This window comes from Pseudomonas sp. NPDC087690 (assembly GCF_044743175.1).
GTDB lineage: Bacteria > Pseudomonadota > Gammaproteobacteria > Pseudomonadales > Pseudomonadaceae > Aquipseudomonas.
On the sequence record NZ_JBIUVX010000001.1, the window covers coordinates 738922 to 794967 of the forward strand.

Here is a 56046-nt window from a genome sequence, read left to right on the forward strand (position 1 = left end):
GCCTGGTGGAAGTCCGGCGTATCGGTCAGTGGACCTACTACAAGCGCAATGAAGCAACCATCAGTGCCTTGGCCGAGATCGTAGGAAAAGAGCTGTAATTTTTTACCACAACATATCGAGATATCTCGATATCCCTTTTTATAGATATGAGGAACTACAATGAAAGCGATGGTGCTTAAATCATTTGGCGGTCCGGAATCGTTCGAACTTTGCGACGTTCCCAAGCCCGTACCGCAGGCCGGACAGGTGCTGGTGCGGGTGCATGCAACCTCTATCAACCCGTTGGATTACCAGGTCCGCCGTGGCGACTACCCCGATCTGGTGCCACTACCGGCCATTACCGGCCATGACGTATCCGGGGTTGTCGAAGCGGTCGGGCCGGGTGTGATGGCGTTCGCTGCGGGCGATGAGGTCTGGTACACGCCGCAAATATTTGACGGGCCGGGAAGTTATGCCGAGTACCACGTTGCGGCTGAAAGCATTATTGGCAGGAAGCCGCCATCGCTAAGCCATCTCGAAGCGGCGAGCCTGACGCTGGTGGGCGGCACAGCGTGGGAAGCGCTGGTCGGGCGTGCGGCGCTGCAGGTGGGAGAAACCATCCTCGTGCACGGCGGCGCGGGTGGCGTTGGCCACGTGGCAATCCAGTTGGCGAAAGCGATGGGCGCGAAAGTGTTCACGACCGTGCGCGAAGCCAACGCTGAGTTTGCAAGAAGCATGGGCGCCGACGTGGTCATCGACTACGAGAAAGAGGATTACGTCGACGTCATCATGCGCGAAACCGCTGGCCAGGGAGTCGATGTCGTGTTCGATACCATCGGTGGCAACACCTTGTCGCGCAGCCCCGACGCGCTCGCGCAACTTGGCCGCGTGGTGACGATTGTCGACATTGCCCAACCGCAGAACCTCGTACAGGCCTGGGGCAGGAACGCCAGCTATCACTTCGTTTTCACCCGACAAAATCGCGGCAAGCTTGATGAGTTGGCCGCATTGGTCGCGCGCGGCCAACTACGCCCCCATGTGGGTGCCGTTTATGCGCTGGCCGACCTGGGGCTCGCCCACGCACGGCTGGAAAGTCCGAATAACGGCATTCGAGGAAAAATCGCAATCGCTGTCGAGCCATCCCTGATCGCGTAAGCACGGACTTTCAACCCGCGCATTCCTTCCTGAGGTACACCATGATTTACGAGATCGCTGTACTCCCCGTTCATAAAGAACGCATTGAACGTTTCACACACGCGTTTGCTGAAGTGGCGCCGTTGCTCACTCGCGCCAAGGGTTACCTCGGCCACGTGTTCGCACAGGGGATCGAAACGCCCGAAGTCTTCAACCTGATCGTGCGCTGGCGATCACTTGAGGATCACACCCCGGGTTTTGAAGCGAGCGAAGACCATCGGTTGTTCATGCTCGGACTGGAGGAGCATTTTTCCGAAGAACCGACTGTCTATCATGTTGAAGGGCCGGGTTTTACTGATCCAGACAACACCGGTCCTGAAACTTTTCCGCCCCATCCGGCCTGATCACCTAACCTCATAGACTGTGTGTCCATCGAGAGTCGGCCAGTCCCATGCGCAACAGCTTGAAGTCGTTGTTTTCAGTGCTATTCGTCTTGCTCATCTGCAGCAGTCCGGTGCTGTGGGCAGCCGAATTGCCTGCGCCTTCGGTGGCCGCTGTCGCCCCGCTGCCGGTGATTTCACAAAACGACCTGCAAGCCTTGCAGCAGCGCCTCGACGGTCTCAAGCAACAAATTTCCTCGGCAAACAATTACAACCAGCTCGAAGGCCCGCAGGATCGGGTGCAGGCGTTCATTCTCGATGTCGATAAATTGTCGGCGGCGTTGCTGCCGCAGCAGGCGCAGTTGGCCGTGCAGTTGAGTGTGTTGGGCGCGGCGCCAGCGACCGAGGTGGCCGCCGAACAGGCGGATATCGTTGCGCACCGGGCGTCGTTGGCGGAACAGAAGAACAAAATCGATGCGTCGCTGAAGAGTCTGGCGGCGCTCAAGCAAAGCGCGGCGGAGCTGATTACGCAGATCGCCGGTATCCGTCGCACGTTGCTCGAGAGCGAGCTGACGCTGGGCACCCACAGTGTGTTGAGCCCGGACTTCTGGTCGCCGCTGGTCAATCCAACGCAAGATGATCGTCAGCGTTGGCGTTTTTTCGTCGCCCAGGTCAGCGAAACCTGGGCCACGGTCTGGGCGCCGGGGCAGCGTTTCTATACCAGTTTCCTGGTGTTGCTGGCGCTGGTTATCTGGACGTTCGGGCGCCGGCTGGCCGAGCGCGGGCTGACGTGGGTATGCATTCATCGCATGCCGGAGGGGCGTTTGCGTCGTAGTGCGCTGGCGTTCGCTTCGGCGCTGGCGACGATTGTTACCACCGGCCTCGCCCTGCAATTGCTGTTCTATGCCTGCACGCGTCACGAGCCGTTGACGCCGGTGCTGGAGACATTTTCCGAGGAGTTCGAAAAAGCCGTTTATGCCTGTGTGCTGATCACCGGCCTGAGCCGCGCGTTGTTGTCCACCCAGCATCCGTCATGGCGGTTGCCGGCGATTGCCGACCCCGTGGCGCTGGCGATGAAGCCGTATCCGCGCATTCTGTCGGGCACGCTGCTGGTGCTGGTGACGCTGGTGCAGGTGAGCAACTCTACCGGCATGAGCAGTCAGATTGTCGTGGCCGGGCGCGGCGTCATCTCGATTGTGGTCATGGTGATTGTCGTGTCGTTGCTGTTGCGCGTGGGCAAGGTGCGCAAGGCATTGGTCGCCGCGAACGATGCCTCGGCCACCGGCAGTACGTTTTCCGGCGTGGTGTACACCATCGCCAGTATTTCGATGTTGGTCTCGGCGATTGCCCTGCTCACTGGCTATATCTCGCTGAGCCGGTTCATCACCTATGAAGTGGTCTGGGCCTACATCGTGCTGTCGGGTTTCTACTTGCTGATCCAGGTCATCAAGGACAGCTGCGAGCACGTATTTTCGCCCAAACACGCCAGTGGCAAGGCGCTCAAACAGTTGCTGGGAACCAGTGATCGACGGCTCGAGCAGATCTCGATTCTGTTGTCCGGGTTCAGCCGCGCAGCGCTGTTGCTGCTAGCGGTGATCGCGCTGTTTGTCGGCGGCATCGGCACCACGCTCGGGCAGTTGGCGACCAATATCATGGCGATCCTCGGCGGCGCCGGCTTGCGCAAGTTCAATATCGTCCCGGCGCATCTGCTCAACGCAGTGTTGGCGCTGATGATCGGCATCTGGCTGATCCGCGCCCTGCGCCGCTGGCTCGACAACGAGTTCCTGCCCAAGACCGACATGGACCCGGGCATGTGTGCGTCGCTCAGCACGCTGTTTTCCAATATCGGTTATGCCTTTGTGATCCTCATGACCCTGTCTTCGCTGGGCGTGCAATGGACCAACCTGGCGTGGATCGTCAGTGCGCTGTCGGTGGGCATCGGTTTCGGTTTGCAGGAGATCGTGAAGAACTTCGTTTCCGGCCTGATTCTGCTGACCGAGCGCCCGGTGAAGGTCGGCGATCTGATCAGCATCAGCGGCGTCGAGGGCGACATCCGCCGGATCAACGTGCGTGCCACGGAAATCCAGCTCAGCGACCGCTCGATCGTGATCGTGCCGAACTCGCAACTGATCTCGCAGAACCTGCGCAACGTTACGCTGGGTGGCAGCGCTCAGGGTGTGGCGTCGCTGGAGTTGATGTTCCCGCTGGACATCGACCCCGAAGAGGTCAAGGACCTGCTGCTCAACACCTATCGCGAGAACGAAACCATCCTCGATAAACCCGCGTCGTTCGTGCGTTTCAGCAAGTTGTCGCCGGACGGTATTACTCTGACGGTGACCGGCTATGTCGGCAGCCCGAGGATCGTCGGGGTGACCAAGAGTGACTTGCTGTTCGAGATTCTCAAGCGCCTTGGCGCAGCGGGAATCGCCCTCGCCACTCCCCCACCCAGCAGTCCCTGACACCCCCCGCAGGAGCAGCGGTACACTGCGATCTTTTGATCTTGATCTTAAAAAACAGGATCAAAAGATCGCAGCCTCGTTGCACTCGACAGCTCCTGCAGGCTATGCGGTGTATTGGAGAGCCTGTTGGCGATGGCGGGGTAAAGTCTTCGTCGTCACTGCCGAAATGTTAATGTGCCATCACTTTTAATCCGACAGTGTGCCCTCCGCATGGATGCCTTGATCCGCCGTTTCAGTTGTTTGTCTTTGCTTGCCCTCGCCCTCTACGGATGCCAGAGCCCCCCGCCCCCCAAACAGACGAGTGCCGATCTCGAAGCGCTGGGGCGGATCGCGTTTGATGAGGCGATGCTCGCTCAACCCGACCCGAATACCATCGTGCGCGATGGCGATCACGTCAGCTATTACGTGATGGCGACTGAGGGGCGGCGAATACTTCAACTGGCGAACTTCAACGCCGACTGTCATCTGCCCGATGCGCAAATGGCGCATTTGACCAACAAGGGCATGCTTCAGTTTGTGGCTGTTCGAAACAGTGGTGCAAACGAAGACAAGCAAATGCCTGCCGAACAGAAAAAACTGTTTCTGCAGAGTCCTCAATTCAAACAGGTTTGTGCTCAGACACCGGCGGCGCAATGGCGGGTCATTTCGGCGCCGGAGTTACAGGAATGGCAGCTGATTGATCGTGCCAGCCTGAATCAAAAAGACGGCCAGATATTCTTCTGGTCCGCCCGGGTACCCGCAGGCGAAACGCTTCTGCCCCGCGAAAATGGCCTGTATGCGCAGAAGCGTATGCGCTGGAGCGCTGATTGCGCTAAACAACAATTGACCTCGCTCAGTACCTTCTACGTTGATAAGCAAAGCCGCGTGATAGCCGGCGCGATCAGCGTTGACGCCGTCGCCGAGAAAACTCTGGACGCCGACAACCGTCAACTGCTGGCAACCGCATGTGCCACACCGCAGGTGTTGGCGGCACTGAAACCTTTCTCCGGCCGAGAGCAAACGCCATTCATATTGGCTGATCCAGTCCTGCCTGCCTCTGTGACGAAATCCATTGAAGCGTTGAAATTGCCGGTCCCGGAAAACAACATTCAACGCTTGCGCGTGATCTTCAAAGACCCAAACGAGGCTGATCGGCGCAGGCAGTTTCAGGAGGCGGGCATGTCGTACCTGCTCTCGAACAACCCCGAGCGGCTGGCGCTGGGACGTTTGGGCAGGGACAGCCGCTACCTTGGATACGAGCCGGGCAAGCAGCTTACAGAACGCTACAACGATAAAAACCATCAATCGGTCAACATCACTTTCCGAGGTCTGATCGACCTGGCCGACGTCGATTACCGTACTGACCGTTACGGGATCACCGTGAAAAAAAACGCGATCACCGATCTGCGATTCACCGGTGACTGGACGAACATGCCTGTCGGTGCGCTTCTGAGCTACACCGAACAAAGATCCAGCCCCCGCTTCCAGAAAGCCCCAGAACCGGAGGACACAAGGTTTGACTGCGCCGTGGAAGCACAAAAGCCTGCCAGTGCGTTCTTTCCATCGTTGACGGGCAGCGCCAAAGTCATCACTTGTACAGGCAGGCACTACCGCTACGGTGAAAGCACTGCGATGTATGCCTATTTGCAGGCGTACGGGATGTTCGTGCCGATCGACCTCACCCAGAATCGCAGCTATGGCGAATTCAAGATCGAAGTGGTCGAGTGAGTGCCGCAGGCGTTTCGGGTTATTCCCGAAACGCCTGACTGCCTGCTTTTCAGGTCTTTATTGACGGTCGAACGGCAGCCTTATACTTCAGCGGTTCACCCACCGTTCAATAAGGATGTTCCATGCCTCAACGTCTTTTACTGGCGGCACTGTTCCTCGCAGTCGCCGGTTGTGCCAGCCCTCCTCCCGCTTCCGTTCACACCCATGATCCCGCCAGTTCGACGCTGCAAGGCGATGCCGCGCGGCCGGCGCAGGCGCAATGGCTGCGCACCGAGCTGTACTTTTCGGTGGGTTCGATCGATGGCAAGGAAGGTCTCGTCAGCCCGGCGCGCTGGCGCGAATTTCTCGACAAGGAAGTCACACCGCGCTTCCCCGATGGCTTCAGTGTGCTCGACGCGTATGGTCAATGGCGCGATAAAGGCGCAAAAGAGCCTGAGCGCTTGAACACCAAGGTCATTGTGATCATGCATGAGAACAGCCTGCAGCGTTCCCGTGACATCGAAGCGATTCGCCTGGCATACAAACGCATCACCGGCGACCTGTCAGTGCTGCGTTTGTCGCAACCGGCCGAGGTGTCGTTCTAGTCAGATATCTGTCCAAGAGCTTGCCGAGGCGTCGACGCCACGCGGCTCAACCCCGCCAGAATCAGCGCCCCCACCAGTAACACAGCAATCCCCAGAAACGCGCCATAGCCGACCACTGTCACGCTGGAATACAGCATGTACAGGCACAACCCGAAAAACAGCAGCGGCAACAGCGGATACAACGGCACCCGCACCGGCCTCGGCACGTCGGGAAAGCGCCGCCGCAGAATGATCAACGCGACGCTGCTCAAGCTCAGAAACAGCCAGTACACCGGAGTCAAATACTCAACCATAGTGTTGAAACCACTCTGGGTAAAACTGCCGAACAACACCAACAGCAACGCCACCGCGCCTTCCGCGAGCAAGGCTTTGCGCGGCACGCCGTGACGGTCGTCCCAGTCACCGAAACTGCGCAGTTGCGGCACATCACGGGCGGCAGCGTAGGTAGTCCGGGCGCCGACCAGCAGGGTCGAGTTAATGCTGGCGATGGCGGCGATACCGACCATCAATAGAATCAGCATGACCCCGGGTGCGCCGAACGCGCGGTTCAGCAGCTCAACCGCCGGCGCGTTGCTCGCCGCCAGTCCGGCGAATCCCAGACCTGCGACGAACGCCCAATTGAGCGCCAGATAGATGCTCATCAGCACCGCCAGCGCTCCGATCATGGCGATGAAGATGCCCCGTCGACCGTCGCGCACTTCTGCCGATAATGTTGCCGCATCGCTCCAGCCACCGAAGGCCAAGAACACGAAAATCATCGCCGCCGAAAATCCGGCCATACCGGTGTGCTGCGGCGTGACCGAAACGTCCGCTACCGGTGGTTCGATGCCCTGCCACTGCAGCCAGACACCGGCGCTGGCAATGCTCAGAAAACCCAACGCGAGCAAGCCCACCAACAACGTCTGAGTGATGAAACCAATGTGCTTGCCCGAGAGATTGAGCAGCACCAGGGCGGCAATGATCGCCCCGGCAAACAACCCCGAGCCGTACTGCCCCAGCGGAACTACCGCGTTGAAGTAATCGGCAAACATGAATGCCGACAACGCGATCCATCCGGTGTGCATCACCGAAAACCGCGACCAGGCGAACAGCAATCCCATGCGTTCACCGTAAGCCGTGCGCAAAAAATGATAGTCGCCGCCCGGGTGCGGAAATGCCGTGGCCATCTCGGCAAAACACAGCGCGCCGATCATCGACGCCACACCGCCGAGCCCCCACACCAGGTAGAAATGTTCTGGCGCGACGTTAAGTGCCACGGTCGGCGCGGTTTTCAGGATGTCGGTAGTGATCACCATGCCCAGCGTGATCAATAACGCCTGAAACACCGGCAGATGCCGTCCCGGCCCGGCGTCAGAAGCCATAAGTGGCGCGGGCGTAGTAGTAGGCGCCGTTGGTGCCGATCGGCGAGAGCACGTCATACGGCAGGTTGCCGCCGTAGTTGATCGCCGAGCCGGAGCGTTCCGGGTAGTTGTCGGTAAGGTTGTTGCCACCCACGGCGATGTTGAATTTCGGGGTGAATTTATAGGCAACCTCGGCGTCCAGTTGCCACACCGCACCGTAGGTTTGCTCTGGTTGCGAATCGCCGAAATCGAACACGCGGGTGGTCTCGCCCTGACGCGTCAGGCGCCCGAGCAAACCCCAATGCTCGCTGGCCCAGTTAGCGGAAAAGATCAAGCGGTCCTTCGGCGCGGCGTCGGTCAGGGTGTTGGTTTCTTCGACGCCAACCAGTGCGTCATTGCCGATGCCCAACGCCGTCAGTTGCGATGGCGTGCCTTTGGTGCTGGTGACTTTGGTGTGGTTATAGGTATACGCGGTGGTCAGGCCCAATTGCCCGTCATAGAACGGCTGATGGTAGTTGAGCACCAGTTCGGCGCCGTGGGTGCTGGTGTCAGCGGCGTTGGTGAAGAAGTTGACGTCGTGCACTCCCGCTACGCCGAAGTTGTCATTGATGTAGCTTTCCAGGGCATCGCTGCCAATGCGTTGTGACAGGGTAATGCGGTCTTTGACGTCGATGCGGAACACGTCCAGCGAGGCGTCGAAGCGTTCGTTCAGCTGAAAGGTCAGGCCGAGGCTGAAGTTTTTCGAGGTTTCCGGATCGAGCTTTTCCGCGCCCAGTGCACGGGCGATCGGATCGTTGACCGAGAGCACGCGAATATCGGTGAGCGTACCGCCATCGCCGAAGTTGCTGGTGGTGTTCTGGAAGCCGCTTTGCGCCAGCGATGGTGCGCGGAAGTTGTTCGAGACCGCACCGCGCAATGCCCACTGATCGGTCAGTTTGTAGCGGCCACTGAGTTTGCCGGTGAGCTTGCTGCCAGCGTCATCGTAATGTTCCCAGCGCGTGGCGCCGTCGACGAAGAAGCGGTCGGTAAGGTCGCCGGACAACTCGGCATAAGTGCCGAACACATTGCGGTCCAGATCCGATTCTTCACTCGGCCGCAAGCCATTGGCGCCATCGGCACCAGAGCCGATGTAGGAAGCCTCGTCGCCGGCGTAGGTCAGGTAATTTTCGTAGCGATACTCACCGCCGACTGCCAGCACGAACGAGCGTCCACCGAGGCGCAATTCACGGCTGAAATCGAGGTTGCTGCTGGTCTGGCGCAGTTCGTAGTCGCCAGTATCGAATTTCGTCGGCGAGTCTTCACCGAGGCTGACATTGAGGGTGCGCCGGGTCGATCCATCGAAGCGGTTGCGGCCATGGGTGACGCTGCTGTCGAAGTCCCAGTCGTCGCCGATCATGCCTTTGAAGCCCGCCGTGGCGGAAACATCCTTGTTGTCGCCGAGCGATTGCGGCAAGTAGCCGTTGGGGTAGAACTGCGGTTGCTCGTACGGATAGCGATAGAACTCGGCGCCGGTGGTGTGACGCTGGTTGTAGGTACCGAAGCTGTAGGCCTTGCCGCCCGCCAACGGCAGCTCACTGTTGAACCACAGGTTGACGTCGCGGGCGAGGCCGTCGCCCATCACGTAGTTGCGCTGGTTCGGGGTATCGGCAAAGCCATCAAAACCGGCGCGGTTGGTCGGGTTGCGATCCTTGTACTCGGTGCCGCCGCGAATGAAGCCGCCCTCCTCGCCAAGCCGTGTGCCGATCTTCGCGGTGGTCACGCTGTTCTGGCCGTCGGTGGTGGTCTTGCCGATGGCGTCCTGGTGCGTGTGATAGGCGCCATAACTGGTCGAGACCTCGCCGCCCTCGGGCGCGTCGTCGAGGATGATGTTGATCACCCCGGCGATGGCGTCGGAGCCGTATTGCGCACCTGCGCCGTCGCGCAGCACTTCGATACGTTTGATGGCACTGATGGGAATCGAGTTGAAATCCACCGGCGCGGTGCCACGACCGATTTTCGACGAGTCGTTGACCACCGCCGAGGTGTGGCGGCGCTTGCCATTGACCAATACCAACACCTGATCCGGGCTCATGCCGCGCAATTGCGCAGCACGCACATGGTCGGCACCGCCGGAGTTGGATTGGCGCGGCAGACTGAAGGATGGCAATAACGTCTGCAACGCCGCGCCCAGTTCGCCATCAGCGGCGCCGGCGGTTTTCAGGTCTTCAGCGGTGAGTACATCGACCGGCACCGGCGAATCGAGCACGGTGCGTGAAGTGCCACGGGTGCCGGTGACCAACACGGTGCCGAGTCGCGATTCGCTGTCAGCACTTGCCGAAGTTTCTTCGGCGTTGGCCGGAAGTTGCCAAATGGCGGACACGACAGCGGCCACCAGTAATGAACGGGAACGGTAATACATATGACAGCTCCTTGAATCGCAGTTAACACCCGGCCGTTGCCGACAATAAAGTTCGGCAAGCAATGCGCGGCAATGTCTGCTGTAGTTTTGGATTTCTGGAAGGCAGTGAAGGTTTTTTTACGATGAGTTGCAGTTTCCCCAGCTGAGACGTTTCCCCTTGGAGCCTGATGCTAGACGAGCTGCCGCAACTCGCAAAAGAACCAATAACGCTTAGGTTAGATCGCTCTAAAGGATTGTTCTTAGTTCAGCAGAAGTGTTGCTGAGCCAACACCTCAACCAACTAACACCAATTTTTCACACTGAAATGCAGTCCCCTGCAGGAGTGAGCCTGCTCGCGATAGCGGTGTGTCAGCTGACAACTTTCTTACTGATACACCGCTATCGCGAGCAGGCTCACTCCTACAGTTTTTATTTGCATCAGACGCTACTTAGTCGAACTCTTTTTCCACCCATGCATCCTCGGCAATATCCAGTTCATCACCACTGAAGCGCTGTTCGGCAAACGGATCGGCGTGCAGATGAAAGCCATTGCGCTCCCAGAAACCCGCTTGTTCCTGTTCGACGAATTCAAGCCCGCGCAACCACTTCGCGCTCTTCCAGAAATACCGCCCGGCCACCACCAGCCGCAACGGCCAGCCATGTTGCGCGCTCAGCGGCTGGCCGGCGTAGTGGGTGGCCAACAAACTGTCGGGGTGTAACAGATCATCGAGTCGCAAGTTGGTCTGGTAATCGTGGTCGGCATGCGCCATGACGAAGGTTGAGGTCGGCTGGAGATTGAAAGCCTGCAACAGATCCTGCAGATGTATCCCGCTCCACTCGGTGTCGAACTTCGACCAGCGTGTCACACAATGGATGTCGCAGCGCAGTTGCCGTTGTGGCAGTGCCTGCAGATCGGCGTAACGCAATTCGATCGGTCGGGCGAGCGTGCCGAACAGGCGCAACGACCAATGGGCGAGGTCGTATTCGGGTATTTCGCCTTCGTGCAGGATGGGAAATCGCTCCGTCAGCACTTGGCCTGGGGGCAGTCGATTACCGAACAACGGATCCGCTGCCGGGGAACGGCTTTTGTGTAGGCGTGCAGCTTTGTTGTGCATGTAAGCTCCAGAACTCCCTCAGTTTGCGCAACTACGCGTTACCCCTGTGGGAGCGAGCCTGCTCGCGAAAGCGGTGGGTCAGTCACCAGAGATATCAACTGGTCAGACCTCTTCGCGAGCAGGCTCGCTCCCACATGGGCGATGTCGTGGCAAATGTTCTAGTTGACCACCGGAATCCACGGTGCCCGCGCGACGTTAGCGGTATCACCGAAGGCCGGGAGTTTCTGCGCCAGATCTCGAACGTTTTTCACGTCCAGATCCAGCAGTTGCTGACGGGTAATCAGTGTCGGCGGCACCAGCACCTGATGCCCAGGATTTTCCCCGGCAATCAACATCGCCAGACTGCGTACGCTGATCGCCCCGGCCACTTGCGGATTGACCGCCGCCGTCGCGGCCCAGGCGCTGTCCGGCTCTTTCATGATCTGGATATCGGCGGTGGAAATGTCCGCGCTGTAGATCCTCACTTTGCTCGCCAAACCCGCTTCATCCACGGCGATTTTCGCGCCTTTGGCGAATTCATCGAACGGCGCAAAGATCACGCTGATCCCCGGATTCGCCCGGAGCACCGCACTGGCCTGATCGGCCACTGAATTGGCAATCGGCGGGTTCAGCGTGCCGAAACGGGCCTTTTCGATGATCCCCGGATTGGCTTGCTTCACTTGGCTCCAGATCTCGTCGCGCCGCTCCATCGGCGTGAAGCCGCTGATGTAGACGTAGCCAGCATCGAAACGCGTGCCGTTGTCCTTCACCGCTTGATCCAGTGCCAGGCGTGCCAAAGCGTGGTGATCCTGCTCGACCTGGGTCACTTGCGGCGTGTTCAGGTCAACGTCGAAGGCGACGACTTTGATGCCTTTGGCAATGGCCCGGTCAATCGGCGCTTTCAGCGTTTCGGCGAGCCCGAGCTGGACGATGATGCCGTCGACGCCCAGATCAATCGCCTGATCGATCATCTCGCCCTGACTCGCCGCTTGCTGCCGCGCATCGAACACCCGCAAATGGGCGCCCAGCGCTTCAGTCTGTTGCTCTACACCGCGCAAATACGCCTCGGGGAAATCCCCGGAAAACAGGTAACCCACCAACGCGATCTGCACCTGACCTTTATCGAACGGTGCCGGTGCACCGGGCAAGGCCTGTGCCTGAACACTCAGGGCCATGGCCGAGAGCAACGCACCGGCAACGAACTGTTTGATTGAACCGTGCATAGCACTTCCTTGAATGAATGCGGCTCAGCGCGCCCGATGCGCGAGGCCGAAGGTGAACATCAGGGCCAGCACCAGCACCAGTCCCTTGACGAAATCCTGCGCGTAATACGGCGCGTTGAGCATGGTCAGGCCATTGAGCAGCGACGCCACCAGCAGCGCACCGATCAACGTGCCGAACGCATTGGGCTTCTTTGCGCCGAGCACGGCAAAACCGATCAGCGCTGCCCCCAACGCGTCGAGCACCAGACCGTTGCCGGAACTGACATCACCGCGCCCCAGCCGCGCCGCGAGCAACACACCGCCCAGTGACGCCAGCACCGCCGAGAGCACGTAGGCCAACAACTTGAAGCGCTGCACCGGCGCACCGGCAAGCCGCGCCGCCTGCTCGTTGCCACCGATGGCATAGAACAGACGGCCAATGCGCGTACGTTCTAGAAACAGCCACACCGCCAGCGCAACCACGGCAGTGATCAACACCGGAATCGGCACCACCTCCCACAACCGCCCGCGCCCCAACGCGAGAAACGCAGCGCTGAAGGTGCCCTCGGTTTCTTCGCCGCTGGGCAAGGTCATGCCGACGGCAATCGAGCGTCCACCCGTGGGAATCAGTTGCACACCGATCACCAGAAACATGCTGCCGAGCGTTGCGAGAATGTCCGGCACGCGCAATTTGACGATCAGCCAACCGTTGAGCAGCCCGACCAGCGCACCGCCGGCAAGGCTGATCAACACCGCCGGCACCGCGCCCCAGCCGAGCACGACCATCACGTAACTGGCAATCATCAGGCTCATCGCCGCCACCGCGCCAATCGACAGGTCGAGGCCGCCGACCGCCATGGTCAACGTCACACCCAGCGCCAGCAGCGCCACAATCGAAACCGACTGCAGAATGCTGAACAGGTTGCCGACCCGCAGAAACGCTGGTTCGGCAACGCTGAAAAACACCACGATCAGCGCCAGCAGCCATAACAGGCCATAGCGAATCAAGGCTTGCAGCAAGCGTTCGGCGGGCGCCACATGGGTCGATAACAGGGAACTTGAATCAGGCACTCGCTCTGCTCCTTGGCGTGGCTTGAGGGGAATGTTCGGTCACGTCGCTGCCGGCCAGTGCGGCAACCAGATCAGCACGATTGAGGCCGGCACGCGGGTACTCGGCGACCACCGCGTGATCGCGCACCAGCAGAATGCGGTCGGCAATTTCCAGGGCTTCATCGACGTCGGCGCAAATCACTAAAGTCGCGCGCCCCTCGGCGCTGTCGCGCAGCAGTTGGCCGATGTCGCGGCGGGCGCGCACGTCGACGCCTTGAAAGGGTTCATCAAGGATCAATACCCGCCCTTCGCCGAGCAGCCAGCGGCCGAGCACGACTTTCTGTTGATTGCCGCCCGACAACGCGGTCATCGGCACATCGATACCGGCAGTCTTGATCCCCAGCGCCGCCACTTGTGCCTCGACCGCTGCCGCTTCGGCGCGGTTGCGGATGAAACCGACACGGCTGAAGCGCTCGAGAAACGGCAAGGTCAGCGTACGACGCAGGGAAAAGTCCGGCACCAGCGATTGACTGGCGCGGTCTTCGGCGGCGAAAAAAACACCGCGCTGAATCGCCTCTCGTGGCGACCGCGCAAACCCTTCGACACCGTCCAGTCGCACGCTACCTGACGTCGCGTGACGCAAACCGAACAGCGCTTCGGCAATCTCGCTTTTACCGGCGCCCAACAGCCCGGTGAGCACCACCACCTCGTTTTCATGCAGGGTCAGATCGAAGGCTTGAGAGCGTGGCAGTATCTTCATCGCGGCAAGCTGCAACACTGCTCGCCCTGGCACGCGCGGCACATACGCATGCTCGCCAAGCGCCTGGCCGAGCATGGCGCTGACCGCCTCGGGCAATTGCTGTGCCGTGAAGTCACCCGCCATCCGTCCATCACGCAGGACGATGGCGCGGTCGGCCACGCGTTGCAGGTCGGACAGTCGATGGGAGATGTACACAATCGCCACCCCACGACTACGCAAGGTGTCGATCAAGGCGAACAGGCGCTGCGCCTCGGCATCGGAGAGCGCCGCCGTCGGCTCATCGAGAATCAGCAGGCGCGGCTGCAGGGCAAAGGCCCGCGCCAGCACCACCAATTGGCGCTCGGCCTGCCCCAAATGTTCGATCGGTTGCTCCAGCGGCAAGGTCAGACCGAGGCCGGCAGCAATGTTCGCAGCGCGCGCAAGCAGGCGTTTACGATTGAGCCAGAAGTCCGCGTCCGGCTTGCACAACTCATCGAGCAGCAGGTTCTCGGCCACGCTCAAACCTGGGGCGATGCCATCGTTGATCTGCTGATGCACCGCGACAATCCCGACCCGGCGCGCAGACAACGGCGAGTTGAAACAGAGATTCTGACCCTCGACACTGATCTCGCCGGCATCGGCAGTCTGACTGCCCGCCAGGATCTTCACCAAGGTCGACTTGCCCGCGCCATTGGCACCGAGCAAGGCCACCACTTCGGCGGGATAAATATCCAGACTGACGCGATCCAGCGCGCGGTTCGAAGCAAAGGATTTGCTCAGCTCACGCACACGAATCAGCGGCTCGCGGGCTACGGCGACAGGCGCACTCATAAAATTCCTTAGCGGCGATGAGCCAGCGAACGAACCAATCGATCACCCAGGCTCTGCACGCCTTGAACGAGGATGACCAACACCACGACAGTGGCAACCATGACTTCATTGTTGAAGCGCTGATAGCCGTAACGGATCGCCAGATCGCCGAGCCCGCCGCCACCGATCACCCCGGCCATCGAGGAAAAACCGATCAGCATCACCAGCGTCAAGGTGATCCCAGCCAGCAACGCCGGCAGCGCTTCGGGCAACAGCACTTTGAAGATCACATGGCCGATGTCGCCGCCCATGGCGAGGATTGCTTCGATGCGGCCCTTGTCGACTTCGTCCAGCGCGTTTTCGACGATGCGCGCGAAGAATGGAAACGCGCCAATGGTGATCGGCACTACGGCGGCGGTGCTGCCCAGGGTCGTGCCGACCACCAGTCGGGTCAGTGGAATCAGGGCAATCAGCATCACCACGAACGGCAGCGAACGGCCGAGGTTGACCAGTGCACTCAACGCGGTATTCAGCCGTGGCATCGGGTAAAGCCCACCGCGGCGGCTGATAAACAGCAACACGCCCAGCGGCAAACCGATCAGCAGCGTGAACAACCCGGCGAGTAGCACCATGTACAGGGTTTCCCCGGTGGCGTTGAGCACCAGTTGCAGGATTTCATACCAGTCGATTGAGCGATTCATGATTGTGCTGCCCGCACGCCGTACTGTTTGAGAAAACTCAGGCCGGGGGCCGCATGCCCCAGCGGTAATCCGCAGGTCGGGCGCAACGAACTGCCCAGGCTCGATTGTGGATCAGCCATCAGACGCGGCACCGGCCCAGCCTCCACCATCCGCCCGTTGGCCATGAACGCCGCGTGATCGCAGATCGACTTGACCACGTCCAGTTCGTGGGTGATCAGCACAATGGTCAACCCCAGTTGCCGATTGATGTCACGCAACAGTTCCAGAATCGATGCGGTGGTTTCCGGGTCGAGGGCACTGGTCGCTTCGTCCGACAACAAATATGCCGGCTCCGCCGCCAGCGCACGGGCAATGCCCACGCGCTGTTTCTGGCCACCGGACAATTGCGAAGGAAACGCCTGCGCCTTGTCAGTCAAACCGACCAGTTCCAGCAGCTCGCGTACCCGCACGTGACGCCACGGTTTGCCGACATTGGCGATCTCCAGCGGTACGGCAATGTTGTCGAAGACCGTGCGTGAATGCAGCAGGTTGAAGCCTTGAAAGATCATACCGATGCGCTGGCGTTGCTGGCGCAGATCGCTGGCGGACAGCTTCATCAGATCGACGCCATCGAGCAGAATCCGTCCGCTGTCGGGACGTTCGAGCAGATTGAGGCAACGCAACAGCGTCGACTTGCCCGCGCCGCTGCGCCCGAGAATCCCATAGACCGCGCCGTCGGGAATGCTCAGCGATACCTGATGCAGTGCCGGTTGCGTCGCTGACGGATAGGTTTTGCTCAATTGCTCGACGGTGATCATGGCTGGCTGCCTGCCACTGGAATCACCGAACCGGCAAAGTGATCGGTGATGTACCTGGCGACTTGCGGCGAAGTCAGATCCTTGGCCAGTTGCGCGATACGTGGGTCGTTCTGCAGTTTCGGGGTGGTCACCAGAATATTGGCGTAAGGATTGTGCTCGGCTTTCTCCAGGCCCAAGGCATCCTTGGCCGGCACCAGGCCTGCGTCGAGCGCGTAGTTGCCGTTGATCACCGCCAGATCGACATCGTCCAGCGAGCGCGGGATCTGCGGTGATTCGATTTCGAGAATCTTCAGCTGTTTCGGGTTTTCGGCGATGTCTTTCGGTGTTGCCTGATCAGTGGCCGGATCGTTGAAACCGGGTTTGAGTTTGATCAAGCCATTGTCTTGCAACAGGTACAGCGCGCGGCTCAGGTTGGTGACGTTGTTCGGTACAGCGACGGTGCCTTTATTCGGCACGTCAGCGAAGCTTTTGTGGCGACGCGAGTAAATGCCCAAGGGTTCGATATGCACGGTGGCGGCCACCGCAAGTTTCTCGCCGAGCGCCTGCTCCTGGGATTTCAGATAGGGCAAATGCTGGAAGTAATTGGCGTCGACATCACCGTGCACCAACAGCTCATTGGAGTTCACACCGTTGGGGATTTCGATGACCTTGAGGTTGAGTTGCGGATCGATTTTCTGGATGTACGCAAGGATCTGCGCGTGAGGCACCGGGTCGGCGGCGACGCGCAACGGTTCCAGTGCCTGAGCACTGAATGAAGTCACCAGTGCGCCGAGCACGGCCAGGGTCAAACCGGCTTGTTTCAACATATCGATAATCCTTGAGCGAGTGATGAATCAGGCGGTTTTGCGCACTGGCGCTGGTGGCAGCAGCGCGTCGGCATAGAAGCGTTGCGCGACATCGGGGTGCGAGCGCAGACGTCCCTTGAGGTAATTCCAGCCGACGTCGCGAAACAGTGGATTGAGCGGATCACTCGCCGGCCCGCGCGCCTCGCGTAGCAGCGCGGTGGGCAATGGGTACAGCGGCACCGTGGCGTCGAGTTGTGCGCCGAGGAAGAACGCGATGGACAGGCGTTCGCTACCCTGCGGCGGCGACACGACGCGATGTACCGTGGCACGCAAATAGCCGTTGGAAGCGAGTTCGAGCAGTTCGCCGATGTTCACCACCAGCGTGTTCTCCCGTGGCAGCGCATCGATCCAGCGGCCCTCTTCGATCTCGACTTGCAGACCGGCCTGCTGGTCTTGCAACAGGAAACTCAAGAACCCGGAATCCTTGTGCGCGCCGACGCCCTGATGGCTCGCCTCGCGCGACTGACCGGGATAGCGCATCAGCTTGATGTGTTCGTTGGGTCGGTCGCCGTAGAGCTGATCGAAAGCATCGGCACGCAGCGACAAGGCCTGAGCGAAGGCGCGCAGTAAACGCAGGGACATGTGCGTCATCGCCTGCTGCCATTCAAGCAACAAGGGTTTCAATTCCGGCAATGCCGCCGGCCACTGGTTGGGCCCTTGCAGCCGCGCCCAGAACGGGCTGTCCGCTTGTATTGGCAAGGCCTCGCGCTCGGCGCCCAGATCGAACTGTTCGCGCCAGTCGGGTTGGCCACGGGTGATCTCGGAGGCAGCACGGTTGTAACCGCGAAAGTGCGGCGAGTTGATCATGCCGACCGCTGCTTTGGCGCTGTCAGGCAAGGCGAAAAACTGGCGAGCGTGTTCTTGCACTTGCTTGAGCAAAGCAGAGTCGATGCCATGGCCGGTCAGATAGAAGAACCCAACGTCGCGGGCCGCCTGGCGCAAGTCTTCGAGAAACGCGTAACGCTGCTGCGCCGTGCCTTCGAACAAGGACAGATCAAGGGTCGGTAATGCGGTGATGTCGAGGGTATGCGGCATGATTCACTCCCGTGTGAATCAAACTTGAAGAGCCTGTGATCGATTCAGCGTGTGCCGTCATGGCAATCGGGTCTGTCGGTTTGATGCGTTTTGGTTCGTCGTTGCGACAAAACTAAACGATCTTAAAAATACGTAGCCAATATCTTTTTCGCATTACCTTAGGTCTGATTTCCCCTCACCCCAGCCCTCTCCCGGGGGAGAGGGAGCCGACCGTGTTGTCTTGCGGTATGCATCGACCTGAACAACCGGGTTGGATTCAGTACAAACGTTCAGGTCGACGTAGTGCTCAAGATCACCTCGGTCACTCCCCTCACCCCAGCCCTCTCCCGAGGGAGAGGGAGCCGACCGTGTTGTCTTGCGGTATGCATCGACCTGAACAACCGGGTTGGATTCGGCAAATATCGTTCAGGTCGACGTAGCGCTCAAGATCCCCCGGTCAGTCCCCTCTCCCTCTGGGAGAGGGTTAGGGTGAGGGGCACTGACGACTCGGTATCAAGCGTCCTGCAATGCACGTGGGCGTTGGCTGCGTTGTTCGGCACTGGCATCCGGCGCCGGTTGCAGCTGAAAGTCGAACTTCAGCTCGGCATGGCGTCCAGAGACGTCGTCCTCGTGGAACAGCACTTCCCCGACCAGCCCTTCACGGGTCGCATAAGCAAAGTCGTCCCACAGATATTGGTCGCCCGACAGATTGATCTGCGTCGTCAGATGCCGATGCCCCGGGGCGCTGATGAAAAAGTGCACATGGGCCGGACGCTGGCCATGGCGACCAAGCAGGTTCAGGCATTCCTGGGTCGGGCCTTGCGGGTCGCAGCCATATCCGGACGGCACGATGCTGCGCGCGCGGTAACGGCCTTCGGCGTCGGTGATGATGCGTCGACGCAGGTTGTACTCGGACTGGCTCGGGTCGAAAAACGAGTAAGTGCCCTTGGTGTTGGCGTGCCACAGGTCAACCGTGGCACCGGCCAACGGTTGGCCGTGAAGATCGAACACCTGGCCTTCGAGGCGCATCACGGTGGCGATGCCCTCCTCGCTGCCATCATCCATGCGGCATTCGCCTTCGCACAGGGGTGCTCCGGCCACATACAGCGGCCCTTCGATGGTGCGCGGCGTGCCGCCGGTCAAACCGATCTGCGCGTCCTTGGCGTCCTGCAACAGGTCGAGAAAGTGTTCGATACCCAGCCCTGCGACCAGTAACCCGGCCTCTGAGCGACCGCCCAGGCGGTTGAGATAATCGACGGCTTTCCAGAACTCGTCCTCGCTGATGTCGAGGTCTTCGATGATTGTCGCGGTGTCCTGCAAAATGCGCAGGACGATGGTTTTCAGACGGGAATTACCCTCGTCGTTGGCAAAACCGGCGGCTTCTTTGAAGAAGGCTTGCAACTCGGCGGTGTGGGCAATTTTCACGGTCATGGTGGTTTACCTCATCTTGTTGTTTTGTCGACGCAGTTCTTGAGTTCCAGCACCGTCCCTTGTAGGAGTGAGCCTGCTCGCGATAGCGGTCTGCCAGTTACCATCGATGCTGAATGACACACCGCTATCGCGAGCAGGCTCACTCCTACAGGGACCGGGTTGGGTCAGCGATCGTCGCTGTGGATCGACGACGGATGCCGGCAGAGGCCATCGACCTCGATATCCATGTAAGGGAACAACGGCAAGCGCATCAGCGTGTCGTGCAGTGCCTCGACGCTCGGCACGTCGAACACGCTGTAATTGGCGTAGTGCCCGGCGATGCGCCACAGGTGCCGCCATACGCCTTCGCGTTGCAGCCGTTGCGCCATTTCCTTCTCGTCAGCCTTGAGCCGGGTGGCCAGTGACGGGTCCATATCGACGGGCAATTTCACGGTCATTTTTACGTGGAACAGCATGGTGGCTCTCCTGATTCAGTGGCGGCGAAAACGCGCCAGACGCTCTTCATCAAGCGTCAGGCCCAGGCCTGGAGTTCGCGGGATGTGCAGATGAAAATCGCGGTACTGCGGCGTTTCGGTGACGATGTCTTCAGTCAGCAACAATGGGCCGAACAGTTCGGTGTCCCAGGTCAGTTGCCTGAGCGTGAGGAAGGCGTGCGCCGAGGCCAGCGTGCCGATGGAGCCTTCGAGCATGGTGCCGCCGTACAACGCGATGCCGGCGGCTTCGGCGATTTGTGCGGTTCTGAGCACAGCGCGCGGGCCACCGTTCTTGGCGATCTTCAGGGCGAAGACACTGGCGGCGCCGTCGGCGGCGAGGCTGAAGGCGTCCTCGACACTTTCGATCGATTCATCGGCCATGATCGGTGCCGGGCTGCGCTGGTTCAGACGAATCTGTCCGGAACGATTGACCCGCGAGATCGGCTGTTCAATCAGGTCGATGCCGTTGTCACCCAGTACCTGACAGCCGCGAATTGCCTGGGACTCGTCCCAATACTGGTTGACGTCGACGCGCACACTGGCGCGCTCGCCGAGGGCCTTTTTGATCGCCACGACGTGTTTGAGATCCTGTTCCAGCGGGTTGGCGCCGATCTTCAGTTTGAAGATGCGATGGCGGCGCGCCTCGAGCATCTGTTCGGCTTCGGCAATGTCGCGGGCGGTGTCGCCGCTGGCCAAGGTCCAGGCCACTTCAAGGCTGTCACGTACGCGGCCGCCGAGCAGCTCGCTGACCGGCATATCGAGGCGCTTGCCTTGAGCATCGAGCAATGCGCTTTCGATGCCGGACTTGGCGAAAGTATTGCCCTTGGCGATCCTGTCGAGCCGCTGCATCGCCGCGTTGATGTTGTTCGCTTCCATGCCCACCAGCGCCGGGGCCAGATGCGCGTCGATATTGGCTTTGATGCTTTCCGGGCTTTCATAACCGTAAGCGAGACCGCCAATGGTGGTGGCTTCGCCGATACCTTCAATGCCATCGCTGCAACGCAGGCGCAGAATCACCAGGGTCTGCTTCTGCATCGTGTGCATCGCCAGTTTGTGCGGGCGGATGGTCGGCAAGTCGACGATGATCGTCGACAGGCTTTCAATCAGAATTCGCTGCATGTCTGTGTCCTTTACAGAGTGATCAACCGAGGTCGCCGCCACCGACCGGCAAGGTCACACCGGTGATGTACGAGGCGTCGTCGGAGGCGAGAAAGAGGATCGCGCCGACCTGTTCATCGAGGCTGCCGTAGCGTTTCATCAGGCTGCTGTCGAGGGTTTGCGCGACGATCTCCTGATACCAGGCCTGCTCCTGCGCCGACTGTTCGCCGGCATTACGCGGGATGCGTCGCGGCGGAGCTTCGGTGCCGCCCGGTGCGGTGGCGTTGACGCGAATGCCACGCTCGGCGTTTTCGAAGGCCAGGCACGCGGTGAGTGCGTTGATGCCACCCTTGGCCGCGCCGTACGGCACGCGATTGACGCTGCGGGTGGCAATCGACGAGACGTTGACGATGGCGCCGCGCCCTTGCTTGAGCATGTACGGCAGCGCGGCGTGGCAACACCACAGGGTCGGGAACAGCGAGCGACGCACTTCCGCTTCGATCTGTTCGACTTCGTAGTGCTCGAAGGGCTTGGCCCAGATCGTGCCGCCGACGTTATTGATCAGGATGTCGAGTCGGCCGAAAGTGTTGATCGCCTTGACCATGACCCGCGCGCAATCGGCGTATTGCTCAAGGTCGGCGGTCAACGCGAGAACACCCTCGCCTTGCAGCTCGTGAACCAGCTCGGAGCGGTCGACGGCAACCACTTGCGCGCCTTCGCGCAACAGGCGTTCGCACACACGGCGGCCGATACCCTGCGCCGCGCCAGTGACCAGCGCGACCTTGTTGGAGAATCTGTTGTTCATGACAACCTCGAAAGAAGGGTTTCAGGCAGCCGCAGCGGCGAATTTTTCGTAGTAGAAATTCGCCGGGGTGATGCCCTGCTCACGGATGTATTGGCTGACCGCCTCAACCATCGGCGGCGGCCCGCACAGGTACACGTCGACGTCGCCTGCGTTGAGGTGGCGCGGCTCGATGTGCTGGGTGACGTAGCCCTTGAGCGGGTGCGCGCTCTGCGGGTTGGCCACGCACGCACCAAAGCTGAAATGACTGATGCGCGCGGCGAAGGCTTCGAGGCGGTCGAGCTCGACCAGATCGAAATCATTGGTCACGCCGTAGATCAAATGCACGGGATGTTCGCTGCCCTGCTCCGCGATTTTCTCCAGCATCGCGGTGAACGGTGCCAGGCCCGTGCCGCCGGCGAGCAACAGCAGTGGCCGCTTGATTTCCCGCAGGTAAAAACTGCCCAACGGCCCGGCCAGGTTCATGCTGTCGCCAGCCTTGGCCAGCCCGGTGAGGAAGCTGCTCATCAAGCCGCCGGGCACGTTGCGAATCAGAAAGCTGACCTCGCCATCCTTCTGCAACGAGCTGAAGGAGTAGGCGCGACTCTGCTCGCTACCGGGCACTTGCAGGTTGACGTACTGACCCGGCAGGAACGCCAGTTTGCTCAGCGCTTCGCCCTTGATCGACAAGGCAATGGTGCTCTCCGACAACTGCCGGACAGCGCTGATCGAGGCCTGGAAGTTCGCCTGCTCGGTCTTGCACACCTGCGAGCCAGCCGGCACTCGCACCACGCAATCGCTTTCAGCGCGCATCTGGCAGGTCAGCACATAGCCTTGCGCAAGCTCGTCGGCGCTCAAGGCGTCTTCGATGAAGTTGTCGCCCATGTCGTAACGCCCGGCTTCGGCGAAACACTTGCAGGTGCCGCAGGCGCCGTCACGGCAATCCAGCGGGATGTTGATGCCTTGTCGGTACGCCGCGTCGGCCACGGTTTCATGGCCGCCAGCCTCGATGAAACGGGTGACGCCGTCTTCAAAATTAAGCGCAATCTGGAAATTCATGGTGCACCTCGTCGTGTCGACTAGATGTGGTAGATGTCGATGACCTGACGGACGTAATCGTTTTTCAGCACGACTCTCTTGGCCTTGATCAGCGGCTGTTCGCTACGCAGATCGAGGGTGTAGAAACTGCTGCCGAAGTAGCTGTCGGTGACCTGGTAGCGGAAGCTCAGGGTGTGCCAGTTGAAGCGCACCTGGCACTGGTCGGTGCTGTGCTCGACGATCTCGATGTTGCTCAGGTTGTGCGAGGTGCGGGTGTCGGGAATGGTCGCGCTGGAGCGCTCGGTCTTGATCCGGAAGATGCGGTCTTCGAGGCCGCCACGGTTGCCGTACCAGATCAGCGAGATTTCGCTTTGCGGGTCTTCGGTGAGCGTGTCGTTATCGTCCCAGGCCGGCATCCAGAAAGTCGCGTCGGCGGCGTACAGTTCCAGCCATTGATCCCATTGGCCGTCATCGAGATAACGCGCTTCGCGGTAGAGAAAATCGCGCACGGTGTCGTAGAGGTTGCTCATCACACGGCCTCCACAGAGATCAGTTGTGGCTCGGTGGCAGCGGCTTTGAGCATGGTTTCCTGCCAGTACTTGTGTTGCAGCACGAACAGACCTTCGTCCTCGGTGCGCATGCCGGAAAGCAATGGCTTGAGGTTGATTTCCTCGGCGGCAGCGTCGGCACCTTCAACCCAATGGGTCGCGCCTCGGGACATGTCGTTCCAGCCGCGCCCGGCGCCGTAACCGGTCTGGCACGAGCGGAACTCTTCCAGGTCATCCGGCGTGGCCATGCCGCTGACATTGAAGAAATCTTCGTACTGGCGAATGCGCTTGGCGCGGGCCTCGGCGCTCTCGCCTTTGGGGGCGATGCAGTAAATGGTGATTTCGGTCTTGTCGACGGAAATCGGCCGGGCGATGCGGATCTGCGAACTGAACTGATCCATCAGGTACACGTTCGGGTACAGACACAGGTTGCGCGAGTTTTCGATCATCCAGTCGGCGCGGGCCTGGCCGAAATCACGGGCCAGTTCGTCGCGGCGCTCATAAGCGGGACGGTCTTCGGGGTTGGCCCAGCGGGTCCAGAGCAGCAGGTGACCGTGATCGAAGGAGTAGAAACCGCCGCCCTTTTTCGCCCAACTGCCGGCGCTCATGGTCTTGATCGCTTCGCCCGCTTCGCGTTGCTGGCGCTGATTTTGAGTCGCTGCGTAGTTCCAGTGCACGGAGCTGACGTGGTAGCCGTCGGCGCCGTTTTCGGCGGTGAGTTTCCAGTTGCCTTCGTAGATATAGGAACTGGAGCCACGCAATACTTCCAGGCCTTCTGGCGACTGGTCGACGATCATGTCGATGATTTTCGCCGACTCGCCCAGATGCTCCGCGAGGGATTTGACCTCGGCGTTCAGGCTGCCGAACAGAAAACCCCGATAGGATTCGAACCGCGCAACTTTGGTCAGGTCATGGGAGCCTTCGCAGTTGAAGCCTTGCGGGTAACCGGCCTCGCTCGGGTCCTTGACCTTGAGCAGTTTGCCGCTGTTGTTGAACGTCCAGCCGTGGAACGGGCAGGTGTAGCTGGAGCGGTTGCCGGATTTGTGCCGGCACAACATCGCGCCACGATGGCTGCAGGCATTGAGGAACGCGTTGAGCACACCGTCCTTGTTGCGCGCGATGAAGATCGGCTGGCGCCCCATGGTGGTGGTCAGGAAGTCGTTGTTGTTGGGGAGCTGGCTTTCGTGGGCGAGGTAAATCCAGTTGCCCTCGAAGATGTGCGCCATCTCCAGTTCGAACAGACGCGGATCGGTGAACATCTCCCGCTTGCAGCGGTAGGCGCCCTTCTCCTTGTCTTCTTCAAGCATGGCATTGAGGTAGTCGATTCCCAGGGACATGGCCGGGGCCTCCATTGTTATTGTTCAGGCCAGGTCAGATTAGGGAGGCGATGCGCGGGGCAATAGCCGAATCCTGCAGACCGCTATCCGTTTTGTGCAGGATGGTCCGGCAGATGATTCAGCGTGTTTCGAAGGGAGGTATCAGTGGCGGCGTTTGAAGGTCTGCGACGGCAGTTCGCCGAACTGTTGGCGATAGCTTTCGGAGAAGCGGCCCAGGTGCAGGAAGCCGTAATCCAGTGCCAGTTCAGTCAGATTGCGCACCGGGCAACTCGGGTCGCTAAGGCAGGCGTGGATGCGTTCGAGCTTGCGCTGGCGGATGTATTGCATCGGCGTGACGCCCAGTTGGCGTTCGAACAAGGTGTACAGCGAGCGCGGGCTCATGCTGGCTTGCGCGGCCAGATGTTCGGCGGGCAAGTCGCGTTTAAGGTTGCGTTCGATGTAATCGAGGATGCGTTCAAAACTGATGTTGGGTGAGCTCAGGCATTCACGGCTGACGTTGGTGTTCATCAGCGAAATCAGTTTGCTGCCGATGATCTGCGCGTAATGCTCCTGCACCCGCAACAACGGATCGCTGGCCTCGGCTTCCTGGCAGACCATTGCCAGCAGGTTGGTGAAACCTTCCAGCTCATTCAGCTGATAGTGATTGCGCAGGAATCGAATACCGCTCGCCGGGCGTATCCAGCGCTGCTCGTCGCACACTGTTTCAAGGACACTGACCGGCACCTTGAGAATAAATTTCTCGCAATCGTCCGAGTAGGTCAGATCGACCGGATCGTCCGGGTTGATCAGCAACAGTTCGCCCGGCACCAGATGCTGCTCGTGTTTGTGCCCGCGCCACAGGCAATTGCCTTGCAGCAGGACTTGCAGGTGGTAAACGGTTTCCAGCGCCGGCGATGTCACGCGAACACTGCCGCCATAACTGATGCGTGCGAGATCGAGATCGGCAAGTTTGCGGTGATTGAGACTGGCTTGCGGATGGGCGGTCCTGGACAGGCCGATGAAGTGCTGGCCGACGTGCTGGTTGACATAGTCGGAGACGGCGTAAGGGTCAGCGTGACGAAACACGCTGCTACGATCACTCAGCAGATGGCTGTCCATGGGGCGGTGCTCGATCTTGTCATTATTATGGTTTCACGGCTTCACCGGTCACAGTACGCCCCGGTTCTGATGTGGGCAATCGCACGACGGATCGGGTATCCGGTAATCGAACACTTTTACCAGCGTGTCGTGCTCGCTCAAGCAAAAAAGCCCGGCTGATCTGGCCGGGCTTTTCGTTGGCTGCTGCGGTAAGCGCGTGCATTCAGACTGCACGGCGTTCGATCAGGCGATCCGCGCCACCTTCTGCGACCCGATTGCCTTGCAGATGATCCGAGCCATCAGAAGCAACGGCGTCGCTGAACAGAGGATCGGTTTCAGTGGCCGCGACTGCGTCGCTGAACAATGGATCGGTTTCAGTAGCGGCAACTGCATCGCTGAACAATGGATCGGTTTCAGTAGCGGCAACTGCATCGCTGAACAATGGATCGGTTTCGGTGACGGCAAAAGCATTCAGTGCGAAGATCGAGAAAGCGATACCGAGAAGGACTTGGCGTTTCATGGTGATGTGCTCCGATTGCGTGGTTGGGAATGGAGCCGATCTTACGCCGCGGTACTGATATGAGAACTTCATTGAATTAATGGTTGTTATTGATGCAGTCAATAGTTGGGCCGCGCGATGATTGCCTACAGCCGCCAATGGAAACGCCCTACAGCCCTTCAGACCGCCAAAAAGAAAGTTCGTACTTTTGACAGCTTTATACAACAAAAAAACCCGTCCCAGCACAAGACTGAAACGGGTTTTCCCACAGTAACGGTCGTTACTTCAGATCGTCAAAGTGGTCTCGCAGGAATTCGTAAAAGCTCAACGCTTTGAACGATCTCCATACGAGGCTCAGCGTACGCAGCAAATGCTTCATACGTTTTGGCCTCCAGGTCAGGGGGCCAAACCTCCAGCAAACTTACCGGATCATGCGTGCCTTCAGCCTAAACGTCAGTCTGGCTAGTGAGGCGGCCGGTTGAATGCCCTCTGAACCATCATCCCGGCACGGGTGCAAAACCGTGTCAGAGGGAATGAAACCGTTGAGTTGCCAGCCAGACCTCACCTTCGAACGAACATCTGAGCGTCGGCATCATAACCTTCAATCAAAGGTTCTCATGCAGAGAAACTTTCTGCTTTTGTAAATCGTTATTTCTGCATGATTAATTCGAATAAACAACGCTGAAAAAACCGGATCAAAGCACAGATTAACGTTGCAAGGTGACGCAAAGGCTCCTACCATTCCTGCACGTCAGTTTGGCTAGTGAAGCACCAACCCCGGCCGCAAACCGAGGTTTACAAAAGAACCGCCCCGCAAAGGCGGTTTTTTTTCGCCTGGAAATCGCTGCTTCATACGCACACAACCAACGCACCCAAGCCAATGAAACGCTATTTGCACTTGGCCAACACCACCTGACAGGTATTCGGCGTGCCGCCTGAACGGCCGGCGTAGCGGATGCAGTTATTCATCGATTTCTGCCGCGCCATGTTCAGGCTGGAGCCCCACGCCAGACCTCCCTCGCCAACGGTCGGCAAGGCCTTGGCGTAACAGCTGTCGCCGACGCCAGAGGGTGGATAATGCTTGCGGTTCGAGCAGCCGGCGGCCAGCGTCAGGCTGAAGACGATCAGGGTAGGCAGAACCCATGGCGAGCGTCGGTCGATCATCGCGTTGCACCTGTCGCTAAAGGGTCGTGTGCCGTTGAGTCTAGCCGTTTGCACTTGCCTTTCTGCACAAATCTTCTAAACGCCCAGCTGCGTTGCGCGGTATTTTATGAGGCCGCATTTTTCAAAGCCGAGCCCCTGGAGCCTTCCGTGGATAAACGCAACTGGATCGATCTGTCCCAGGATGTCGACACCGGGATTGAATCGATTCGTGCTCACTTCGAAGGGCATGCCTACGACCCGCACTGGCATGACAGCTTTCTCGTCGGGGTCACCGAGCAAGGCGTTCAGCAGTTCAATTGCCGCCGCGTGCGCCATCGCAGCACGCCGGGCCAGGCGATCTTGCTCGAACCGGGGGAGATTCACGATGGCCATGCACCGACCGAGGACGGCTTTACCTATTCGATGCTATACCTCGACCCGCATTGGCTGGAGCGCGAAATGCACGCGCTGTTCGAAGACGCGCCGTCCGACAGCCAGCCCGGTTTTGCCGACACCCTGAGCCAGGACCCGCGTCTGGCTACAGCCATTCATCAAGCCTTCCACGCACTGCACGACGGCGACTTGCGCATCGTTCGCCAAACCGCCATCGATGGCCTGTTGGGCTCGCTCACAGGCCATCTCGCTTGGCGCAAGCGTCAGGATTTCGATCCGCGCCTGCCGCTGGTGGCGCAAGTGGCGCGGGACTACCTGCACGCACATGCCTATGAAGACATCGGCCTCGATGACCTGGCGCGCGTTTGCGGGGTGGATCGTTTTCGTCTGAGCCGCGCCTTCAAGACAGCCTTCGGCCTGGCGCCGCACGCGTATCTGATCCAGCTACGTTTGGCCAAGGCACGGCAGTTGCTCGCACGCGGTGAAACACCGGCGCAGGTGGCCAGCGTGCTGGGTTTTGCCGATCAGAGTCATTTGGGGCGCTGGTTCCGCCGCGCCTACCAACTGACACCGGCGGACTACCGCAAGCGCTGCTCAAACCTTCCAGACTGACGCACATTGACGAGTAATCATGGCCCCCTGTGTTCACTTTCAGGGAATCTGCACCATGGCGTCATTACTGCCCTTCCTGCTGTTTGCTTTCGTTGCGTCCATCACTCCCGGCCCGACCAATATTCTGGTGTTGAGCCACAGCTCGCGCCAAGGCTTGCTGGCCACGCTGCCGATCATTTTTGGTGCCTGCGCAGCGGCGGCGCTCATCGTGCTGGTGGTGGGCCTCGGTGCCGGCGAAACACTGCTGCGTTTTCCTCGTGTGCAGCAAGCCATGGCCTGGGGCGGCGTGCTCTGGTTGAGTTGGCTGGCCTGGCAGATCTTTCGCAGTGCACCGCCATCACTGAACCCGACAGAGCAGCAAGAACAAGGTTTGAGCGTGCTCGGCGCGGCAACGCTGCAACTGGTCAACCCCAAGGTGTGGATGATGGCCATGGCAGTGGCCAGTGTGTTTGTCGGAGGCGGCGACAAGACGCTGCAACTGTTGGTGTTGTCGCTGGCATTTCTGCTGGTGTCGTTGCCGTGCATGACGTTGTGGGCGCTGCTGGGCGTGGGCAGCAGGCGGTTGATCGGCTCACCGCAAGCGTTCAGGCGCATGAACGCAGTATTGGCGTCGTTACTGCTGCTGTCGGCATGGCTCACCGTACTGGCCTGAAAATCTCCTACAGGGGGGCAACACTGACTTTATTTCCCCTTTGGACTGGTGTCCCAACCACGATCCCGGTAACTGGTTTTATCGTGCTCTGGAAAGTCGGTCGTCCATACCCCCCAATCCATGTACGCATAGTACTGGGTCATCGCGTCAAAATAGCTGTCGGCGCAGACCTCCCAAACCAGCTTCGACCCCGGTTCAAGCAGCGCTCGCGCCTCATCACCATGAGGCCCGGACACAACGAACAACTCCAAGCCATCAGGCTCCAGCCACAATTCATGGTTCAATGTCTTTTCTCGCCTCCATAGCAGGCCATTAGTGCCCCGTCGCCTGGCGGTACTGGCGTGGGGTGAATCCGGTCGAAGCCTTGAACTGACGGGTAAACGCGCTGTGATCGGTGTAGCCACATTGCAGCGCGACCTCAGTGATCGGCAAGTCCGTATGCAGCAATCGATGGGCATGTTCCAGGCGCACTTTCTGGATCATCTGCCGGGGTGTCAGGTGGAACACGCGTTTGCAGTAGCGTTCCAGTTGCGCGACGGAAATACCGGCAATTCGCGTCAGTTCACCGAGGGTGACACGGCGATTGAAGTTCGCCCGAATATGCTCATCGACAGCGGCCAGCCGCTCGAATGCCGGGTGGGTTTCGCTGGCCGATTGCAGATCGACCGAGATACCCGCCAGACCGATGATCTCGCCACCGCGGTTGTACAACGGCTGCTTGTGCGTCAGGCACCAGCCCGGTTCGCGGCTGCCATACAGATGCAACTCCAGCTGGTCCTCCAGCACAAAGCCCTCCTCCAGCACTTTGCGATCCTGCTCGGTATAGCCCGGCCCCAGTTGCGCCGGAAATACCTGTGCGCTGGTTTTACCGAGCAATGGACGCAAGTCTTTTAACCCGCAACGTTGCACCAATGTGCGATTGGCGAGGACGTAACGGGCCTGCACATCCTTGATGAAAATCGCCGCGTTGGGGATCACGTCGAGCATCGGCAACAGCAATGCCGCGCCGGTCAACAGCTCTTCAAGGGTTTGCGGACGATTGCCGCCAACGCCTTGGGCCAGGCGTGAAAACGCGTGCTGCATCAAACAATCCCCCCTCGTGACGTAGATTGGCCAAGGGCCCGCCCTGCGGCGTTCGCGTGCAGATTGCAGCATCGCTCAGCGCATGTCGAGAGCAGCGTTTCATCTGGGCGATTGTGCTGAATTCGTCATCCAACCCATCGCAAAACATCAATCGCCGCGCCCTCGATGAGTTCAAAGTCTGGCCGTCCCAGTGACACAACTGCCTATCCAATAACTCACAAGAAGGCGATGCCATGTCAGGCCAAGGCAAGTTCAAAAAACAGCTTTCACTGATCGACCTCACATTTATCGGACTCGGCGCGATCTTCGGCTCCGGCTGGTTGTTCGCGGCCAGTCACGTGTCCGCCATTGCCGGGCCGGCAGGGATTTTCTCCTGGCTGCTGGGCGGTTTTGCCGTGCTGTTGCTGGGCATCGTTTACTGCGAACTGGGCGCGGCCTTGCCGCGTGCCGGCGGCGTGGTGCGCTACCCGGTTTACTCCCACGGCCCGCTGCTCGGTTATCTGATGGGCTTCATCACGCTGATCGCGTTTTCCAGTCTGGTGGCGATCGAAGTGGTTGCCTCGCGCCAATACGCGGCGGCGTGGTTTCCCGGCCTGACCAAGGCTGGCAGCGGCGATCCGACGATTCTCGGCTGGATGGTGCAGTTCGGTCTGCTGTGCGTGTTTTTCCTGCTCAACTATCGCAGCGTGAAGACCTTCGCCAAGGCCAACAATTTGATCAGCGTGTTCAAGTTCATCGTGCCGTTGCTGGTGATAGGTGTGCTGTTCACCTTCTTCAAACCGGCCAACTTCGAGGTTCAGGGCTTCGCACCGTTCGGCCTGTCCGGTGTCGAGATGGCGGTGTCGGCGGGTGGCGTCATTTTCGCTTATCTGGGACTGACGCCGATCATCTCGGTGGCCAGTGAAGTGAAAAATCCGCAGCGCACCATTCCCATTGCGTTGATCCTGTCGGTGCTGCTGTCGACGCTGATTTACGTACTGCTGCAAATGGCCTTTCTCGGCAGCATCCCGACCGAAATGCTCGCCAACGGCTGGGCCGGTATCAGCAAGGAATTCGCCCTGCCTTATCGCGACATCGCCTTGGCGCTGGGCGTGGGCTGGCTGGCGTATCTGGTGGTGGCCGACGCGGTGATCTCGCCGAGTGGCTGCGGCAACATCTACATGAACGCGACCCCGCGGGTGATCTACGGCTGGGCGCAGACCGGGACCTTCTTCAAAGTCTTCACCCACATTGATGAGAAGTCCGGCATTCCGCGCCCGGCGTTGTGGCTGACCTTTGCCCTGTCAGTGTTCTGGACCCTGCCGTTCCCGTCGTGGGAAGCGCTGATCAACGTGGTCTCCGCTGCGCTGGTGCTGAGCTACGCCGTGGCCCCGGTTTCCGTGGCTGCCCTGCGCCGCAACGCGCCGAACATGCCGCGCCCGTTCCGGGTCAAGTGCATGGGCGTACTCGGGCCGGTGTCGTTCATCATCGCCGCGCTGATCGTTTACTGGTCAGGCTGGAGCACCGTGTCATGGCTGCTTGGCCTGCAGATCCTGATGTTCGTGGTGTATCTGCTGTGCGGCCGCTTCGTGCCGACCGCTCACCTCAATCTGGCCCGTCAGGTGCGCTCCTCGGCGTGGCTGATCGCTTTCTACGCGGTGACCATCGTCCTGTCGAAACTCGGCACCTTCGGCGGTCTCGGCATCCTCACTCACCCTTTCGACACCATCGTTGTCGCCGCTTGCGCCACCGGCATTTATTACTGGGGCGCCGCAACAGGCGTACCGGCGCACCTGCTGCGTCTTGAAGAAGATGACGAGGAAAGCGAAGTCGTAGCGCCCGCCTCAACCGTGTCCGCGCGCCCTGCCGGCGCTTACTGAACTCATCCAACGGGATCCATTCATGAAAGAACTACACGTCATTGATTCCCACACCGGCGGCGAACCGACGCGCCTGGTGATGAAAGGTTTCCCTAATCTGCCGGGCAACAGCATGGTGGAAAAACGCGATGCCCTGCGCAATCAGCATGATGCATGGCGCCGCGCCTGCCTGCTGGAACCGCGTGGCAACGATGTGTTGGTTGGCGCGCTGTATTGCGAGCCGGTCTCGCCGAACGCCACCTGCGGGGTGATTTTCTTCAACAACGCCGGCTACCTCGGCATGTGTGGCCACGGCACGATTGGCCTGATCAATTCGTTGCAGTACTTGGGAAAAATCCAGCCGGGCGTGCACAAGATCGACACGCCGGTCGGCCCGGTCAGTGCCACGCTGCATGACGATGGCTCCGTCACGCTGGGCAACGTCCCCGCCTATCGCCACCGCAAACAGGTGCCGGTGGACGTGCCGGGATTCGGCCAGGTATTGGGTGACATCGCCTATGGCGGCAACTGGTTTTTCCTCGTCTCGGAGCACGGCCAAACGTTGACGATGGACAACGTCGAACACCTCACCGCCTACACCTGGGCGATGCTCAAGGCCCTCGAAGACCAAGGCATTTACGGCGAAGACGGCGCGGTGATCGACCACATCGAACTGTTCGCTGACGACGCCAACGCCGACAGCCGCAACTTCGTCATGTGCCCCGGCAAAGCCTACGACCGCTCCCCTTGCGGCACCGGCACCAGCGCCAAACTCGCCTGCCTCGCCGCCGACGACAAGCTGCAACCCGGCGCGACCTGGGTGCAGGCAAGCATCACCGGCAGCCAGTTCGAAGGCCGCTTCGAATGGGAGGGCGAACGCATTCGCCCGTTCATCACTGGCCGCGCGTACATGACCGCCGACAGCACGCTGCTGATCGACGAAACCGACCCGTTCGCGTGGGGCATCTGAGCCGCCGCGCTGACTTTTCACCTCAATTTGAATGATGTGCCAAGGAGTTAAAACAATGAGCGACAACATCTTCACCGGTTGCATGCCAGCCCTGATGACCCCGTGCACCGCCCAACGCAAACCGGACTTCGACGCACTGGTGGCCAAGGGTCGCGAGCTGATCGATATCGGCATGAGCGCGGTGGTCTACTGCGGTTCGATGGGCGACTGGCCGCTGCTGACCGAAGCCGAGCGTCAGGAAGGCGTGGCGCGTCTGGTCGCCGCCGGTATTCCGACGATTGTCGGCACCGGCGCGGTGAATTCTCGTGAAGCGGTTTCCCACGCAGCGCACGCAGCGAAAGTAGGTGCACAAGGCTTGATGGTGATTCCACGCGTAATGTCCCGTGGCGCTTCACCGGCCGCGCAAAAGGCTCACTTCGCGGCCATTCTGCAAGCCGCACCGAATCTGCCGGCAGTGATCTACAACAGTCCTTACTACGGCTTCGCCACCCGCGCTGACCTGTTCTTCGAACTGCGTCACGAGTATCCGAACCTGATCGGCTTCAAGGAATTCGGCGGTGGCGCCGACCTGCGTTACGCCGCGGAAAACATCACCTCCAAGGACGATGACGTGACCCTGATGGTCGGCGTCGACACGCAAGTGGTGCACGGTTTCGTCAACTGCAACGCCACCGGCGCCATCACCGGCATCGGCAACGCCCTGCCCCGCGAAGTGCTGCAACTGGTAGCGCTGAGCAAGCGAGCGGCCAAGGGTGATGCCAAGGCCCGACGTCAGGCGCGAGAACTGGAATCGGCACTGGCAGTGCTGTCGTCGTTCGATGAGGGCTGCGATCTGGTGCTGTATTACAAGCATCTGATGGTGCTCAACGGTGACAAGGAATACACCCAGCACTTCAACGAAACCGATGCGTTGAGTGACTCGCAACGACGTTATGCCGAGCAGCAGTACTCGCTGTTCCGTCACTGGTACGAGAACTGGTCGGCGGAAGAGAACTTCGCCTGACCCTCCCCTCAGCTGCCGCGAAGCCTTGTGCTGCGCGGCAGGCCTCCCTCTTTTTTCATCAGGAAGACACCATGACTCTGACGGGCCACATGCTGATCGGGCAGCACACGGTTGCGGGCAACCGCGCCGCCATTCACGGAATCAACCCGGCCACGAACGCTGCGCTGGAACCGGCCTATGCCGGTGGCTCGGCCGAGCACGTCGAACAGGCGTGCGCATTGGCCTGGGCGGCGCTGGACGCCTACCGCGAAACCACCCTCAGTGCCCGCGCCGACTTTCTGGAAAGCATTGCCGCTGAAATCGAAGCCCTCGGCGATGAATTGATCAACCGCGCACACACCGAAACCGGCCTGCCCCCAGCGCGTTTACTGGGCGAGCGCGGGCGTACTTGCCAACAATTAAGAATGTTCGCGCGCACCGTGCGCGCCGGTGAATGGCTGGATGTACGTGTCGATAACGCACAGCCGCAGCGCCAACCGTTGCCGCGTTCGGATTTGCGTCAGCGCCAGATTGCTCTTGGGCCGGTGGCGGTGTTTGGTGCGAGCAATTTTCCCCTGGCATTTTCGGTGGCCGGTGGTGACACCACTTCGGCACTGGCGGCCGGCTGCCCGGTGGTGGTCAAGGCGCACAGCGCGCATCCCGGCACCAGCGAACTGGTCGGCCGCGCGCTCGCTCGAGCGGTAAAAGCCTGCGGTATGCCCGAAGGGGTTTTTTCGTTGCTGTACGGTTCTGGCCGCGAAGTCGGCATTGCACTGGTCAGCGATCCGCGCATCAAAGCCGTCGGCTTTACCGGTTCCCGCGCTGGCGGATTGGCATTGATTCAAGCGGCGCAGACCAGGCCCGAGCCGATTCCGGTGTATGCGGAAATGAGTTCGATCAATCCGGTGTTGCTGTTTCCGGCGGCGTTGCAAAACCGCGCAGAGGCATTGGCCGAAGGGTTTGTCGGCTCGCTGACCTTGGGCGCCGGGCAGTTTTGTACCAATCCGGGATTGGTGATTGCCCGTAAAGGCCCGGCCCTCGATGAGTTCATGGGGGCAACAGCCAGGTGCATCGAGACTCGTGCGGCGCAAACGATGCTGACGCCGGGTATCTACAACGCTTACGCATCGGCTGTGAAGGCGCTAGCCGAAAACGCCGGTGCGCGTATCGTTGCGGCGGGGCAAATCGGCACCGGCGCGAATCAGGGGCAAGCGCATGTCTTCGTCACGCAAGCGGCGAATTTCCTGAGCGATCACAACCTGCAAGCCGAGGCGTTCGGTGCGACGTCGTTGATCGTGCAATGCGCCAGCGACGACGAAATCCGTCAGGTTACCGAGCAACTCGAAGGCCAACTGACCGTCACCCTGCACCTTGACGACGCCGACCTTGAACTGGCTCGCACCTTGCTTCCGACACTGGAGCGCAAGGCCGGTCGCCTGCTGGTAAACGGCTGGCCGACCGGTGTGGAAGTCTGCGATGCGATGGTGCATGGCGGGCCTTTCCCGGCCACCTCCGACGCGCGCACGACCTCGGTCGGCAGCGCCGCCATCCTGCGATTCCTGCGCCCGGTTTGCTATCAGGATTTCCCCGACAGCCTGTTACCCGCCGCACTGAAACAGGCCAATCCGCTGCACCTGCGACGCTTGTTCGACGGGCAAAGGGAAGCCTCGAACCATGGCCAATAACGTCTCCTGCGACATCGCGGTGGTCGGCGCCGGCATCATCGGCGTCGCCTGCGCACTGCGTCTGGCGCACCAGGGATTGCGCGTGGTGGTCATCGATCAGCAGCCGCCTGGCCACGGCGCCTCGTTCGGCAACGCCGGGCATCTGGCGACCGAACAAGTGTTCCCGATTGCCGACGCTTCTATCCTCAAACGCCTGCCGGCGATGCTGATGGATCCGATGGGGCCGTTGCGCCTGGACTGGAAATACCTGCCCCGCGCCTTACCGTGGTTCACCCGGCTGCTGCTGAATCTGAGGGCGGAACCGTTTCAGAAAACCGTGGCCGGATTACGCGCGCTCAATGAAAGCAGTCTGGATGCGTGGCAGCGCTTGCTCGCCGACATCCAGCGGCCGGACTTGCTCAAGGTCGATGGTTCATTACTGGTGTTCGAAAAGCCTGAATCCCGCCAAGCCATCGAAGCCCTGCAAGTGCGCATGGCTCAGCAGCAGGTCGCGGTCGATTACTGGCAGGCCAGCGCCATCCGCGACACCGCGCCGCAACTCAGCGAGCAGATTCAGGGCGGCCTGTTCTTCCCGCGCACCGGGCACTTCATCGACCCGTATCGCGTGGTCTGCGAACTGGTTGAAGCGGCGCAAGCCAGCGGCGTGAGTTTCGTGCAACAACAGGTGCAAGGGGGCTATGTGCAGGAGCACGGTGTTTCGCTGGTCACCGGCAACGGCGGCGTCAGTGCAAGCCGCGTGCTGATTGCCTGTGGTGCGCACTCGGCGAAACTCACCGCCGCACTCACCGGCCAAAAAGTCCCGCTGGACACCGAGCGCGGCTATCACCTGATGCTGCCGCAGGAACACGATCGCCTGCCCTTCCCCGTCACCTCGCTGGAGCGCAAATTCATCATGACGCCAATGACCGAAGGCTTGCGCCTGGCCGGCACCGTCGAGTTCGCCGGACTGCAAAAGCCGCCGAGCATGGAGCGCGCGTGGCAACTGCATCGATTGAGTCAAGGTTTGTTTCGCAAGGATCTGAGTGCCGAAGCAGCGACACCGTGGATGGGCTTCCGTCCATCGTTGCCGGATTCGTTGCCGGTGATTGATCAAGTCTGTGATGGCAAGGTGTTGCTTGCATTTGGGCATCAGCATTTAGGGTTGACGCAGGCGGCGGTGACGGCGGAGATGGTGGTGCGGATGGCTTTGCCTACGGTGGTAACAAAGACCTGCAGCCTGCCAGTCAGCGAACCGTACAGGCTGAATCGTTTTTGAAACGGAAGCTTGATCCAAAAGCCTGCTTTCGAGAGCAGGCTTTTGTGCTCGGGGAGATTTCCTGTGGTCTGGAGACAAAGATGTTACGAGGGCATTAGCCAATGTCGCTCAGTGGTCCAACCCAAAAAAACCTTTGCACCCTCATCCTTTTGGCGACTCAGCGTCAGCCGATTTCCTGCAGCGGCAACACGCAACCCGACCATGGCGGGCAGAAATCTTTCTCGGAACTCACCGGATTGCGTCGCAAAATGCGCTTCAAGACTTTCGAGTGCCGAATGCAAAAGCTCTCCATCCAGCATCGACAGATAAAACATCATCTGACGCCACGCATACGCGGTGTTTTTCAACATCAGCAGACGAGCATGGTAGAGCGATAGGTGCGTTTGGTGGCGTTTGCAGATCCATTTAAAGCACGACAGCGCCAATGCACTTAGACGGTGTTGCAGCAGTATTTTGAGCTCGAGTTCGCCAAACAATACCGCAAGGTTTTGTGTTGTCAGGATCTGTTGCTGTTCGAGGATTGTACCGTTGACTGCTGGCTGCCACGTGCCCAGGACGGCATTTGCTCGCTGTGCGCACAGCGTCGCCAATGCATCAGAGTTGTTTATTCTGCGCCGCGATCGGCGGTGATCGGGAAGGCTCGCCAGTCCATCTGTATCAATGTCGTAATAGCGGGCGTAAAGCGTTCCAGCGATCAGCTTGGCCGATTGTCTGGCCGCTCTCGAAAATTTGTTGGAGAAAGTCCCCATGAAAATGTCAGCAGCCACTTCCTCGACGAAGGGAAGGTCCAACTGAGCCGTTTGAGCCAGAGAAACAAACTCCTGCAGTAACTTGTTAGGAAGAATCGCTTGCGGAAACGCAGAGAGAGTTAACGCGGAGGCTTCAACCAAAGCTTGTCTAGCGCCCGTAACGGAGTTGGCGTTCGTCTCACGCTCAGCTTCTAAAGCCATTACCCAAGGCAGCTCTGCAATTTTGACCTGACTTTGCAGGTTGACTAGCAACAATGACCGCCGACGGCGGAAGGCACGGTACGTAGCACCTCCCAATGTCTGAAGCGTTCCGTCTCGATATCCGGCGTTACAGATTTCAGCCGTCATCGCAGGCAGTACTTGCGCCACAGTATCGCCGGATGAGATCAAGCCATGGTCAATCAGCTCAGCGATTGTGCCCTTGCGGCAACGCTCCAGGCGTCGGCGAACAGCAGCCGGAATGATCGTCCCTACGATCAGTGCGTGACGCTTCGTCTCTTCATCGGTGATAGGTTTCAACAGTGGAGCAAAGTCCTCGACGCCGTCCGCACCCGGATAATTTTCCAGACGCTCCGCTACAGCATGGGCGATCAAATGATGTCCGGGGGCAGCCACGTGATTTCGCTGCTCTTCCCGTTTAATCGAGTGTGCGCGGGATTCGGGATGGCCATGTTTGGCGACAAAGTCATCGACAATTCGCCGGACGCGACCGACGTCTCGGCCCGTCAATGCTGCTTGATCACGGGAACTCTGAGCGAGTAACGCAAACAGTTCTGCTGCCCGGTTCTTGAAGGGTCCTCGGCTATTGAATTCAGTGCCACAGGTTTCAGCGATCTGCTTGCCGAGTAAGGTTGCGCGCTCAAACCAGCCGTCAGGATAGTGTCGGCAAGGCCAGCCGTCCTGATACGTCAAAATAAACAGTGAGACCGCAGCGTCGTAGAGAGGCAGTCGGTTTTCTACAACATGTTTTTGAACAGCGAGACGCGGTTGAGCCGATTGCCGCGTCAGCCGCTGCCTGACACTGGCGGTATCAAAAACATGCACCTCAGCCGTCGAGATCAGTGGTTCGTCAACGGCAGTCGGGAAGAAACGCAGCCTTTCGAAGAAAGGTGCGATCTGTTCGATCAACGTTCGCGCTTCGTCATTACGCTGATGCCGCAGAAGCCATGACACTGTCAGCAGTGCGGCCTCCTCCGGAACATCGATTTGATAACTGCCTTTCGCCAAACGTTCTTGCAGCGATGCGACTCCTGCATCTGAAAGGTGCCAGGCATTCAGATCGAGCCGTTCATGACCGGCACGGATGCCAGGAATCGACGCAGCCAACTGGCGCTCGTAGGCAGTCAAAGCACCACCAGCAATCAGTCGCCCAGTGGCAAATCCACCTGTCACCACTTCCAGTGTGACCCACGTCGGCAAATCGGCGAATGGCATGCGTAAACCGTACTGTGCGCTGCCCTGCAGCAGATGTTCGACAACCCGTTGCCAGCGCTCGATACGATTGCGTGCCTGCTGACCCGCATCGCTCCGCGAAGCGGTCAACGCCCGCGAGAGCTGGAACACCGCATAACCGGCACTCACTCCACTGCGCTCGTCGAATTCACTGTCGTGCCTGGACATACTTCCCTGTGACTCTGCAATGTAAAAAATGGGTCCGGGGGCTGGATTCGAACCAGCGCCCACTCGGTCCAGAGCCGAGCGTTCCACCGCTGAACTACCCCGGAACAGTGCGCGCATTGTTGACTAGACACGAAGGGATGTGAAGTTCGATGTTCAGGTTTCTATTACAAGATAACTCCTCGGCGTCGCGGCCTGAAACAAGCGCTCGCATCCATTCAGTGCTCAGCGTTGCTAATTGATTATTCAATTTCGTCGACAGAATTTGACAGGCCAACCTTAGCCCGACAAAGTCGCACCCCTTTTTCCCGCCAACGATGCCGCAAACAGCAGGCAAATCTGGGGTTGCCGTTGAACGAAAACACTTTGTCCGTGCGCCTTGAGCGTGTGGCCGCACACGTGCCGGCTGGTGCGCGGCTGGCCGATATCGGTTCCGATCACGGTTATCTGCCAGTGGCGTTGATGCGCCGTGGCGCGATTGAGGCAGCAGTGGCCGGCGAGGTGGCGTTGACGCCGTTTCAGGCGGCGCAGCGCACGGTGCGTGAAAACGACCTGCAAGCGCGAATCACCGTGCGCCAGGCCAATGGCCTGGCGGCGATCAACCCCGCAGACCGGATTACCGCGATCAGCATCTGCGGTATGGGTGGCGAAACCATCCGCGACATCCTCGAACGCGGCAAGGCGCACCTGAGCGGCAGCGAACGCTTGATCCTGCAGCCCAACGGTGGTGAGCAACCCTTGCGCCTGTGGTTGATGGAAAACGGCTACCGCATCCTCAGCGAGGAAGTGCTGCGCGAAAGTCGCTTCGACTACGAAATCATCGTCGCCGAACGCGCCGAAGTGGTCAGCTACACCGACAAGGAGTTGTATTTCGGTCCCTTGCAGATGCAGGCGCGCAGCCCGGCATTCCTGATCAAATGGCAGCACAAACTTCGCCACAAGCAGAAGACCCTCAGCCACCTCGCCCGCGCGCAACAGGCGTTGCCAGAAGACAAAATCGCGGACGTTCGTCAGGAGGCGCAGTGGATACGCGAACTGTTGACTGAATCACATGGTCAGCCCGTACTCGCGAATGAACCGCAAATCAGAGAACCTTGATGTCGGTCAGAAGTGAGCGTGGCGCCACAATCTGTGGCTTGTTGGCAATCCGGTTATGGAGCACCGACCGCCGCGCTGATCCGTAGGGTCAGCGAGATGTTCGGCCCGTTGGGCGGTTCATAGGAATAGGCAAGGCTGCAAGACGAACCGGCATAGGTGCCTCGCTGCCTGATCGCTACCATGACTTCACACCAGCCTTTGGGAGATTGTCATGAACCGTAGCAAAACCCTGTTCATCACCGGCGCGAGCAGCGGCTTTGGCCACGCCTTGGCCAAAGCCGCGCTGGCTGCAGGTCATCGCGTCATCGGTACGGTGCGCAATGAAACCGACCAGCAAAACTTCCAGTCCCTGTCCCCGGACAATGCATACGCCGTGCTGCTGGATGTCACCGACTTACCGCGGATCGACAGCGTCGTCGCCCAAGTGGAAGCGACTCACGGCCCGGTCGATGTGCTGGTCAACAACGCCGGTTACGGTCACGAAGGCGTTTTCGAAGAGTCGCCGCTGGAGGACATGCGCAAGCAATTCGACGTCAATGTGTTCGGCGCGGTCGCGATGACCAAGGCTTTCCTGCCCTACTTCCGCCAGCGTCGCGCCGGCCACATTCTCAACATCACGTCCATGGGCGGCACGATCACGATGCCCGGCATCGCCTATTACTGCGGCAGCAAATTTGCCCTTGAAGGAATCTCCGATACCCTGAGCAAAGAGCTGCAGCCGTTGAATATATTTGTTACCGCGGTGGCGCCCGGCTCGTTTCGCACAGACTGGGCAGGCCGCTCGATGCAACGCACCGCGCGCAGCATTGCCGACTACGACGCCAGTTTTGACCCGATCCGCAAAGCCCGGGAAGAGAAAAGCGGCAAACAGCTCGGCGACCCGCAAAAAGCTGCGCAAGCGCTGTTGCAGATCATCGCCAGCCCGACGCCGCCCGCCCATCTGCTGCTCGGTAGCGATGCTTTGTCGCTGGTGCGTGACAAGCTGCAACGAGCGCTCGACGAGATCGATCAATGGCAAGCCCTGACCCGCTCCACCGACCATTGACAGAGGACGCAATGACCCAGGCCGATGCAACCACCGCCCGCATGGTGCAACTCATGGACACCCTTGCGCCGGTCGAGGGCTACAACCTCAGCGCACTCGATGACGTGCGTTTCCTGCGCTCGAATCGGCCGCTGACCCGCACCCCGGTGCTGTATGACCCCGGCATCGTCATCCTCTGTCAGGGTCGCAAACGCGGTTATCTGGGCGAAGACACCTACGTCTATGACGCCCAGCACTACCTTGTCGTCTCCGTGCCGATTCCTTTCACCATGGAGACCGACGCCACGGCGGCCGAGCCGATGCTCGCGATTTACATGCACCTGGATTTCCATCTGGCCAGCGAGTTGATGCTGCAAGTCGATGAGGTGCATGGCGCCAGCGATGCCCAACCCAAAGGCATGTACGCCTCGCCGATGGACGACGCACTGCGCGCCACGACCTTGCGTTTTCTTGAGGCGATGAGCGTGGCCGGTGAAGCGCAGATCCTCGGACCAGCGCTGGTGCGGGAGATCTATTACCGCATTCTTACGGGCGGGCAAGGTGGCTCAATGCGCGCCGCGCTGCAGCGTCAGGGGCATTTTGGCAAGGTCAGCCGAGCGATCCGCAAGATCCACAGCTGTTATCAGCAACGCCTTGACGTCGAGCAACTGGCCCACGAAGCGAGCATGAGCGTGCCGAGTTTTCACCTGCACTTTCGCAGCGTGACCGATACCTCGCCGATGCAGTACCTGAAGTCGACACGCCTGCATCAGGCTCGGTTGCTGATGCTGCGCCAAGCCATGAGCGCATCGGCGGCAGCGTTCGACGTCGGCTATGAAAGTGCCTCGCAATTCAGTCGCGAGTTCAAACGCTTTTTCGGCCGGACACCGCAGGCCGAGATTGAATGGATGAAGGCGACGTATGCGTTGCCGGCACCGACAACGTCATCCGAATATGTGTCGTCGCATTAGATCGCTCAGTTCGCAGGATGAAGCGCGGCCGCGTGGTGCATCGCCAGATGCCCGGTCTTGTCACTTTTGACTTCGTATTGCGGTGCTTCCTTTGAAGCAGGTCGATGGCGCCCCATGAACTCGACATCGCGGGTGTGCACGTTGACAACCTTGCCGCGAATCTCGCCGGCCTCGCTGTTCCAGTGAACCGCGTCGCCGACCTTGAATGACCTGCTCATGGTCCGCCCCTCAATACTGGTTCAATTCAATCATTGCGACTCGGGATGCTCACTCGACACCGAGTTGTTGGCCGCCACGTCCGTCATGTCTTCATCGAGCAGCGCCTCGTCATCGGCGGGCAATGGAACCTCGGGCTGATCGCGTTTCGGGTCATGCCCCGTCTCATTGTCGGTCGTTCGTGTCACTTCTTGCTGTGACCGGTTGCCCGGTGCGTTTTCATCGATGTCCATGCCTGGCTCTCCGTTCTGACACACGGAAAATCCGTGCCTAAACGTGAGAGACAATGACGTGGCGCAAGTGCCGGGCACTGGACGAACGGCGCGCCAACGAAAAAAGCCTGCTTTTGAGGGCAGGCTTTTCGCTTGGCGCACTTGAGGCTTATTTCTGCTGCGCGGTCAGCGCCGAGTAGCTGTTCATCAGGTTGCGGTAGTTGGGAATCCGCTGCGACAACAGATTGCCCAAGCCTTCAATGTCGTTGCGCCAGTCGCGGTGCAGCTCACACGCCACCGAGAACCAGTTCATCATCTGTGCGCCGGCCTGAGTCATGCGGCTCCACGCAGCCTGTTGCACGGTGGTGTTGAAGGTGCCGGACGCATCAGTCACCACAAACACCTCAAACCCTTCCGCCAGCGCCGACAAGGTCGGGAACGCTACGCACACATCCGTCACCACACCGGCAATGATGATCTGCTTGCGGCCGGTAGCCTTGATCGCTTTGACAAAATCTTCGTTGTCCCAGGCGTTGATCTGGCCAGGGCGAGCAATGTACGGCGCGTCCGGGAACATCTCTTTCAATTCCGGCACCAGTGGGCCGTTCGGGCCTTGTTCGAAACTGGTGGTGAGGATGGTCGGCAGTTCGAAGAACCTGGCCAGATCGGCCAAGGCCAGCACGTTGTTCTTGAATTCGTTCGGCGAGAAGTCCTGTACCAGGGAAATCAGGCCGGTCTGGTGGTCGACCAGCAGCACGATAGCGTCGTCTTTGTTCAGGCGGTTGTAGGTTGGAGTGGTCATGGTCTGCTTCCCTTTTGAGTTTTTGAATTTGTTGTTGCGTTCAAGTTGGGTACAGATTACTGACGCATCGAAAAGGGATAAATCGGCTGGAATGTGTTTCACCGTCAACCTGAAACGGACAATCGCGTGAACAACCGCTGCCATTCGATACACCACGGCATAAATGAAGTACCTCAAGGCGCATTTATCAATTACTGACAACTTCCTACAGTTCTCTCCAGCAGCAGCCCCTCACCCCGACGGGCCTGCGATCGGAGACAGTCCATGCCTTTCATCAGCGTACGCATTACCCGCGACGGCGTTAGCCGGGAGCAGAAAGCCCAAGTGATCAAGGAAATCACCGAGACCATGCAACGAGTGCTCAACAAGGATCCGCAGCTCACGCACATCGTGATCGAGGAAGTCGATACGGATAACTGGGGCTACGCGGGCATGACCACAACCGAATACCGCCAATCGTTGTCGGGCAATTAATCTTCAATTCCTGAGGAAATCATCATGAGCACATCCAGCAAAGTTGTCGTTATCACAGGCGCCTCGCAAGGCATAGGAGCGGGTCTGGTCAATGGTTTTCGCGAGCGTGGCTATCAGGTCGTGGCGACCTCGCGCTCGATCAAGGAATCCGCTGATCCGCAGGTATTGACCATCGCTGGCGACATCGCCGATCCGCAAACTGCCGAACGGGTGATCCGTGCCGCCGTCGAACGTTTCGGTCGCGTCGATACGCTGGTCAACAATGCCGGCATCTTTGTTGCCAAGCCGTTCACCGCGTACAGCCGGGAAGACTACGCCCGAGTGGTGGCCACCAACATGAGCGGCTTCTTCCATATTTCGCAACTGGCCATCGCCGAAATGGAAAAGCATGGCAGCGGACACGTGGTCAGCGTCACTACCAGTCTGGTCGATCATGCAATTGACGGCGTGCCGTCGGTGCTGGCCTCGCTGACCAAAGGTGGCATCAACGCTGCGACCAAATCCCTGGCCATCGAATACGCCAAGCGCGGGATTCGCGTCAACGCGGTGTCGCCGGGCATCATCAAGACGCCCATGCACGCCGAAGAAAGCCACGCAGCCCTGGGCAATCTGCATCCGCTTGGCCACATGGGTGAGATCGACGACATCGTGCAGGCAATCCTTTATCTGGACGCCGCGAAGTTCGTGACCGGTGAGATTCTGCATGTCGACGGTGGCCAGAGCGCGGGGCATTGATCACGACGCCACTTCAGCGCGGGTGGCGATTCATGTGGTAAACATCTGGAGGAATGCTCCTCGGTGCCAGCCATGATGAAACGCCACTTTGAAGATTTGCAGTTGGGCAGTATCGAACTCTTCTGTCTCGCCGCCGACGCCGGCAGCTTCACCGCTGCCGCACTGCTCGCGGGGGTGACACCGGCGGCGGTGAGCCGCTCGATTCTGCGTCTGGAAAAACGCCTCGGCTCGCGGCTGTTTACACGAACCACACGCAGCATCCGCTTGACCGACGCGGGCAGGAAATTCTTCGAACAATGCAGTCAGGCACTGGCCCAACTGGTCGAAGCCCAGCAAGAAGTCATGGGCACGCAGACCACGCCGTCGGGGCGCTTGCGCATCAGCCTGCCCACCACTTACGGCCACCACCGCATCCTGCCGCTGCTGCCGAAATTCCGGGCGCTATACCCGCAGGTCACGGTCGATATCCATTTGGGCAATCGCAATATAGATTTCGTCGGCGAAGGTTACGATCTGGCGATTCGCGTGCGCGCACAACCGGACTCGACCCTGATTGCGCGCTTGCTGGAAGACGCGAAACTGGTGGTGGTCGCCTCGCCGCAATACCTGCACGCAGCGGGTACGCCGCAGACACTTGAGGATCTGCTCGAGCATGAATGCATTCAGTTCGAACTGCCGAGCAGCGGCCGACAGATTTCCTGGCTATTTCAGGACAATGGCAAGGATCGTGAAGTACTCGCGGCCGGAGGTTATTCCTGCTCCGATGACGTGCTCGGTGGCGTCACCCTGGCCAAACACGGTGCGGGACTGTTCCAGACCTATCGGTTCATCGTCGAGCGGGAGTTGGCCGATGGCAGTCTGATTGAGGTGCTTGAACCTTTCAGCGGTCGCTCAAGACCGTACACGTTGCTGTATCCCCACGGTCGCTATGTGCCCCAGCACGTGCGGGTCTTCGTGGATTTTCTGCTGCAGTTTCGCGAGCAATGGGTAAACGGCTGATGCACCGGGCATGCCGGCCTCAGACGCGCAACAGTTGCTTGGTCATCGCCATCGAGGTGTTCAGCGATTGCCCCGTCCGCTGCAGCTTGTTGAGTAGACTTGCACCCAGCCACAGCTGATACAACGTCTCTGCCAGATGCCGCGCATCGCCCGCCGGCAGGCTCTTTTGCGTCTGGCCTTCTTCGATGCACACGGTGATGCGCGCCACCACGCGCTCGGCACCGTCGCGCAAGGTCAGGCGCATCGACTCGGACAGATCGGCGACCTCGGCGCTGAGCTTCACCACCAGACACTCATCACCATGGCCTTCGAGGGTGCAGCGATTTTGCCAGCCCTGCCAGTAATCCATCAGCCGCTCGAACGCCGTCAGCCCCGGGAGTGTCAGGCGTCGCTCCATGTCGGCGAGGTAGCCGACAAAATAATCCTCGAGCAAGGCCTGGCCATACAGCTCTTTGGATTTGAAGTAGTGATAGAACGAACCCTTGGGCACGCCAGCGGTTTGCAGGATTTCATTGAGGCCGACACTGGTGAAGCCCTTCTCGGCCATCATCCGGTGGCCGGTGTCGAGCAAGTGTTGGCGCGTATCGTCGTAAGTCGGTTTCATGGGGCGCAAAGTCCAGACAATAGACCAGTCGTATATTTCACAGGCTGCGGAGTTTGCCACAGCCGGGCGGGAAAAACCTCCGTCGAAAAAATTACTAGACGACTGGTCTAATAGGAAACTATGCTGCGCTCCGTCAACCTAATTCATCGGGTGTCGATGCGACACGAATGCCTCGTGCAGCGCTATCACCTGACCAACCCAGGGTGCTCTATGAAAATCTTGATGGTTCTGACTTCCCACGATCAGCTCGGCGACACCGGCAAGAAAACCGGTTTCTGGCTGGAAGAATTCGCCGCCCCTTACTACGCTTTCAAGGACGCGGGCGCCGACATCACGCTGGTGTCGCCAGCCGGTGGCCAGCCTCCGCTCGATCCGAAAAGCGATGAGCCCGATGCGCAAACCGCCGAGACCGATCGCTTTCGCAATGACCCGGCTGCCCAGCAGGCATTGGCCAATACCGGCCTGCTGGCCGATGTCCGCGCCGACGATTTCGATGCCGTGTTTTACCCAGGTGGCCACGGCCCGCTCTGGGATCTGGCTGAAGACAAACACTCGATCGCCCTGATCGAAGCGTTCGACCGCAGCAACAAACCGCACGGTTTTGTCTGCCATGCGCCCGGGGTATTGCGTCATGTGCTCGCAGCTGACGGCAAACCGCTGATCCAGCATCGCGAAGTCACCGGTTTCACCAACGCCGAAGAAGCCGCCGTCGGCCTGACTGACGTGGTGCCGTTCCTCATCGAAGACGAGTTCCAGCGTCTCGGCGGCTACTATTCGAAAGTCGCTGACTGGCAGGTTCATGTGGTCGTCGATGGAAAATTGGTGACCGGTCAAAACCCCGCCAGCTCTGCCGCTGTCGCTGAAAAACTGCTGAAGATGTTGGGCTGAGACCCAGCGTCTACGTCCTCTGAACGCCGTGCGTGTTGCGCGGCGTTTTTTTCGCCCCCATTTAATAGTTGACTGGTCTAATAAACATGAATAGCCCCTACTTCACCCCTGCAAAACTGGGCCTGCACACCCTGAAAAACCGCATCGTCCTGCCACCGCTGACACGTCAGCGCAGCACGCAACCGGGCAACGTCGCCAATGAGCTGATGGCCGAGTATTACCAGCAGCGTGCCGGCGCCGGTCTGCTGGTGACCGAGGGCACGCAGATCGAACCCCGAGGCCAGGGCTACGCCTGGACACCCGGGATTCACACCCCTGAGCAGATCGCCGGATGGCGCAAAGTCACCGAAGCGGTGCATGCCGTCGACGGCGTGATTTTCGCGCAACTGTGGCACGTGGGCCGCGTCTCTCACACTGCGTTGCAGCCGGGTGGCGCCGCTCCCGTGTCCGCCTCCGCCGTGGCCACTGACCGAGTCAGCGTGTTCATCGAAACCGCGCCCGGTGCCGGTGAACTGGTGCCGCCGTCCGCGCCGCGCGCGCTGAGCACCGACGAAGTCCAGGAACTGGTTCAGCTGTACATTCAAGCGGCGCGCAATGCGATGGAAGCCGGGTTTGACGGCATCGAACTGCACTGCGCCAACGGTTATCTGGTCAACCAGTTCATCTCTGCCCATAGCAACCTGCGCACCGATCAATACGGTGGCTCGCTGCACAATCGCCTGCGTTTTCTGAAGGAAGTGGTCGCCGGCGTCGCCGAGTGCATCGGCAAGGAAAAAGTCGGTGTACGCTTTGCGCCGCTGTTCACCACCACCGATGAAGCGCGGACCTATCTGGGCATGGTCGAGGAAGATCCTCACACCACCTACATCGAGGCGATCAAGGTGCTGGAAGACGTGGGTATTGCCTATCTGTCCATCGCCGAAGCCGACTGGGACAACGCCCCGGCGATGCCGCAGACATTTCGTCAGGCGGTGCGCGACACCTTCAGCGGCGCGATCATCTATGCCGGGCGCTACAACGCCGAATCGGGTGCGCGTCTGCTCGACTCCGGGCTGGCGGACTTTGTCGCGTTCGGTCGTCCGTTCATGGCCAACCCCGACCTGCCGGCGCGCATTGCCAATGACTGGCCGTTGAATGCGCTGAATCCCGCCACGGTGTATGGCGGGACCGGCGAAGGCTATGTCGATTACCCGGTTTATGGCGCCTAGTCAGCGCTCGTCATAAAACGCCTCGACTGACACTCGGCTGCCGACAAAAAAACTGTCGGCCACTAAACGCAGCGGCTGCAAATCCAGATCGATGACCTTGTCAGCGATCAACTGCTGGAAATGCCGATACACCGCCGGATATTCACCCTCCTCCGACACCGTCTGGCGCACCCCGTCGATACTCAACAGTGCGCCACCGTTGTCCAGACGCAGTGTGCCTTCGGCGCAGCGAATCTCGATGCTCCAGAGTTCGTCGTGACCATGGTCGAAATCGAATTCGGCACGCACATCGAGGTGGCGTGCGTCAGACATCTTGATCGACGCGGCAATCGGCGATTGGCAGTTGCCCGGCACGCGCAGTTCTGCGGATTCGACGAACAGCGGCAGCGGCAGCAAATGGGTGACGATCGACAAGGCATTGATGCCCGGATCGAAGACGCCGAGGCCACCGGGATGCCAGATCCACGTCTGCCCCGGATGCCATTTGCGCACGTCTTCCTTCCAGTCGATCTGTACGCTTTGCAAGGTTCGCGAGGCGAGCCAGTCACGCGCGAGTGCGATCCCCGGCGCGTAACGCGAATGCCAGGCGAACAGCGCGCTGACGCCCTGCTCTGCCGCCAGATCAACCAGCGCCTGCGCTTCCCCCAAGGTCGCGCACGGCGGCTTTTCCACCAGCACATGTTTGCCGGCAGCCAATGCCTGCTGCACTAAAGCGAAGCGGCCTTGCGGCGGTGTGCAGAACGCAATCGCGTCAACCGCCGGGCCGTTTTCCAGCAACTCAGTCAACGACTGAAAGTTTTCCACGCCGGCGCAAGGCTTGCCCTGGGTGGCGACAGACACCAGCGTAAACGCCGGATTGGCGAGGATCGCCGGCACATGTTGATCCTGGGCAATCTTGCCGTAGCCCACCAGACCGAGACGAATCGGTTGCATCAATGACTCCGTTTTTTATCTTGTTTTAGTCAGCGAGTCGGCAGATTAACGACAAACGCGACGGGCGTCTGTCAACGCAACGTCACAACGACTCACAGGATCAGGCAAGGATTGCACAGGAATGCACTACTGCGCAGCCCGGCAGTACCGCAACAATGGCCACACGACCAAACGATTGAGGATGTTCCCATGCTTGTACAAGCCTACGGTGCCCACGCTGGCGACAAACCCCTTGAGCCGATGCAGATCAACCGCCGCGCCCCCGCCGCCCACGATGTGCAGATCGACATTGCCTTCTGCGGCATCTGCCATTCGGACCTGCATCAGGTCCGCGCCGAATGGGCCGGGACGCAATTTCCCTGTGTGCCGGGGCACGAAATTGTCGGTCGCGTCGCAGCCGTCGGCGCTCACGTCGCGGATTACAAAGTCGGTGACCTGGTCGGTGTCGGCTGCATCGTCGACAGCTGCAAACACTGCGACGATTGCGAAAGCGGCCTGGAAAACTATTGCGACGGCATGATCGGCACCTACAACTTCCCGACCCCGGACGCACCGGGCTGGACCTTGGGCGGCTATTCGCAAAACATTGTCGTGCATGAACGCTACGTGTTGCGCATTGGCCATCCCGAGGCGCAATTGGCCGCCGTTGCGCCGCTACTGTGTGCCGGCATCACCACCTACTCGCCGCTGCGTCACTGGAACGCCGGCCCCGGCAAGAAGGTCGGCGTGGTCGGCATCGGTGGCCTCGGTCACATGGGCATCAAACTGGCCCACGCCATGGGCGCGCACGTTGTCGCCTTCACCACCTCGCAATCCAAACGCGAAGCGGCAAAAGCACTGGGTGCCGATGAGGTCGTGGTCTCGCGCAACCCGGAGGAAATGGCCGCGCATGCGAAAAGTTTCGACCTGATCCTCAACACCGTCGCTGCGCCGCACGACCTCGACGCCTTCCTCGTGTTGCTCAAGCGCGACGGTGCCTTGACCCTGGTTGGCGCGCCCGCCACCTCGCACCCGTCACCGAACGTGTTCAACCTGATCATGAAGCGCCGCACCATTGCCGGCTCGATGATCGGCGGCATTGCCGAGACTCAGGAGATGCTGGATTTCTGTGCCGAACACGGCATCGTCTCCGACATCGAGTTGATCCGCGCCGATCAGATCAACGATGCCTACGAGCGCATGCTCAAGGGCGATGTGAAATATCGCTTCGTGATCGATAACGCGACGTTGGCAGGCTAAAAACAGCATCACCGGGCGAAGCGTCGCAGTACGTCGACCAGGTTCAGGCGAACGGCACAGTCAGGTATTGAGCGGCGATTGCGGCGTATCGGGGTTGAGTTGCCGGCGGCGAAATTGCCCCGGCGGCTGGCCGTGAATCTGGCGAAAACGTCGGGAGAAATACGCCTCGTCCGCGAAGCCGCACAGTCGCGCCACCTCGCCCACCGAGCGCGTGCTGTTGAGCAGGAAATTGCGCGCCGCGTGCATCCTGCGTTCGAGCACCAGTTCGGTGAAGGTCTTGCCGATTTCCTTGCGTAGCCAGTGCGTCAGATAGGTAGGCGACAGGTACGTCGCCGCCGCCACTTTGATCAGATTGAGGTCGGGGTCGGCGATGTTCTTGCGCAAATATTCGAACATTCGGCTCAGCGCATCCCGGCGGCTGACCTCGGCCGCATTCTCTTCGGCCAGACGCTTGAGTGGTTCGGCATACAGAAAACACACGCTGCCAATCAGTTGCAACAGCAAGCCCTTGAGCATCTCACGCGTACCAAACTGACGATTTTCGTCGAGGGTGCGCATCTGCTCGATCAAGGCACAGACCTTGTGGAAATCCTGATCGCCCAAAATGAAATCCAGATGCTCCTGAAAACGGAATGGCGACAACTCTGGCGCCAAGAGGATTGACACTTCTTCCAGATCCATCGGATCGCACTGCAAGTGCGGCAAAAGAAAGGTCTGGGAAAAATTGATCACCATGAAATTGCTGTCCGCCGGATGCGGGATCACATGCACACGGTGCGGCAGGATGAACGCCAGCGTGTTACGCGGGAATGGACGCACGACGTTGCCGATGTGCTGCACGGTGTCGCCACCGAGGTTGACCTGAATCTGGAAATACTCGTGACGATGGGGCCCGGTCTCGGCCCGACGGCCCTTTTTGTCGCGGATATAGAAGTCCGTCAGCTCGCTGCGCTGCTGCATGACATAGGTGGGAATACGACTGGGGGACGACATCGGCGCGCAATCCTCGACGGGTATTTACAGTGAGCAGGCAACCTTCATCTTGCCGAAAAGCCAGCCGCGCACGCAAGCAGTCATACGATGACATCCGTTTGGAATGATTTTTTTGCCTGGGCGGTGGCGTTTTGCCTGTCCAAAAAACCCTGCAACCAAGAGAAATATTTTTTCTATAACTATCAATATGTTGAAAGAGTCTTCGAATAAAAACCTCGGTCATTCGCCCATTTGAATTCTTGGACACGTTTCACAACGCGATTCCCATCGAGAAAAAATGATCTAACCCCTCGGTTGATTTACCGATGTTGTACGACCACTGTTGAACGACGCAGCCCAACCTCCTCCAAAAATAATCAAAGGTGTGCACGTCATGATGTTGCTATTGCCCCTCGCCGCCCCTCCCGACATCCCTCCGATCACGCCGCCCGCAAGACGTCTCTGAACGTCCGCCGCCGACAGCCAGTTCCGTTCGATTGCTATGCCCCGACCCTCGCGGGCAACGCCTTCGGCTGCTCGAAAACATCTCGACTCTTCTAACAATAACGAGGTCTCTTCATGTCCAGTTCACATGCTTCCCAAGCCAGCGTGCCGCCGGTGATCGCCGGCCCACGAGACGCCGTGGTGCCGCAACGCCTGCCCTCTCGGCGTCGCTGGTTCATGCTCTCGCTGCTGCTGATTGCGACGATCATCAACTACATCGATCGGGTCAATATCTCGATCGCCGCGCCGTTCATGGCCAAGGACCTGGGTCTGGACAAGATCGAGATGGGCCTGATTTTCTCGGCATTTGCCTGGACGTATGCCTTAGCCCTGGTGCCTGCCGGGTTTATCGCCGACCGCTTCGGTTCGCGCTTCACTTACGGTGTTTCACTGATCAGTTGGTCAACGGTGACCGTGTGCCAGGGGTTTGCCACGGGCTTCGCTTCGTTGTTCGGCTTGCGTCTGGCGGTCGGCGCCATGGAAGCCCCGGCATTTCCGGCCAACAGCCGCGCGGTCACGGTGTGGTTCCCGGCGCGAGAGCGCGGGCTGGCGAGCAGCATTTACGTGTGCGGTCAGTACCTGGGCACGGCATTGTTCACCGGCGCCCTGCTCTGGCTGGCGACCACCTTCGACTGGCGTCACGTGTTCTACAGCACCGGCGTGCTTGGCATCGTATTCGGCGTGTTGTGGCTGTATCTGTATCGCGACCCGTTGAACTGCAAGAAAGTCAGCAAAGCCGAATTGCAATACATCGAAGCCGGTGGCGGCTTGGTCAAAAGCAGTCAGGAGCGCACCAAATTCAACTGGCGACAGATCGCTGAACTGTTCAGCTATCGGCAAATCTGGGCAATTTGCATCGGCAAGTTCGCCAGCACTTCGGCGCTGTATTTCTTCCTGACCTGGTTCCCCACCTACCTGATCGAAGAACGCAAACTGACCATGATCAAGGCCGGGATCTTCGCCGTCCTGCCATTCGTGGGCGCCACGGTCGGCATCCTTCTCGCCGGCATTGTTTCGGACTTGCTGATCCGCCGTGGCTACTCGATGTCATTTGCCCGCAAGTTGCCGCTGGTGATCGGTTCAATGCTGGGCATGTCCATCGTGCTGGTGAATTTCACCGACTCGAACCTGATCTGCATTGCCGTACTGACCATCGCGTTCTTCGCGCAAGGCATCGCGTCATCTTCGTGGGCAGCAGTGTCAGAAGTGGCGCCCAAGGAACTGATCGGGCTGACCGGCGGGATCACCAGCCTGGCCGCGAACATCGGCGGCATCGTCACGCCCATCGTGATTGGCGCGATTGTTCACGCCACCGGGTCATTTGCCTGGGCCTTCTGGTTTATCGGCGGCGTGGCCCTGATCGGCACCCTCTCCTATTCGCTGTTGTTGGGCCGCTTGTACCGCATCGAATTGAAGGTGCGTTGAGCCCACGAACACCGTTTTCTCCAACAAGAGGCGGCATTCGTCCAACTTCGCCAACGATTGCCGCCGTACGCTGACTCTCCAGACAAGGACAACAACAGGATGAACATGACCGAATACGCCTTCACCCCGGATCTGCCCGTGACCTTGCCTATCGTTGGCAGTGAACAACGGTTTCCCGTCAGTCGAGTGTTCTGTGTCGGCCGTAATTACCCATGGCCAGATACCCAAGGGCAGTCGCGCCAGCCGCCGGTGTTTTTCATGAAACCTTCGAGCAGCGTTGTCGATGCTATCGGTGAGGTGGCGTTCCCGTCGTTGACCGAAGACTTCGCCCACGAAATCGAACTGGTGGTGGCCATCGGTGAAGGCGGCGCCGATATCCCTGAAAGCGAAGCCTTGGCCTATGTCTGGGGCTACGCTGCCGGGCTCGACCTGACCCGTCGCGATGTTCAGCGCACCGCCAAGAGCAACGGTTTGCCGTGGGAAGGAGCCAAGGTGTTCGACGGCGCCGCGCCGATGACGGCGATTGTGCCGGTGACACGCGCCGGTCATCCCGAAGGTGAGTTGTGGCTGAACGTCAACGGCGAGGAACGTCAGCGCGACAGCCTCGACAGCCAGATCTGGTCGGTCGCTGAAGTCATCAGCCGGATCTCCCGATCCGTGGCGCTCAGGGCCGGCGACTTGATCATGACCGGCAGCCCGGCCGGCGTCGACGGATTGCATCCGGGCGATGTGATCAACGCCGGAATCGACGGTATCGGCCAACTCGAAATGCGCGTCGGCCCACGGGCCTGAACCGCTCGCACGCCTTTGTGATTTGAAGACAGGAGAACAACAACATGTCCATCACTCAACCTTTGAAAGTCGCGCTGGTCACCGGCGCTGGCAGTGGCATCGGCCGCTCCGTGGCGCTTGGCCTGATGGCCGACGGTTACACCGTGGTGCTTGCCGGGCGCCGGCCGGAACCTTTGCGGGCACTGGTCGAACTAGCGGCAAGCGAAGGCCACGAAGCCTTGGCGGTGCCCACCGATGTGCGCGACGCGGCCAGTGTCGATGCGCTGTTCGCAAGCATTGCCGAGGTCTACGGACGTCTGGATGTGGTCTTCAACAATGCCGGGGTCAATGCCCCCGCCGTGCCCCTGGATGAACTGACGTTCGAACAATGGCGAAACGTGATCGACACCAATCTCAACGGGGTTTTCCTGTGCGCCCGTGGCGCCTTCGCACTCATGCGTCGCCAGCAGCCTCAGGGCGGCCGGATTATCAATAACGGTTCGATTTCGGCACACACGCCGCGTCCGTTCAGCAGTGCTTACACCGCCAGCAAACATGCGGTGCTGGGGCTGACCAAATCCCTGGCGCTGGACGGTCGCGAATTCAACATCGCTTGCAGCCAGATCGACATCGGCAACGCCTTGACCGAAATGTCGGTGCGCATGACCAAAGGCGTACGCCAGGCCAACGGCACTATCGCCGTCGAGCCAATGGTCGACGTCAAGCATGTCGCCGATGCCGTGCGCTATATCGCCGGCCTGCCGCTGTCGGCCAACGTTCTGAACATGACCGTCATGGCCACCGCCATGCCGTTTGCCGGCCGCGGTTGAGCCGGCCTTTTATTCGGTAAGTGAGGTTCACATGAAGCCAGAAGTCTTGCAGCTCAGCCCGATCCTGATACCTGAAATCAATGCGCGTCTCGACGAACTGTTTACCGTCAGACGCTACTTCCAACAGGCGGACAAACCGGCCTATTTGCAGGAACACGGCGCCAACATTCGTGGCGTGATCACCGGCGGCCACACCGGCATCACCCAGGCTGTCATGGCGCAACTGCCCAAGCTTGAAGTGGTGGCGGTCAACGGCGTCGGTACCGATGCCGTTGACCTGGCGTACGCCCGGGATCGCGGAATCCGCGTGACGGCGACCATCGGCGCGTTGACCGAAGACGTCGCCGACCTCGCCATCGGCTTGCTGCTGTCGGTATGCCGCGGCCTGTGCACCAGCGATCGCTACGTGCGCTCCGGCCAATGGCCGCACAGCGCGACTCCGCTGGCACCGTTGCCTCTGGCTCGTCAGGTCTCCGGCATGCGTATCGGCATCGTCGGCATGGGCCGGGTTGGCCGTGCGGTCGCCACTCGCGCCGCCGCATTTGGCTGTCCGATCAGCTACACCGATCTGCAACCAATGAGCGATGTGAACCACACCTTCGTTGCCGACCTCAAGCAGTTGGCCCGCGACAGCGATGCATTGATTCTCGCGGCCGCTGCCGACAAGG

The 56046-nt window shown here is 59.8% G+C and carries 55 protein-coding genes and 1 tRNA gene (2 of these 56 cut by a window edge); 26 read left to right on the forward strand and 30 right to left on the reverse strand.

Going from position 1 to position 56046, the window contains the following annotated elements:
- From ACIPIZ_RS03425 to ACIPIZ_RS03450, 6 genes are all read left to right on the forward strand, one after another.
- On the forward strand, window positions 1-98 hold the 3' portion of the coding sequence (locus ACIPIZ_RS03425) for a helix-turn-helix transcriptional regulator (protein ID WP_064390718.1). 205 nt of this gene lie to the left of the window's left edge; the window shows 98 of its 303 coding nt (coding positions 206-303); its start codon lies beyond the left edge, outside the window; the stop codon is at window positions 96-98.
- A 61-nt stretch (window positions 99-159) separates the two neighbouring features.
- Entirely contained in the window at window positions 160-1134 is a 975-nt protein-coding gene (locus ACIPIZ_RS03430) for a zinc-dependent alcohol dehydrogenase family protein (protein WP_064390393.1), read from the forward strand.
- Window positions 1135-1175: 41 nt separating this feature from the next.
- Complete coding sequence (locus ACIPIZ_RS03435) at window positions 1176-1517, forward strand: antibiotic biosynthesis monooxygenase (protein ID WP_064390394.1); 342 nt, start codon at window positions 1176-1178, stop codon at window positions 1515-1517.
- Window positions 1518-1564: 47 nt separating this feature from the next.
- Window positions 1565-3952: a DUF3772 domain-containing protein gene (locus tag ACIPIZ_RS03440; RefSeq protein WP_105707673.1), complete on the forward strand. Its 2388-nt coding sequence runs from the start codon at window positions 1565-1567 to the stop codon at window positions 3950-3952.
- A gap of 210 nt (window positions 3953-4162) precedes the next feature.
- Window positions 4163-5659 (forward strand): hypothetical protein, encoded by a 1497-nt coding sequence (locus tag ACIPIZ_RS03445; protein ID WP_401163967.1) that lies wholly within the window; start codon window positions 4163-4165, stop codon window positions 5657-5659.
- A 122-nt stretch (window positions 5660-5781) separates the two neighbouring features.
- Complete coding sequence (locus ACIPIZ_RS03450; protein ID WP_401163970.1) at window positions 5782-6243, forward strand: DUF3574 domain-containing protein; 462 nt, start codon at window positions 5782-5784, stop codon at window positions 6241-6243.
- On the opposite strand, the gene ACIPIZ_RS03455 is transcribed toward ACIPIZ_RS03450, so the two are convergent.
- From ACIPIZ_RS03455 to ACIPIZ_RS03550, 20 genes are all read right to left on the reverse strand, one after another.
- Entirely contained in the window at window positions 6240-7604 is a 1365-nt protein-coding gene (locus tag ACIPIZ_RS03455; RefSeq protein WP_401163973.1) for an APC family permease, read from the reverse strand. The genes ACIPIZ_RS03450 and ACIPIZ_RS03455 overlap by 4 nt on opposite strands.
- Window positions 7594-9981, reverse strand: a complete 2388-nt coding sequence (locus ACIPIZ_RS03460; protein ID WP_401163976.1) for a TonB-dependent receptor plug domain-containing protein — start codon at window positions 9979-9981, stop codon at window positions 7594-7596. Before ACIPIZ_RS03460 ends, ACIPIZ_RS03455 begins: the two co-directional genes overlap by 11 nt.
- A 428-nt stretch (window positions 9982-10409) precedes the next feature.
- A complete protein-coding gene (locus tag ACIPIZ_RS03465) occupies window positions 10410-11075 on the reverse strand; it encodes a sulfite oxidase-like oxidoreductase (protein WP_401163979.1) in 666 nt (221 codons plus the stop codon).
- A 158-nt stretch (window positions 11076-11233) separates the two neighbouring features.
- Window positions 11234-12277 carry a substrate-binding domain-containing protein gene (locus tag ACIPIZ_RS03470; protein ID WP_064390401.1) on the reverse strand — a complete coding sequence of 348 codons (1044 nt, stop codon included), beginning with the start codon at window positions 12275-12277 and terminating at the stop codon, window positions 11234-11236.
- Between the two features lie 24 nt (window positions 12278-12301).
- On the reverse strand, window positions 12302-13327 hold the full coding sequence (locus tag ACIPIZ_RS03475) for an ABC transporter permease (RefSeq protein WP_122854468.1): 1026 nt from the start codon (window positions 13325-13327) through the stop codon (window positions 12302-12304).
- Complete coding sequence (locus tag ACIPIZ_RS03480; RefSeq protein ID WP_401163983.1) at window positions 13320-14876, reverse strand: sugar ABC transporter ATP-binding protein; 1557 nt, start codon at window positions 14874-14876, stop codon at window positions 13320-13322. The genes ACIPIZ_RS03475 and ACIPIZ_RS03480 overlap by 8 nt, the downstream gene beginning before the upstream one ends.
- Window positions 14877-14884: 8 nt before the next feature.
- Window positions 14885-15556, reverse strand: coding sequence for a methionine ABC transporter permease (locus ACIPIZ_RS03485; protein WP_064390404.1), 672 nt, complete (start codon window positions 15554-15556; stop codon window positions 14885-14887).
- Window positions 15553-16353, reverse strand: a complete 801-nt coding sequence (locus ACIPIZ_RS03490; protein WP_082355451.1) for a methionine ABC transporter ATP-binding protein — start codon at window positions 16351-16353, stop codon at window positions 15553-15555. Before ACIPIZ_RS03490 ends, ACIPIZ_RS03485 begins: the two co-directional genes overlap by 4 nt.
- Window positions 16350-17159: a MetQ/NlpA family ABC transporter substrate-binding protein gene (locus ACIPIZ_RS03495; protein WP_105707694.1), complete on the reverse strand. Its 810-nt coding sequence runs from the start codon at window positions 17157-17159 to the stop codon at window positions 16350-16352. The genes ACIPIZ_RS03490 and ACIPIZ_RS03495 overlap by 4 nt, the downstream gene beginning before the upstream one ends.
- 27 nt (window positions 17160-17186) lie before the next feature.
- On the reverse strand, window positions 17187-18233 hold the full coding sequence (locus tag ACIPIZ_RS03500; protein ID WP_122854470.1) for an isopenicillin N synthase family oxygenase: 1047 nt from the start codon (window positions 18231-18233) through the stop codon (window positions 17187-17189).
- Window positions 18234-18725: 492 nt separating this feature from the next.
- Window positions 18726-19643: a catechol 1,2-dioxygenase gene (gene catA, locus ACIPIZ_RS03505; RefSeq protein ID WP_064390407.1), complete on the reverse strand. Its 918-nt coding sequence runs from the start codon at window positions 19641-19643 to the stop codon at window positions 18726-18728.
- A 164-nt stretch (window positions 19644-19807) separates the two neighbouring features.
- Complete coding sequence (gene catC, locus ACIPIZ_RS03510; RefSeq protein WP_401163988.1) at window positions 19808-20098, reverse strand: muconolactone Delta-isomerase; 291 nt, start codon at window positions 20096-20098, stop codon at window positions 19808-19810.
- 15 nt (window positions 20099-20113) lie between these two features.
- Window positions 20114-21235: a muconate cycloisomerase family protein gene (locus tag ACIPIZ_RS03515; RefSeq protein WP_401163991.1), complete on the reverse strand. Its 1122-nt coding sequence runs from the start codon at window positions 21233-21235 to the stop codon at window positions 20114-20116.
- 22 nt (window positions 21236-21257) lie between these two features.
- The gene (locus ACIPIZ_RS03520; protein WP_401163994.1) at window positions 21258-22019 is read right to left on the reverse strand and encodes a 1,6-dihydroxycyclohexa-2,4-diene-1-carboxylate dehydrogenase; all 762 of its coding nucleotides are present in this window, start codon (window positions 22017-22019) and stop codon (window positions 21258-21260) included.
- 21 nt (window positions 22020-22040) lie between these two features.
- Window positions 22041-23054, reverse strand: a complete 1014-nt coding sequence (gene benC, locus ACIPIZ_RS03525; RefSeq protein WP_064390411.1) for a benzoate 1,2-dioxygenase electron transfer component BenC — start codon at window positions 23052-23054, stop codon at window positions 22041-22043.
- A gap of 20 nt (window positions 23055-23074) precedes the next feature.
- Window positions 23075-23563, reverse strand: coding sequence for a benzoate 1,2-dioxygenase small subunit (benB, locus tag ACIPIZ_RS03530; RefSeq protein ID WP_064390412.1), 489 nt, complete (start codon window positions 23561-23563; stop codon window positions 23075-23077).
- On the reverse strand, window positions 23563-24918 hold the full coding sequence (benA, locus tag ACIPIZ_RS03535; protein ID WP_401163998.1) for a benzoate 1,2-dioxygenase large subunit: 1356 nt from the start codon (window positions 24916-24918) through the stop codon (window positions 23563-23565). The genes benB and benA overlap by 1 nt, the downstream gene beginning before the upstream one ends.
- Window positions 24919-25059: 141 nt before the next feature.
- Window positions 25060-26016, reverse strand: coding sequence for an AraC family transcriptional regulator (locus ACIPIZ_RS03540; protein WP_064390414.1), 957 nt, complete (start codon window positions 26014-26016; stop codon window positions 25060-25062).
- 202 nt (window positions 26017-26218) lie between these two features.
- Window positions 26219-26515 (reverse strand): hypothetical protein, encoded by a 297-nt coding sequence (locus tag ACIPIZ_RS03545; protein ID WP_401164002.1) that lies wholly within the window; start codon window positions 26513-26515, stop codon window positions 26219-26221.
- Between the two features lie 867 nt (window positions 26516-27382).
- Window positions 27383-27658: a hypothetical protein gene (locus ACIPIZ_RS03550; protein WP_064390416.1), complete on the reverse strand. Its 276-nt coding sequence runs from the start codon at window positions 27656-27658 to the stop codon at window positions 27383-27385.
- A gap of 147 nt (window positions 27659-27805) precedes the next feature.
- On the opposite strand from ACIPIZ_RS03550, the gene ACIPIZ_RS03555 reads away from it, so the two are divergent.
- On the forward strand, window positions 27806-28642 hold the full coding sequence (locus ACIPIZ_RS03555; protein ID WP_105707717.1) for an AraC family transcriptional regulator: 837 nt from the start codon (window positions 27806-27808) through the stop codon (window positions 28640-28642).
- Window positions 28643-28697: 55 nt separating this feature from the next.
- Window positions 28698-29294, forward strand: coding sequence for a LysE family translocator (locus tag ACIPIZ_RS03560; protein WP_401164005.1), 597 nt, complete (start codon window positions 28698-28700; stop codon window positions 29292-29294).
- A 312-nt stretch (window positions 29295-29606) separates the two neighbouring features.
- Here the strand turns inward: ACIPIZ_RS03560 and ACIPIZ_RS03565 are convergent, their stop codons facing one another.
- Window positions 29607-30377 carry a helix-turn-helix domain-containing protein gene (locus tag ACIPIZ_RS03565; RefSeq protein WP_401164008.1) on the reverse strand — a complete coding sequence of 257 codons (771 nt, stop codon included), beginning with the start codon at window positions 30375-30377 and terminating at the stop codon, window positions 29607-29609.
- Between the two features lie 233 nt (window positions 30378-30610).
- On the opposite strand from ACIPIZ_RS03565, the gene ACIPIZ_RS03570 reads away from it, so the two are divergent.
- From ACIPIZ_RS03570 to ACIPIZ_RS03590, 5 genes are all read left to right on the forward strand, one after another.
- Complete coding sequence (locus ACIPIZ_RS03570) at window positions 30611-32236, forward strand: APC family permease (RefSeq protein ID WP_105707724.1); 1626 nt, start codon at window positions 30611-30613, stop codon at window positions 32234-32236.
- 22 nt (window positions 32237-32258) lie between these two features.
- Complete coding sequence (locus tag ACIPIZ_RS03575; RefSeq protein WP_122660552.1) at window positions 32259-33185, forward strand: 4-hydroxyproline epimerase; 927 nt, start codon at window positions 32259-32261, stop codon at window positions 33183-33185.
- Between the two features lie 55 nt (window positions 33186-33240).
- Window positions 33241-34188 (forward strand): dihydrodipicolinate synthase family protein, encoded by a 948-nt coding sequence (locus tag ACIPIZ_RS03580; RefSeq protein ID WP_401164011.1) that lies wholly within the window; start codon window positions 33241-33243, stop codon window positions 34186-34188.
- Window positions 34189-34259: 71 nt separating this feature from the next.
- Window positions 34260-35852, forward strand: a complete 1593-nt coding sequence (locus tag ACIPIZ_RS03585) for an aldehyde dehydrogenase (NADP(+)) (protein WP_401164013.1) — start codon at window positions 34260-34262, stop codon at window positions 35850-35852.
- A complete protein-coding gene (locus ACIPIZ_RS03590; protein WP_401164016.1) occupies window positions 35842-37107 on the forward strand; it encodes an NAD(P)/FAD-dependent oxidoreductase in 1266 nt (421 codons plus the stop codon). Before ACIPIZ_RS03585 ends, ACIPIZ_RS03590 begins: the two co-directional genes overlap by 11 nt.
- Before the next feature lie 83 nt (window positions 37108-37190).
- On the opposite strand, the gene ACIPIZ_RS03595 is transcribed toward ACIPIZ_RS03590, so the two are convergent.
- Both ACIPIZ_RS03595 and ACIPIZ_RS03600 read right to left on the reverse strand, forming a co-directional pair.
- Window positions 37191-39476, reverse strand: a complete 2286-nt coding sequence (locus tag ACIPIZ_RS03595; RefSeq protein WP_064390426.1) for a hypothetical protein — start codon at window positions 39474-39476, stop codon at window positions 37191-37193.
- A gap of 29 nt (window positions 39477-39505) precedes the next feature.
- Window positions 39506-39580, reverse strand: a tRNA-Gln gene (locus ACIPIZ_RS03600).
- Between the two features lie 244 nt (window positions 39581-39824).
- Between ACIPIZ_RS03600 and ACIPIZ_RS03605 the strand changes: the two genes are divergently transcribed.
- Window positions 39825-40571, forward strand: a complete 747-nt coding sequence (locus tag ACIPIZ_RS03605) for a tRNA (adenine(22)-N(1))-methyltransferase (protein ID WP_401164019.1) — start codon at window positions 39825-39827, stop codon at window positions 40569-40571.
- 53 nt (window positions 40572-40624) lie between these two features.
- Here ACIPIZ_RS03605 and ACIPIZ_RS03610 read toward each other — a convergent pair whose 3' ends face one another.
- Window positions 40625-40753 (reverse strand): hypothetical protein, encoded by a 129-nt coding sequence (locus tag ACIPIZ_RS03610; protein WP_401164022.1) that lies wholly within the window; start codon window positions 40751-40753, stop codon window positions 40625-40627.
- Between the two features lie 29 nt (window positions 40754-40782).
- Between ACIPIZ_RS03610 and ACIPIZ_RS03615 the strand changes: the two genes are divergently transcribed.
- Both ACIPIZ_RS03615 and ACIPIZ_RS03620 read left to right on the forward strand, forming a co-directional pair.
- Complete coding sequence (locus ACIPIZ_RS03615) at window positions 40783-41616, forward strand: oxidoreductase (protein WP_401164025.1); 834 nt, start codon at window positions 40783-40785, stop codon at window positions 41614-41616.
- A gap of 11 nt (window positions 41617-41627) precedes the next feature.
- Window positions 41628-42566: an AraC family transcriptional regulator gene (locus tag ACIPIZ_RS03620; RefSeq protein ID WP_064390428.1), complete on the forward strand. Its 939-nt coding sequence runs from the start codon at window positions 41628-41630 to the stop codon at window positions 42564-42566.
- A gap of 5 nt (window positions 42567-42571) precedes the next feature.
- Here the strand turns inward: ACIPIZ_RS03620 and ACIPIZ_RS03625 are convergent, their stop codons facing one another.
- The 3 genes from ACIPIZ_RS03625 to ycaC form a co-directional block, all read right to left on the reverse strand.
- Window positions 42572-42784: a DUF2945 domain-containing protein gene (locus ACIPIZ_RS03625; protein WP_064390429.1), complete on the reverse strand. Its 213-nt coding sequence runs from the start codon at window positions 42782-42784 to the stop codon at window positions 42572-42574.
- 30 nt (window positions 42785-42814) lie between these two features.
- Complete coding sequence (locus ACIPIZ_RS03630; RefSeq protein WP_064390430.1) at window positions 42815-43015, reverse strand: hypothetical protein; 201 nt, start codon at window positions 43013-43015, stop codon at window positions 42815-42817.
- Window positions 43016-43163: 148 nt separating this feature from the next.
- Window positions 43164-43796, reverse strand: coding sequence for an isochorismate family cysteine hydrolase YcaC (ycaC, locus tag ACIPIZ_RS03635; RefSeq protein WP_122660546.1), 633 nt, complete (start codon window positions 43794-43796; stop codon window positions 43164-43166).
- A gap of 264 nt (window positions 43797-44060) precedes the next feature.
- On the opposite strand from ycaC, the gene ACIPIZ_RS03640 reads away from it, so the two are divergent.
- From ACIPIZ_RS03640 to ACIPIZ_RS03650, 3 genes are all read left to right on the forward strand, one after another.
- Entirely contained in the window at window positions 44061-44270 is a 210-nt protein-coding gene (locus ACIPIZ_RS03640; protein ID WP_064390432.1) for a 4-oxalocrotonate tautomerase family protein, read from the forward strand.
- 24 nt (window positions 44271-44294) lie between these two features.
- Entirely contained in the window at window positions 44295-45005 is a 711-nt protein-coding gene (locus tag ACIPIZ_RS03645; RefSeq protein WP_064390433.1) for an SDR family NAD(P)-dependent oxidoreductase, read from the forward strand.
- Between the two features lie 75 nt (window positions 45006-45080).
- Window positions 45081-46004, forward strand: coding sequence for a LysR substrate-binding domain-containing protein (locus tag ACIPIZ_RS03650; RefSeq protein ID WP_401164238.1), 924 nt, complete (start codon window positions 45081-45083; stop codon window positions 46002-46004).
- A 19-nt stretch (window positions 46005-46023) separates the two neighbouring features.
- Here ACIPIZ_RS03650 and ACIPIZ_RS03655 read toward each other — a convergent pair whose 3' ends face one another.
- Window positions 46024-46608, reverse strand: coding sequence for a TetR/AcrR family transcriptional regulator (locus tag ACIPIZ_RS03655; RefSeq protein ID WP_105709472.1), 585 nt, complete (start codon window positions 46606-46608; stop codon window positions 46024-46026).
- Between the two features lie 210 nt (window positions 46609-46818).
- Here ACIPIZ_RS03655 and ACIPIZ_RS03660 point away from each other — a divergent pair, with 210 nt between their 5' ends.
- Together ACIPIZ_RS03660 and ACIPIZ_RS03665 are read left to right on the forward strand one after the other, a co-directional pair.
- Window positions 46819-47496, forward strand: a complete 678-nt coding sequence (locus ACIPIZ_RS03660; RefSeq protein ID WP_064390435.1) for a type 1 glutamine amidotransferase domain-containing protein — start codon at window positions 46819-46821, stop codon at window positions 47494-47496.
- An 86-nt stretch (window positions 47497-47582) separates the two neighbouring features.
- A complete protein-coding gene (locus ACIPIZ_RS03665) occupies window positions 47583-48704 on the forward strand; it encodes an alkene reductase (RefSeq protein WP_122660544.1) in 1122 nt (373 codons plus the stop codon).
- On the opposite strand, the gene ACIPIZ_RS03670 is transcribed toward ACIPIZ_RS03665, so the two are convergent.
- Complete coding sequence (locus ACIPIZ_RS03670; protein ID WP_401164034.1) at window positions 48705-49637, reverse strand: Gfo/Idh/MocA family protein; 933 nt, start codon at window positions 49635-49637, stop codon at window positions 48705-48707.
- 189 nt (window positions 49638-49826) lie between these two features.
- Here ACIPIZ_RS03670 and ACIPIZ_RS03675 point away from each other — a divergent pair, with 189 nt between their 5' ends.
- Window positions 49827-50876 (forward strand): NAD(P)-dependent alcohol dehydrogenase, encoded by a 1050-nt coding sequence (locus tag ACIPIZ_RS03675; protein ID WP_105709475.1) that lies wholly within the window; start codon window positions 49827-49829, stop codon window positions 50874-50876.
- 60 nt (window positions 50877-50936) lie between these two features.
- Here the strand turns inward: ACIPIZ_RS03675 and ACIPIZ_RS03680 are convergent, their stop codons facing one another.
- On the reverse strand, window positions 50937-51869 hold the full coding sequence (locus tag ACIPIZ_RS03680) for an AraC family transcriptional regulator (protein ID WP_064390439.1): 933 nt from the start codon (window positions 51867-51869) through the stop codon (window positions 50937-50939).
- Window positions 51870-52427: 558 nt separating this feature from the next.
- On the opposite strand from ACIPIZ_RS03680, the gene ACIPIZ_RS03685 reads away from it, so the two are divergent.
- From ACIPIZ_RS03685 to ACIPIZ_RS03700, 4 genes are all read left to right on the forward strand, one after another.
- Entirely contained in the window at window positions 52428-53777 is a 1350-nt protein-coding gene (locus tag ACIPIZ_RS03685) for an MFS transporter (protein WP_105709476.1), read from the forward strand.
- 99 nt (window positions 53778-53876) lie between these two features.
- Window positions 53877-54569: a fumarylacetoacetate hydrolase family protein gene (locus ACIPIZ_RS03690; RefSeq protein ID WP_122854487.1), complete on the forward strand. Its 693-nt coding sequence runs from the start codon at window positions 53877-53879 to the stop codon at window positions 54567-54569.
- Window positions 54570-54619: 50 nt separating this feature from the next.
- Entirely contained in the window at window positions 54620-55378 is a 759-nt protein-coding gene (locus tag ACIPIZ_RS03695; RefSeq protein ID WP_105709484.1) for an SDR family oxidoreductase, read from the forward strand.
- 31 nt (window positions 55379-55409) lie between these two features.
- A protein-coding gene (locus ACIPIZ_RS03700; RefSeq protein WP_064390442.1) for a 2-hydroxyacid dehydrogenase crosses the window boundary here: on the forward strand, window positions 55410-56046 show its 5' portion. 320 nt of this gene lie beyond the right edge of the window; the window shows 637 of its 957 coding nt (coding positions 1-637); it begins with the start codon at window positions 55410-55412; its stop codon lies beyond the right edge, outside the window.

Coding starts and splice junctions, on each gene's coding strand:
- ACIPIZ_RS03585 (WP_401164013.1), top strand. CDS start 34,260: ATGACTCTGACGGGCCACATGCTGATCGGGCAGCACACGGTTGCGGGC.
- ACIPIZ_RS03500 (WP_122854470.1), bottom strand. CDS start 18,233: ATGCCGCATACCCTCGACATCACCGCATTACCGACCCTTGATCTGTCC.
- ACIPIZ_RS03440 (WP_105707673.1), top strand. CDS start 1,565: ATGCGCAACAGCTTGAAGTCGTTGTTTTCAGTGCTATTCGTCTTGCTC.
- ACIPIZ_RS03480 (WP_401163983.1), bottom strand. CDS start 14,876: ATGAGTGCGCCTGTCGCCGTAGCCCGCGAGCCGCTGATTCGTGTGCGT.
- ACIPIZ_RS03660 (WP_064390435.1), top strand. CDS start 46,819: ATGAAAATCTTGATGGTTCTGACTTCCCACGATCAGCTCGGCGACACC.
- ACIPIZ_RS03575 (WP_122660552.1), top strand. CDS start 32,259: ATGAAAGAACTACACGTCATTGATTCCCACACCGGCGGCGAACCGACG.
- catC (WP_401163988.1), bottom strand. CDS start 20,098: ATGCTGTTCCACGTAAAAATGACCGTGAAATTGCCCGTCGATATGGAC.
- ACIPIZ_RS03565 (WP_401164008.1), bottom strand. CDS start 30,377: ATGCAGCACGCGTTTTCACGCCTGGCCCAAGGCGTTGGCGGCAATCGT.
- ACIPIZ_RS03520 (WP_401163994.1), bottom strand. CDS start 22,019: ATGAACAACAGATTCTCCAACAAGGTCGCGCTGGTCACTGGCGCGGCG.
- ACIPIZ_RS03515 (WP_401163991.1), bottom strand. CDS start 21,235: ATGCAGCGAATTCTGATTGAAAGCCTGTCGACGATCATCGTCGACTTG.
- ACIPIZ_RS03545 (WP_401164002.1), bottom strand. CDS start 26,515: ATGAAACGCCAAGTCCTTCTCGGTATCGCTTTCTCGATCTTCGCACTG.
- ACIPIZ_RS03455 (WP_401163973.1), bottom strand. CDS start 7,604: ATGGCTTCTGACGCCGGGCCGGGACGGCATCTGCCGGTGTTTCAGGCG.
- ycaC (WP_122660546.1), bottom strand. CDS start 43,796: ATGACCACTCCAACCTACAACCGCCTGAACAAAGACGACGCTATCGTG.
- ACIPIZ_RS03450 (WP_401163970.1), top strand. CDS start 5,782: ATGCCTCAACGTCTTTTACTGGCGGCACTGTTCCTCGCAGTCGCCGGT.
- ACIPIZ_RS03650 (WP_401164238.1), top strand. CDS start 45,081: ATGAAACGCCACTTTGAAGATTTGCAGTTGGGCAGTATCGAACTCTTC.
- ACIPIZ_RS03685 (WP_105709476.1), top strand. CDS start 52,428: ATGTCCAGTTCACATGCTTCCCAAGCCAGCGTGCCGCCGGTGATCGCC.
- ACIPIZ_RS03675 (WP_105709475.1), top strand. CDS start 49,827: ATGCTTGTACAAGCCTACGGTGCCCACGCTGGCGACAAACCCCTTGAG.
- catA (WP_064390407.1), bottom strand. CDS start 19,643: ATGACCGTGAAAATTGCCCACACCGCCGAGTTGCAAGCCTTCTTCAAA.
- ACIPIZ_RS03590 (WP_401164016.1), top strand. CDS start 35,842: ATGGCCAATAACGTCTCCTGCGACATCGCGGTGGTCGGCGCCGGCATC.
- ACIPIZ_RS03620 (WP_064390428.1), top strand. CDS start 41,628: ATGACCCAGGCCGATGCAACCACCGCCCGCATGGTGCAACTCATGGAC.
- ACIPIZ_RS03645 (WP_064390433.1), top strand. CDS start 44,295: ATGAGCACATCCAGCAAAGTTGTCGTTATCACAGGCGCCTCGCAAGGC.
- ACIPIZ_RS03540 (WP_064390414.1), bottom strand. CDS start 26,016: ATGGACAGCCATCTGCTGAGTGATCGTAGCAGCGTGTTTCGTCACGCT.
- ACIPIZ_RS03640 (WP_064390432.1), top strand. CDS start 44,061: ATGCCTTTCATCAGCGTACGCATTACCCGCGACGGCGTTAGCCGGGAG.
- ACIPIZ_RS03630 (WP_064390430.1), bottom strand. CDS start 43,015: ATGGACATCGATGAAAACGCACCGGGCAACCGGTCACAGCAAGAAGTG.
- ACIPIZ_RS03615 (WP_401164025.1), top strand. CDS start 40,783: ATGAACCGTAGCAAAACCCTGTTCATCACCGGCGCGAGCAGCGGCTTT.
- ACIPIZ_RS03690 (WP_122854487.1), top strand. CDS start 53,877: ATGAACATGACCGAATACGCCTTCACCCCGGATCTGCCCGTGACCTTG.
- ACIPIZ_RS03485 (WP_064390404.1), bottom strand. CDS start 15,556: ATGAATCGCTCAATCGACTGGTATGAAATCCTGCAACTGGTGCTCAAC.
- ACIPIZ_RS03680 (WP_064390439.1), bottom strand. CDS start 51,869: ATGTCGTCCCCCAGTCGTATTCCCACCTATGTCATGCAGCAGCGCAGC.
- ACIPIZ_RS03595 (WP_064390426.1), bottom strand. CDS start 39,476: ATGTCCAGGCACGACAGTGAATTCGACGAGCGCAGTGGAGTGAGTGCC.
- ACIPIZ_RS03435 (WP_064390394.1), top strand. CDS start 1,176: ATGATTTACGAGATCGCTGTACTCCCCGTTCATAAAGAACGCATTGAA.
- ACIPIZ_RS03670 (WP_401164034.1), bottom strand. CDS start 49,637: ATGCAACCGATTCGTCTCGGTCTGGTGGGCTACGGCAAGATTGCCCAG.
- ACIPIZ_RS03445 (WP_401163967.1), top strand. CDS start 4,163: ATGGATGCCTTGATCCGCCGTTTCAGTTGTTTGTCTTTGCTTGCCCTC.
- ACIPIZ_RS03665 (WP_122660544.1), top strand. CDS start 47,583: ATGAATAGCCCCTACTTCACCCCTGCAAAACTGGGCCTGCACACCCTG.
- ACIPIZ_RS03465 (WP_401163979.1), bottom strand. CDS start 11,075: ATGCACAACAAAGCTGCACGCCTACACAAAAGCCGTTCCCCGGCAGCG.
- ACIPIZ_RS03460 (WP_401163976.1), bottom strand. CDS start 9,981: ATGTATTACCGTTCCCGTTCATTACTGGTGGCCGCTGTCGTGTCCGCC.
- ACIPIZ_RS03560 (WP_401164005.1), top strand. CDS start 28,698: ATGGCGTCATTACTGCCCTTCCTGCTGTTTGCTTTCGTTGCGTCCATC.
- ACIPIZ_RS03430 (WP_064390393.1), top strand. CDS start 160: ATGAAAGCGATGGTGCTTAAATCATTTGGCGGTCCGGAATCGTTCGAA.
- ACIPIZ_RS03470 (WP_064390401.1), bottom strand. CDS start 12,277: ATGCACGGTTCAATCAAACAGTTCGTTGCCGGTGCGTTGCTCTCGGCC.
- ACIPIZ_RS03495 (WP_105707694.1), bottom strand. CDS start 17,159: ATGTTGAAACAAGCCGGTTTGACCCTGGCCGTGCTCGGCGCACTGGTG.
- ACIPIZ_RS03625 (WP_064390429.1), bottom strand. CDS start 42,784: ATGAGCAGGTCATTCAAGGTCGGCGACGCGGTTCACTGGAACAGCGAG.
- ACIPIZ_RS03580 (WP_401164011.1), top strand. CDS start 33,241: ATGAGCGACAACATCTTCACCGGTTGCATGCCAGCCCTGATGACCCCG.
- ACIPIZ_RS03570 (WP_105707724.1), top strand. CDS start 30,611: ATGTCAGGCCAAGGCAAGTTCAAAAAACAGCTTTCACTGATCGACCTC.
- ACIPIZ_RS03490 (WP_082355451.1), bottom strand. CDS start 16,353: ATGATCACCGTCGAGCAATTGAGCAAAACCTATCCGTCAGCGACGCAA.
- benC (WP_064390411.1), bottom strand. CDS start 23,054: ATGAATTTCCAGATTGCGCTTAATTTTGAAGACGGCGTCACCCGTTTC.
- ACIPIZ_RS03655 (WP_105709472.1), bottom strand. CDS start 46,608: ATGAAACCGACTTACGACGATACGCGCCAACACTTGCTCGACACCGGC.
- benA (WP_401163998.1), bottom strand. CDS start 24,918: ATGTCCCTGGGAATCGACTACCTCAATGCCATGCTTGAAGAAGACAAG.
- ACIPIZ_RS03550 (WP_064390416.1), bottom strand. CDS start 27,658: ATGATCGACCGACGCTCGCCATGGGTTCTGCCTACCCTGATCGTCTTC.
- ACIPIZ_RS03610 (WP_401164022.1), bottom strand. CDS start 40,753: ATGGTAGCGATCAGGCAGCGAGGCACCTATGCCGGTTCGTCTTGCAGC.
- benB (WP_064390412.1), bottom strand. CDS start 23,563: ATGAGCAACCTCTACGACACCGTGCGCGATTTTCTCTACCGCGAAGCG.